Annotated in this window: 61 protein-coding genes (2 of these 61 only partly in view); 37 read left to right on the top strand and 24 right to left on the bottom strand. The window is 60.3% G+C overall.

The window, feature by feature from the left end; all coding sequences use genetic code 11:
- From HDC32_RS16025 to HDC32_RS16015, 3 genes are all read left to right on the top strand, one after another.
- A protein-coding gene (locus tag HDC32_RS16025; protein WP_131698442.1) for an MFS transporter crosses the window boundary here: on the top strand, positions 1 to 1,124 show its 3' portion. Its footprint begins 241 nt before the window's first position; 1,124 of the gene's 1,365 nt are visible here — the last part of the coding sequence; the start codon falls outside the window, past its left edge; its stop codon occupies positions 1,122 to 1,124.
- Positions 1,125 to 1,135: 11 nt separating this feature from the next.
- A complete protein-coding gene (gene garD / locus HDC32_RS16020; protein WP_184744648.1) occupies positions 1,136 to 2,689 on the top strand; it encodes a galactarate dehydratase in 1,554 nt (517 codons plus the stop codon).
- 163 nt (positions 2,690 to 2,852) lie between these two features.
- On the top strand, positions 2,853 to 3,794 hold the full coding sequence (locus HDC32_RS16015; protein ID WP_131698440.1) for an AEC family transporter: 942 nt from the start codon (positions 2,853 to 2,855) through the stop codon (positions 3,792 to 3,794).
- Here HDC32_RS16015 and HDC32_RS16010 read toward each other — a convergent pair.
- The 6 genes from HDC32_RS16010 to gatC all read right to left on the bottom strand — a co-directional run bounded on the left by HDC32_RS16010 (position 3,791) and on the right by gatC (position 9,030).
- On the bottom strand, positions 3,791 to 4,171 hold the full coding sequence (locus HDC32_RS16010) for a carboxymuconolactone decarboxylase family protein (RefSeq protein ID WP_065924306.1): 381 nt from the start codon (positions 4,169 to 4,171) through the stop codon (positions 3,791 to 3,793). The two genes, HDC32_RS16015 and HDC32_RS16010, sit on opposite strands and share 4 nt — an antisense overlap.
- Positions 4,168 to 5,214, bottom strand: coding sequence for a calcium/sodium antiporter (locus tag HDC32_RS16005; RefSeq protein ID WP_184744938.1), 1,047 nt, complete (start codon positions 5,212 to 5,214; stop codon positions 4,168 to 4,170). The genes HDC32_RS16010 and HDC32_RS16005 overlap by 4 nt, the downstream gene beginning before the upstream one ends.
- A gap of 58 nt (positions 5,215 to 5,272) precedes the next feature.
- Positions 5,273 to 5,644, bottom strand: a complete 372-nt coding sequence (locus tag HDC32_RS16000; protein WP_131698439.1) for a septal ring lytic transglycosylase RlpA family protein — start codon at positions 5,642 to 5,644, stop codon at positions 5,273 to 5,275.
- A 174-nt stretch (positions 5,645 to 5,818) separates the two neighbouring features.
- A complete protein-coding gene (gene gatB / locus HDC32_RS15995) occupies positions 5,819 to 7,264 on the bottom strand; it encodes an Asp-tRNA(Asn)/Glu-tRNA(Gln) amidotransferase subunit GatB (RefSeq protein WP_131698438.1) in 1,446 nt (481 codons plus the stop codon).
- Positions 7,265 to 7,274: 10 nt separating this feature from the next.
- Positions 7,275 to 8,726: an Asp-tRNA(Asn)/Glu-tRNA(Gln) amidotransferase subunit GatA gene (gene gatA / locus HDC32_RS15990; RefSeq protein ID WP_131698437.1), complete on the bottom strand. Its 1,452-nt coding sequence runs from the start codon at positions 8,724 to 8,726 to the stop codon at positions 7,275 to 7,277.
- Positions 8,727 to 8,742: 16 nt separating this feature from the next.
- Positions 8,743 to 9,030 (bottom strand): Asp-tRNA(Asn)/Glu-tRNA(Gln) amidotransferase subunit GatC, encoded by a 288-nt coding sequence (gene gatC, locus HDC32_RS15985; RefSeq protein WP_003171764.1) that lies wholly within the window; start codon positions 9,028 to 9,030, stop codon positions 8,743 to 8,745.
- A gap of 210 nt (positions 9,031 to 9,240) precedes the next feature.
- Here gatC and mreB point away from each other — a divergent pair, with 210 nt between their 5' ends.
- The 8 genes from mreB to tldD all read left to right on the top strand — a co-directional run bounded on the left by mreB (position 9,241) and on the right by tldD (position 20,450).
- Positions 9,241 to 10,278 (top strand): rod shape-determining protein MreB, encoded by a 1,038-nt coding sequence (gene mreB, locus HDC32_RS15980; RefSeq protein WP_002555108.1) that lies wholly within the window; start codon positions 9,241 to 9,243, stop codon positions 10,276 to 10,278.
- Positions 10,279 to 10,416: 138 nt separating this feature from the next.
- Complete coding sequence (mreC, locus tag HDC32_RS15975) at positions 10,417 to 11,538, top strand: rod shape-determining protein MreC (RefSeq protein ID WP_145335341.1); 1,122 nt, start codon at positions 10,417 to 10,419, stop codon at positions 11,536 to 11,538.
- A complete protein-coding gene (gene mreD / locus HDC32_RS15970) occupies positions 11,538 to 12,026 on the top strand; it encodes a rod shape-determining protein MreD (RefSeq protein WP_131698435.1) in 489 nt (162 codons plus the stop codon). Before mreC ends, mreD begins: the two co-directional genes overlap by 1 nt.
- A gap of 51 nt (positions 12,027 to 12,077) precedes the next feature.
- Positions 12,078 to 12,674 carry a nucleoside triphosphate pyrophosphatase gene (locus HDC32_RS15965; protein ID WP_184744646.1) on the top strand — a complete coding sequence of 199 codons (597 nt, stop codon included), beginning with the start codon at positions 12,078 to 12,080 and terminating at the stop codon, positions 12,672 to 12,674.
- Between the two features lie 70 nt (positions 12,675 to 12,744).
- The gene (gene rng, locus HDC32_RS15960; protein ID WP_010213134.1) at positions 12,745 to 14,202 is read left to right on the top strand and encodes a ribonuclease G; all 1,458 of its coding nucleotides are present in this window, start codon (positions 12,745 to 12,747) and stop codon (positions 14,200 to 14,202) included.
- A gap of 76 nt (positions 14,203 to 14,278) precedes the next feature.
- A complete protein-coding gene (locus HDC32_RS15955; protein ID WP_184744643.1) occupies positions 14,279 to 18,094 on the top strand; it encodes a YhdP family protein in 3,816 nt (1,271 codons plus the stop codon).
- A gap of 48 nt (positions 18,095 to 18,142) precedes the next feature.
- Positions 18,143 to 18,991, top strand: coding sequence for a carbon-nitrogen hydrolase family protein (locus tag HDC32_RS15950; RefSeq protein WP_131698432.1), 849 nt, complete (start codon positions 18,143 to 18,145; stop codon positions 18,989 to 18,991).
- 16 nt (positions 18,992 to 19,007) lie between these two features.
- Positions 19,008 to 20,450, top strand: coding sequence for a metalloprotease TldD (tldD, locus tag HDC32_RS15945; RefSeq protein ID WP_131698431.1), 1,443 nt, complete (start codon positions 19,008 to 19,010; stop codon positions 20,448 to 20,450).
- A gap of 45 nt (positions 20,451 to 20,495) precedes the next feature.
- On the opposite strand, the gene yjgA is transcribed toward tldD, so the two are convergent.
- Complete coding sequence (gene yjgA / locus HDC32_RS15940; protein ID WP_017138246.1) at positions 20,496 to 21,017, bottom strand: ribosome biogenesis factor YjgA; 522 nt, start codon at positions 21,015 to 21,017, stop codon at positions 20,496 to 20,498.
- A 108-nt stretch (positions 21,018 to 21,125) separates the two neighbouring features.
- Here yjgA and pmbA point away from each other — a divergent pair, with 108 nt between their 5' ends.
- From pmbA to HDC32_RS15910, 6 genes are all read left to right on the top strand, one after another.
- Positions 21,126 to 22,472 (top strand): metalloprotease PmbA, encoded by a 1,347-nt coding sequence (gene pmbA / locus HDC32_RS15935; RefSeq protein WP_131698430.1) that lies wholly within the window; start codon positions 21,126 to 21,128, stop codon positions 22,470 to 22,472.
- 147 nt (positions 22,473 to 22,619) lie between these two features.
- Positions 22,620 to 23,015 (top strand): FagA protein, encoded by a 396-nt coding sequence (locus HDC32_RS15930; RefSeq protein ID WP_131698429.1) that lies wholly within the window; start codon positions 22,620 to 22,622, stop codon positions 23,013 to 23,015.
- Entirely contained in the window at positions 23,008 to 24,384 is a 1,377-nt protein-coding gene (locus HDC32_RS15925) for an aspartate ammonia-lyase (RefSeq protein ID WP_184744641.1), read from the top strand. The genes HDC32_RS15930 and HDC32_RS15925 overlap by 8 nt, the downstream gene beginning before the upstream one ends.
- Positions 24,385 to 24,411: 27 nt before the next feature.
- Positions 24,412 to 24,840 (top strand): hypothetical protein, encoded by a 429-nt coding sequence (locus HDC32_RS15920; RefSeq protein ID WP_131698427.1) that lies wholly within the window; start codon positions 24,412 to 24,414, stop codon positions 24,838 to 24,840.
- 1 nt (position 24,841) lies between these two features.
- A complete protein-coding gene (locus tag HDC32_RS15915) occupies positions 24,842 to 25,453 on the top strand; it encodes a superoxide dismutase (RefSeq protein WP_131698426.1) in 612 nt (203 codons plus the stop codon).
- A gap of 33 nt (positions 25,454 to 25,486) precedes the next feature.
- A complete protein-coding gene (locus HDC32_RS15910) occupies positions 25,487 to 26,380 on the top strand; it encodes a ZIP family metal transporter (RefSeq protein ID WP_184744639.1) in 894 nt (297 codons plus the stop codon).
- 36 nt (positions 26,381 to 26,416) lie between these two features.
- On the opposite strand, the gene HDC32_RS15905 is transcribed toward HDC32_RS15910, so the two are convergent.
- The 10 genes from HDC32_RS15905 to HDC32_RS15860 all read right to left on the bottom strand — a co-directional run bounded on the left by HDC32_RS15905 (position 26,417) and on the right by HDC32_RS15860 (position 33,426).
- The gene (locus tag HDC32_RS15905; RefSeq protein WP_131698424.1) at positions 26,417 to 26,689 is read right to left on the bottom strand and encodes an HPr family phosphocarrier protein; all 273 of its coding nucleotides are present in this window, start codon (positions 26,687 to 26,689) and stop codon (positions 26,417 to 26,419) included.
- A 16-nt stretch (positions 26,690 to 26,705) separates the two neighbouring features.
- Complete coding sequence (gene rapZ, locus HDC32_RS15900; RefSeq protein ID WP_027604814.1) at positions 26,706 to 27,563, bottom strand: RNase adapter RapZ; 858 nt, start codon at positions 27,561 to 27,563, stop codon at positions 26,706 to 26,708.
- 2 nt (positions 27,564 to 27,565) lie between these two features.
- Positions 27,566 to 28,030, bottom strand: coding sequence for a PTS IIA-like nitrogen regulatory protein PtsN (gene ptsN / locus HDC32_RS15895; RefSeq protein WP_131698423.1), 465 nt, complete (start codon positions 28,028 to 28,030; stop codon positions 27,566 to 27,568).
- Between the two features lie 10 nt (positions 28,031 to 28,040).
- On the bottom strand, positions 28,041 to 28,346 hold the full coding sequence (hpf, locus tag HDC32_RS15890; protein WP_090409416.1) for a ribosome hibernation-promoting factor, HPF/YfiA family: 306 nt from the start codon (positions 28,344 to 28,346) through the stop codon (positions 28,041 to 28,043).
- 75 nt (positions 28,347 to 28,421) lie between these two features.
- Positions 28,422 to 29,915 (bottom strand): RNA polymerase factor sigma-54, encoded by a 1,494-nt coding sequence (locus tag HDC32_RS15885; RefSeq protein WP_065924292.1) that lies wholly within the window; start codon positions 29,913 to 29,915, stop codon positions 28,422 to 28,424.
- A gap of 185 nt (positions 29,916 to 30,100) precedes the next feature.
- Positions 30,101 to 30,826, bottom strand: a complete 726-nt coding sequence (gene lptB, locus HDC32_RS15880; protein WP_027604810.1) for an LPS export ABC transporter ATP-binding protein — start codon at positions 30,824 to 30,826, stop codon at positions 30,101 to 30,103.
- Complete coding sequence (gene lptA, locus HDC32_RS15875) at positions 30,826 to 31,359, bottom strand: lipopolysaccharide transport periplasmic protein LptA (protein ID WP_027604809.1); 534 nt, start codon at positions 31,357 to 31,359, stop codon at positions 30,826 to 30,828. Before lptA ends, lptB begins: the two co-directional genes overlap by 1 nt.
- Positions 31,346 to 31,918: an LPS export ABC transporter periplasmic protein LptC gene (gene lptC, locus HDC32_RS15870; RefSeq protein WP_131698422.1), complete on the bottom strand. Its 573-nt coding sequence runs from the start codon at positions 31,916 to 31,918 to the stop codon at positions 31,346 to 31,348. The genes lptA and lptC overlap by 14 nt, the downstream gene beginning before the upstream one ends.
- 8 nt (positions 31,919 to 31,926) lie before the next feature.
- Positions 31,927 to 32,451 carry a KdsC family phosphatase gene (locus tag HDC32_RS15865; protein ID WP_131698421.1) on the bottom strand — a complete coding sequence of 175 codons (525 nt, stop codon included), beginning with the start codon at positions 32,449 to 32,451 and terminating at the stop codon, positions 31,927 to 31,929.
- Positions 32,452 to 33,426 carry a KpsF/GutQ family sugar-phosphate isomerase gene (locus HDC32_RS15860; RefSeq protein WP_131698420.1) on the bottom strand — a complete coding sequence of 325 codons (975 nt, stop codon included), beginning with the start codon at positions 33,424 to 33,426 and terminating at the stop codon, positions 32,452 to 32,454.
- 311 nt (positions 33,427 to 33,737) lie between these two features.
- Between HDC32_RS15860 and HDC32_RS15855 the strand changes: the two genes are divergently transcribed.
- The 10 genes from HDC32_RS15855 (at position 33,738) to hisC (ending at position 41,768) form a co-directional block, all read left to right on the top strand.
- Complete coding sequence (locus HDC32_RS15855) at positions 33,738 to 34,547, top strand: ATP-binding cassette domain-containing protein (RefSeq protein WP_003171811.1); 810 nt, start codon at positions 33,738 to 33,740, stop codon at positions 34,545 to 34,547.
- Positions 34,547 to 35,344, top strand: a complete 798-nt coding sequence (gene mlaE, locus HDC32_RS15850) for a lipid asymmetry maintenance ABC transporter permease subunit MlaE (RefSeq protein ID WP_131698419.1) — start codon at positions 34,547 to 34,549, stop codon at positions 35,342 to 35,344. Before HDC32_RS15855 ends, mlaE begins: the two co-directional genes overlap by 1 nt.
- Positions 35,344 to 35,811 (top strand): outer membrane lipid asymmetry maintenance protein MlaD, encoded by a 468-nt coding sequence (gene mlaD / locus HDC32_RS15845; protein WP_131698418.1) that lies wholly within the window; start codon positions 35,344 to 35,346, stop codon positions 35,809 to 35,811. Before mlaE ends, mlaD begins: the two co-directional genes overlap by 1 nt.
- Positions 35,812 to 35,822: 11 nt before the next feature.
- Positions 35,823 to 36,470 (top strand): phospholipid-binding protein MlaC, encoded by a 648-nt coding sequence (locus HDC32_RS15840; protein ID WP_131698417.1) that lies wholly within the window; start codon positions 35,823 to 35,825, stop codon positions 36,468 to 36,470.
- Positions 36,467 to 36,772: a lipid asymmetry maintenance protein MlaB gene (locus HDC32_RS15835; RefSeq protein WP_145335332.1), complete on the top strand. Its 306-nt coding sequence runs from the start codon at positions 36,467 to 36,469 to the stop codon at positions 36,770 to 36,772. Before HDC32_RS15840 ends, HDC32_RS15835 begins: the two co-directional genes overlap by 4 nt.
- 114 nt (positions 36,773 to 36,886) lie before the next feature.
- Entirely contained in the window at positions 36,887 to 37,126 is a 240-nt protein-coding gene (locus HDC32_RS15830) for a BolA family protein (protein ID WP_027604803.1), read from the top strand.
- A gap of 23 nt (positions 37,127 to 37,149) precedes the next feature.
- Positions 37,150 to 38,415: a UDP-N-acetylglucosamine 1-carboxyvinyltransferase gene (gene murA / locus HDC32_RS15825; RefSeq protein ID WP_024073479.1), complete on the top strand. Its 1,266-nt coding sequence runs from the start codon at positions 37,150 to 37,152 to the stop codon at positions 38,413 to 38,415.
- Positions 38,416 to 38,628: 213 nt separating this feature from the next.
- Positions 38,629 to 39,264 carry an ATP phosphoribosyltransferase gene (gene hisG, locus HDC32_RS15820; protein WP_027604802.1) on the top strand — a complete coding sequence of 212 codons (636 nt, stop codon included), beginning with the start codon at positions 38,629 to 38,631 and terminating at the stop codon, positions 39,262 to 39,264.
- A gap of 128 nt (positions 39,265 to 39,392) precedes the next feature.
- Positions 39,393 to 40,712, top strand: coding sequence for a histidinol dehydrogenase (hisD, locus tag HDC32_RS15815; RefSeq protein WP_131698415.1), 1,320 nt, complete (start codon positions 39,393 to 39,395; stop codon positions 40,710 to 40,712).
- A 3-nt stretch (positions 40,713 to 40,715) separates the two neighbouring features.
- Entirely contained in the window at positions 40,716 to 41,768 is a 1,053-nt protein-coding gene (gene hisC, locus HDC32_RS15810; protein WP_131698414.1) for a histidinol-phosphate transaminase, read from the top strand.
- Positions 41,769 to 41,836: 68 nt separating this feature from the next.
- Here hisC and HDC32_RS15805 read toward each other — a convergent pair whose 3' ends face one another.
- Complete coding sequence (locus HDC32_RS15805; RefSeq protein WP_131698413.1) at positions 41,837 to 43,111, bottom strand: uracil-xanthine permease family protein; 1,275 nt, start codon at positions 43,109 to 43,111, stop codon at positions 41,837 to 41,839.
- Between the two features lie 2 nt (positions 43,112 to 43,113).
- Positions 43,114 to 43,752, bottom strand: coding sequence for a uracil phosphoribosyltransferase (gene upp / locus HDC32_RS15800; protein ID WP_027604798.1), 639 nt, complete (start codon positions 43,750 to 43,752; stop codon positions 43,114 to 43,116).
- Between the two features lie 163 nt (positions 43,753 to 43,915).
- Between upp and HDC32_RS15795 the strand changes: the two genes are divergently transcribed.
- The 4 genes from HDC32_RS15795 (at position 43,916) to HDC32_RS15780 (ending at position 45,885) form a co-directional block, all read left to right on the top strand.
- Positions 43,916 to 44,473, top strand: a complete 558-nt coding sequence (locus tag HDC32_RS15795) for a hypoxanthine-guanine phosphoribosyltransferase (protein WP_131698412.1) — start codon at positions 43,916 to 43,918, stop codon at positions 44,471 to 44,473.
- 3 nt (positions 44,474 to 44,476) lie between these two features.
- Positions 44,477 to 44,944, top strand: a complete 468-nt coding sequence (locus tag HDC32_RS15790; protein ID WP_167654733.1) for a WbuC family cupin fold metalloprotein — start codon at positions 44,477 to 44,479, stop codon at positions 44,942 to 44,944.
- 35 nt (positions 44,945 to 44,979) lie between these two features.
- On the top strand, positions 44,980 to 45,465 hold the full coding sequence (locus tag HDC32_RS15785) for a hypothetical protein (protein WP_131698410.1): 486 nt from the start codon (positions 44,980 to 44,982) through the stop codon (positions 45,463 to 45,465).
- Between the two features lie 132 nt (positions 45,466 to 45,597).
- On the top strand, positions 45,598 to 45,885 hold the full coding sequence (locus HDC32_RS15780) for a PA4642 family protein (RefSeq protein WP_145335328.1): 288 nt from the start codon (positions 45,598 to 45,600) through the stop codon (positions 45,883 to 45,885).
- A 130-nt stretch (positions 45,886 to 46,015) separates the two neighbouring features.
- Here the strand turns inward: HDC32_RS15780 and mqo are convergent, their stop codons facing one another.
- Entirely contained in the window at positions 46,016 to 47,542 is a 1,527-nt protein-coding gene (mqo, locus tag HDC32_RS15775) for a malate dehydrogenase (quinone) (protein WP_131698408.1), read from the bottom strand.
- 729 nt (positions 47,543 to 48,271) lie between these two features.
- Positions 48,272 to 48,505, bottom strand: coding sequence for a hypothetical protein (locus HDC32_RS15770; RefSeq protein WP_131698407.1), 234 nt, complete (start codon positions 48,503 to 48,505; stop codon positions 48,272 to 48,274).
- Positions 48,506 to 48,699: 194 nt separating this feature from the next.
- Between HDC32_RS15770 and HDC32_RS15765 the strand changes: the two genes are divergently transcribed.
- A complete protein-coding gene (locus HDC32_RS15765) occupies positions 48,700 to 49,287 on the top strand; it encodes a YajG family lipoprotein (RefSeq protein WP_131698406.1) in 588 nt (195 codons plus the stop codon).
- A 57-nt stretch (positions 49,288 to 49,344) separates the two neighbouring features.
- Here the strand turns inward: HDC32_RS15765 and HDC32_RS15760 are convergent, their stop codons facing one another.
- On the bottom strand, positions 49,345 to 49,554 hold the full coding sequence (locus HDC32_RS15760) for a hypothetical protein (protein ID WP_090409383.1): 210 nt from the start codon (positions 49,552 to 49,554) through the stop codon (positions 49,345 to 49,347).
- A gap of 183 nt (positions 49,555 to 49,737) precedes the next feature.
- On the opposite strand from HDC32_RS15760, the gene HDC32_RS15755 reads away from it, so the two are divergent.
- Positions 49,738 to 49,995 (top strand): hypothetical protein, encoded by a 258-nt coding sequence (locus tag HDC32_RS15755; protein ID WP_131698405.1) that lies wholly within the window; start codon positions 49,738 to 49,740, stop codon positions 49,993 to 49,995.
- A gap of 34 nt (positions 49,996 to 50,029) precedes the next feature.
- On the opposite strand, the gene HDC32_RS15750 is transcribed toward HDC32_RS15755, so the two are convergent.
- Positions 50,030 to 51,193: a 1-acyl-sn-glycerol-3-phosphate acyltransferase gene (locus HDC32_RS15750; RefSeq protein WP_178116709.1), complete on the bottom strand. Its 1,164-nt coding sequence runs from the start codon at positions 51,191 to 51,193 to the stop codon at positions 50,030 to 50,032.
- A 133-nt stretch (positions 51,194 to 51,326) separates the two neighbouring features.
- Between HDC32_RS15750 and HDC32_RS15745 the strand changes: the two genes are divergently transcribed.
- The 4 genes from HDC32_RS15745 (at position 51,327) to HDC32_RS15730 (ending at position 53,407) form a co-directional block, all read left to right on the top strand.
- Positions 51,327 to 51,509, top strand: coding sequence for a CPXCG motif-containing cysteine-rich protein (locus HDC32_RS15745; protein ID WP_027604787.1), 183 nt, complete (start codon positions 51,327 to 51,329; stop codon positions 51,507 to 51,509).
- Positions 51,510 to 51,520: 11 nt separating this feature from the next.
- Entirely contained in the window at positions 51,521 to 51,781 is a 261-nt protein-coding gene (locus HDC32_RS15740; RefSeq protein ID WP_131698403.1) for a putative signal transducing protein, read from the top strand.
- Positions 51,782 to 51,817: 36 nt separating this feature from the next.
- The gene (locus tag HDC32_RS15735) at positions 51,818 to 52,438 is read left to right on the top strand and encodes an SOS response-associated peptidase (RefSeq protein ID WP_184744637.1); all 621 of its coding nucleotides are present in this window, start codon (positions 51,818 to 51,820) and stop codon (positions 52,436 to 52,438) included.
- 150 nt (positions 52,439 to 52,588) lie between these two features.
- Entirely contained in the window at positions 52,589 to 53,407 is an 819-nt protein-coding gene (locus tag HDC32_RS15730) for a M48 family metallopeptidase (protein ID WP_131698401.1), read from the top strand.
- An 81-nt stretch (positions 53,408 to 53,488) separates the two neighbouring features.
- Here HDC32_RS15730 and HDC32_RS15725 read toward each other — a convergent pair whose 3' ends face one another.
- Positions 53,489 to 53,997, bottom strand: the 3' portion of a protein-coding gene (locus HDC32_RS15725; protein WP_092487038.1) for a TMEM165/GDT1 family protein. The gene runs 76 nt beyond the window's last position; the window shows 509 of its 585 coding nt (coding positions 77-585); its start codon lies off the right edge, out of view — the gene reads right to left on this strand; the stop codon is at positions 53,489 to 53,491.

Genomic DNA, 53,997 nt, shown 5'->3' with positions numbered 1-53,997 from the left:
CCCTGAGCATCTTCACCTGGTCACTGTTCACCGTGCTGCAAGGCTATGTCGGTGAGTTCGGTGTCTCCACCGCAGTGGTTGCTCTGTTCATGCTGCGCTTCATGGTGGGCCTGGCTGAGGCGCCGTCCTTCCCAGGTAACGCGCGCATTGTTGCTGCCTGGTTCCCGACCGCCGAACGCGGTACGGCTTCGGCGATTTTCAACTCGGCGCAGTACTTCGCCACCGTGTTGTTCGCGCCGTTGATGGGCTGGATTGTCTACAGCTTCGGCTGGCAGCACGTGTTTATCGTGATGGGCGTGATCGGCATCGTGTTCTCGCTGATCTGGCTGAAAGTTATCCACAGTCCGCGCCAGCACCCGATGATCAACGAAGCCGAGCTCAATCACATCGCCGCCAATGGCGCGATGGTCGATATGGATCAGGACAAGGGCAAGGGTAAGAAAACCGACGGTCCGAAGTGGGATTACATTCGTCAGTTGCTGACCAACCGCATGATGCTTGGCGTGTACCTGGGCCAGTACTGCATCAACGGCATCACCTACTTCTTCCTGACTTGGTTCCCGGTTTACCTGGTGCAGGACCGCGGCATGACCATCCTCAAGGCCGGTTTCATCGCCTCGTTGCCGGCGATCTGCGGGTTTATCGGTGGTGTGTTGGGCGGGGTGATTTCCGACTATCTGCTGCGCAAAGGCCATTCGCTGACGTTCGCCCGCAAGGCGCCGATCATTGCAGGCCTGCTGGTCTCCAGTAGCATCATCGCGTGTAACTACGTTGACGTTGAATGGATGGTGGTGGGTTTCATGGCTTTGGCCTTCTTCGGCAAAGGCGTTGGCGCACTGGGCTGGGCGGTCGTATCCGACACCTCGCCGAAACAAATCGCCGGTCTCAGTGGCGGCTTGTTCAACACCTTCGGTAACCTCGCGTCGATCACCACGCCGATTGTCATCGGCTACATCATCAGCACCACCGGCTCGTTCAAGTGGGCCCTGGTGTTTGTCGGCGCCAACGCACTGGTGGCGGTGTTCAGCTATCTGGTCATCGTCGGCCCGATCAAGCGTGTAGTACTCAAAGAGCCGCCAAGCAAGGGGCCTGAGTTGACCAACCTAACCGAAGCGCATTCCTGAGGGGCCCCGTGATGCAGTTGATTGAACATGCCGACTCGCCGCGCTCCATTCGCCTGCACGAGCGCGACAACGTGGTGATCGTGGTCAACGACCAGGGCGTACCGGCCGGGACCGAGTTCCCGGACGGCCTGGTGACCGTGGATTTCATCCCCCAGAGCCACAAAGTGACCCTGGAAGACATCCCCGAAGGCGGTCAGATTATTCGCTACGGCCAGACCATCGGTTACGCCCTGGCGCCGATTCCGCGCGGCAGTTGGGTCCAGGAAGATCAACTGCGCATGCCCACCGCGCCACCGCTGGACAGCTTGCCGCTGTCCACCGAGGTGCCTGAAACCCAGGCACCGTTGGAGGGGTTTACCTTCGAGGGCTATCGCAACGCCGACGGTACTGTGGGCACGCGCAATATCCTCGGCATCACCACCACGGTGCAGTGCGTGACGGGCGTGCTGGACCATGCGGTCAAGCGCATCAAGGACGAATTGCTGCCCAAATACCCCCACGTCGATGACGTGGTGGCGCTGACCCACAGCTACGGCTGCGGGGTGGCGATTACTGCGACGGATGCCTACATCCCGATCCGTACCGTCCGTAACCTGGCGCGCAACCCGAACCTGGGGGGCGAAGCCCTGGTGATCAGCCTGGGCTGCGAGAAGTTGCAGGCCGGGCAGGTGATGCACGACAACGACAGCTCCGTCGACCTCAGCGAGCCGTGGCTGTATCGGTTGCAGGATTCCAGCCATGGCTTTACCGAGATGATCGAGCAGATCATGGACCTGGCCGAAGTGCGCCTGAAGAAGCTCGACCAGCGTCGCCGGGAAACCGTGCCGGCGTCCGAGTTGATCCTGGGCATGCAGTGCGGCGGCAGTGATGCGTTTTCCGGCATCACCGCCAACCCGGCGCTGGGCTATGCCTCGGATTTATTGCTGCGGGCGGGGGCGACGGTGATGTTTTCTGAAGTCACCGAAGTGCGTGATGCCATTTACCTGCTGACTTCGCGCGCAGAGACGAAAGAAATTGCCGAAGAGTTGGTCAGGGAAATGGACTGGTACGACCGTTACCTGGCCAAGGGAGAGGCGGATCGCAGTGCCAACACCACACCGGGCAACAAGAAGGGCGGGTTGTCGAACATTGTCGAGAAGTCCCTGGGCTCCATCGTCAAGTCCGGCAGCAGCGCGATCAACGGCGTGCTGGGCCCGGGCGAGCGCTTCAAAAGCAAGGGCCTGATTTTTTGCGCGACGCCGGCCAGTGACTTTGTCTGCGGCACCCTGCAATTGGCGGCGGGGATGAACCTGCATGTGTTCACCACCGGGCGCGGCACGCCATACGGGCTGGCGATGGCGCCGGTGGTGAAGGTCTCGACGCGTACGGAGCTGGCGCAGCGCTGGCCGGACCTCATCGATATCGACGCCGGGCGCATTGCCACCGGGCGCGCGACCATTGAGGAGTTGGGCTGGGAGTTGTTCCACTTCTATCTGGACGTGGCCAGCGGTAAGAAGCAGACCTGGGCGGAGCATCACAAGCTGCATAACGACATCACCTTGTTCAACCCGGCGCCGATTACCTGAGACCGAGTCGCCTGCATCGGAGCAAGCCCCCCTCTCACACTGAAGGTATTCACCATTCAAACTGTGGGAGGGGGCTTGCCCCCGATAGCGGTCTATCAGGCGCCGTTGGGCTGTATGGCTTATCATTAGCCACCTGACGACGCTCACCAAGGTTCTCCCCGGCATGCTGGCTATCTTCCTCACCACCCTCACCATCACCGCGCCGGTATTCGCCATGCTGTTCCTGGGTGTGCTGCTCAAGCGCATCAACTGGATCAACGACAACTTTATCCACACGGCTTCGTCCCTGGTGTTCAACGTCACCATGCCGGCGTTGCTGTTCCTCGGCATCCTCCACGCCGACCTGCACTCGGCGCTCAAGCCGGGTTTGCTGATCTACTTCTCCATTGCCACACTGGTGAGCTTTGCGCTGGCTTGGGGCTGGGCGATTTTTCGCTGCAAGCGTGAAGACCGGGGCATCTACACCCAGGGCGCGTTTCGCGGCAATAACGGGGTGATCGGCCTGGCCCTGGCCGCCAGCATGTATGGCGACTACGGCATCTCCCTCGGCGCGATCCTCGCGGCGCTGGTGATCCTGTTCTACAACACGCTGTCGACCATTGTGCTGGCGGTGTACAGCCCGGTGATCAAGTCCGACCCGTGGAGTATTTGCAAAAGTGTTGTGGCCAACCCGCTGATCATCAGCGTCATCGTGGCGGCGCCGTTCGCCTATTTTCAGATTGGCCTGCCCGGCTGGCTGGAAAAATCCATGCAGTACCTGGCGGACACCACCTTGCCGCTGGCATTGATCTGCATTGGCGGTACCTTGTCCCTGGCGGCGTTGCGCAAGAGCGGCAATATGGCGCTGAGCGCGAGCTTGATGAAGATGGTCTGGCTGCCGGTGGTCGCGACCTTAGGGGCGTGGCTGCTGGGCTTTCGCGGGCCGGAGTTGGGGATTCTGTTCCTGTACTTCGGCGCACCGACCGCCGCGGCGAGCTTCGTGATGGCCAGGGCGGCCGAGGGCAATCATGAACTGGCGGCGGCGATTATCGTGATCACCACGCTGATGGCGGCAGTGACCACGAATATCGGGATTTTCGTGTTGCAGGCGGGTGGCTGGATCTAGCCTTCTTTCTGATAGGTGTCGATGACTTCCTGCGCCGCCCGAAACGCATCAATCGCCGCCGGTACGCCGGCATACACCGCGCAATGCAGCAGCGCCTCGCGAATTTCCTCCACAGTACAGCCGTTGTTCAACGCGCCACGCACGTGGCCCTTGAGCTCCTGCGGGCACTTGAGTGCGGTGAGGGCGGCCAGGGTGATCAGGCTGCGCGTCTTCAGCGGCAAGCCTTCGCGGGTCCACACGCTGCCCCAGGCATGTTCGTTGACGAAGTCCTGCAGCGGCTGGGTGAACTCGGTGGCGTTGCCCAGGGCGCGGTCGACGAACACATCGCCCATCACCTGGCGACGCATTTCAACCCCGGGCTTTTTCTGATCGGTCATTGCGATTCCCTCTTGTGTTGGCGGCGCCAGGCTCGCAGCGTGCTGAACAACAGGAAAGCCACCAGCACTGGCAGGACGTAATACAGCATCAGTTGTTCAAGCTTGTTGGCCAGGGGCATGCCGGTGGTGAATGACATCACGTGCAGCCCATACGCCAGATACAGGCCCAGCAACACCAGGCCTTCGGCGCGGGTGACGCGGTAGCCGGTATAAAACACCGGCAGGCACAACACCACCACGCCAAGCATCACCGGCAGGTCGAAGTCCAGGGCGTTGGGCGACACCGACAGCGGCGAAGACGCGAGCAGCGCGGTCAGCCCCAATACGCCCAGCAGGTTGAACAGGTTGCTGCCGATCACGTTGCCCACGGCAATGTCCCGCTGGCCGCGCAGGGCGGCAATCAGTGAGGTGGCCAGGCATGGCAAGGAAGTCCCGACGCCGATCAGCGTCAGGCCGATGATGCGCTCCGACAGGCCCAGGTCAGCCGCCACATCCACCGCCGCACCGAGCAGCAAGTGCCCGGCCAGCACCAGGATCAACAGCCCGCCCAGCATCTGCAGCACACTGCTCAGCCAGGGCGCCCGGGCGACGGTATCCAGGGTGCGCGGGCGGCGCGAATGGCGAGTCTGGTAATGCAGCACGCCGAGGTAGGCCAGCAGGGCAATCAGCAGCAACAGGCCATCGACCGGCGTCAGTTCTTCATTGGCCGCCAGGGTAAACACCAGCAACCCGGCGAGGATCATCACCGGAATATCCACGCGCACCAGCTGTCGCGAGACGCGCAGGGGGATGATCAGCGCCGACAGGCCCAGGGTCACGAGGATGTTGAAGATGCTGCTGCCGATCACGCTGCCCACGGCAATGTCGGTATTACCGGCCAGGGTGGCCTGCAGGCTGACGGTCATCTGTGGCGCGCTGCTGCCGAACGCGACGACCGTAAGGCCGATGATCAGCGGCCGCACCTTGAGGCTGGCGGCCAGGCGCACGGCGGCGCGCACCAGAATTTCGGCGCCGATGATCAGCAGCACCAGGCCGCTGACCAGTTCGAGCAGGCTCCAGGGCGAGAGGGCGGTTAATCCGAAAATGGCCAGGGCTCCGTCTTCAATTGCGCAGGGCTTGCACGCGAACGCGTGCGGTGCCACTGCTCAGCATACCCAGTTGCTCGGCAGCCTTGCGTGATAGATCGATCAAGCGCCCACGGGTATGCGGGCCGCGATCGTTGATACGGACCACGACGGATTTGTCGTTGTCGAGATTGGTGACCTTGACCTGGGTGCCGAAGGGCAGTCGCCGGTGGGCAGCGGTCAGGGCGTTCTGGTTGAAGGGTTCACCACTGGCGGTTTTCTTGCCATGGTGCCTGGCGCCGTAATAAGAGGCGGTGCCGGTTTCGTCGTAGCCGTTGGGGTCGATGAGGCCGCTGGCGCAGCCGGCCAGCAGTGAGAACAGGGCTAAAAGGCCGAGTAAACGCTTCATTTCCAAGGTTACCCCTGTATCGAATATGGGCGCGGGCTTATGTGGGAGGGGGCTTGCCCCCGATAGCGTTCTGTCAGGCACAGATGTGCAAGCTGATAGACCGCTATCGGGGGCAAGCCCCCTCCCACAGGGTCCGAGGCAATCATGAAATCTGCCTCGGGCTATTCATCGCAATCAGCCTTCGAGCTTGCTTTTCAGCAGTTCGTTCACCTGTTGCGGGTTGGCCTTGCCTTTGGAGGCTTTCATCGCCTGGCCGACAAAGAAGCCGAACATCTTGCCGCGCTTGGCTTCGTCTGCCGCACGGTACTGTTCGACCTGCTCGGCGTTGGCCGCCAGCATTTCATCCAGCACGGCCGAGATAGCGCCGCTGTCGGTGACTTGCTTGAGACCGCGCTTGTCGATGATCTCGTCGGCGCTGCCTTCACCGTTGGCCATGGCTTCGAACACGGTCTTGGCGATTTTGCCGGAGATGGTGTTGTCCTTGATGCGCAGCAGCATGCCGCCCAGTTGCTCGGCCGACACCGGCGCTTCATCGATCTCCAGGCCTTGTTTGTTCAACAGGCTGCCCAGCTCGACCATCACCCAGTTGGCCGCCAGCTTGGCGTCACCGGCAATGCTCACGACTTTTTCGAAGTAGTCGGCTTGCTCACGGCTCGAAGCCAGCACGCTGGCATCGTAGACCGACAGGCCGAACTGCGCCTGGAAGCGCTCGCGTTTTTGCGGTGGCAATTCCGGCAGGGTGGCGCGGATGTCATTGAGGAACGAATCCTCAAGCACCACTGGCAACAGGTCCGGATCGGGGAAGTAACGGTAGTCGTTGGCTTCCTCTTTACTGCGCATGGCGCGGGTTTCGTCTTTGTTCGGGTCGTACAGGCGCGTTTGCTGGATCACCTTGCCGCCGTCTTCGATCAGTTCGATCTGGCGCCGCACTTCGGTGTTGATCGCTTTTTCGATGAAGCGGAACGAGTTGACGTTCTTGATCTCGCAGCGGGTGCCGTACTCGGCCTGGCCTTTTGGCCGCACCGACACGTTGCAGTCGCAACGCAGCGAGCCTTCGGCCATGTTGCCGTCACAGATGCCCAGGTAACGCACCAGCGCGTGGATCGTCTTGACGTAGGCCACGGCTTCCTTGGCACTGCGCATGTCCGGCTCGGACACGATCTCCAGCAGCGGGGTGCCGGCACGGTTCAGGTCGATACCGGTAGCACCGTTGAACTCTTCGTGCAGGCTTTTGCCGGCGTCTTCTTCCAGGTGCGCACGAGTCACGCCGACACGCTTGATGGTGCCGTCTTCAAGCGGGATGTCCAGGTAGCCCTTGCCGACGATCGGCAATTCCATCTGGCTGATCTGGTAGCCCTTGGGCAGGTCCGGGTAGAAGTAGTTCTTGCGCGCGAACACGTTGTGCTGGCCGATCTCGGCGTCAATCGCCAGGCCGAACATCACTGCCATGCGCACGGCTTCCTGGTTCAACACCGGCAGTACGCCGGGCATGCCCAGGTCTACCAGGCTGGCCTGGGTGTTGGGTTCGGAGCCGAACGTGGTGGCGCTACCGGAGAAAATCTTCGATTGGGTGGCGAGCTGGGTATGAATCTCCAGCCCGATCACAACTTCCCATTGCATAGTGTTCTCCTCAGAAGCCGGTAGGGGTGCGAGTGTGCCAGTCGGTGTTCAACTGGTACTGGTGCGCCACATTGAGCAGGCGGCCTTCCTGGAAATACGGGGCGAGCAATTGCACGCCCACCGGCAGGCCATCGACGAAACCGGCAGGCATGGACAAGCCCGGCAGGCCCGCGAGGTTGGCGGTGATGGTGTAGAGGTCTTCCAGGTACTCGGCAATCGGGTCGCCGGTCTTGGCGCCGATCTTCCAGGCCGGGTTCGGCGTGGTTGGACCGAGGATCACGTCGACTTCTTCAAAGGCCGCCATGAAGTCGTTCTTGATCAGGCGACGGATTTTTTGCGCCTTGAGGTAGTACGCGTCGTAATAGCCGGCGGACAGGGCGTAGGCACCGACCATGATCCGGCGTTGAACTTCGGCACCGAAGCCTTCGCCACGGGAGCGTTTGTACAGGTCGGTCAGGTCCTTCGGGTTTTCGCAGCGGTAGCCGAAGCGCACGCCGTCGAAACGCGACAGGTTGGAGGAGGCTTCCGCCGGCGCGATCACGTAGTAGGCAGGAATCGCGTGCTGGTTGTTCGGCAGGCTGATTTCCTTGACCACCGCGCCGAGCTTTTCCAACTCTTTGACGCTGTTGTGCACCAATTCGGCAATGCGCGGGTCGAGACCGGCGCTGAAGTATTCCTTCGGCACGCCGATGCGCAGGCCCTTGAGCGAAGTGTTGAGGCTGGCGCTGTAGTCCGGCACCGGTTCATCGATGCTGGTGGAGTCCTGCGTGTCGAAGCCTGCCATGCCTTGTAACAAAATCGCGCAGTCTTCGGCCGTGCGGGCCAGGGTGCCGCCCTGATCGAGGCTGGAGGCGTAGGCGATCATGCCCCAGCGGGAAACGCGACCGTAGGTCGGCTTCAGGCCGGTGAGGTTGGTGAAGGCCGCCGGCTGGCGGATCGAGCCGCCGGTGTCGGTGGCCGTGGCGGCCGGCAGGAAGCGCGCGGCAACGGCCGCAGCCGAACCACCGGACGAACCGCCGGGCACGTGTTCCAGGTTCCAGGGGTTCTTCACCGCACCGTAGTAGCTCGACTCGTTGGCCGAACCCATGGCGAATTCGTCCATGTTGGTCTTGCCCAGGGTCACGGCCCCGGCAGCGGCCAGCTTGGCGACCACGGTGGCGTCGTAGGGCGCCTTGAAGTTGTCGAGCATCTTCGAGCCGCAACTGGTGCGAATGCCCTGGGTGCAGAACAGATCCTTGTGGGCGATAGGTGCGCCCAGCAGGGCACCGTTTTCACCGTTGGCGCGGCGTACATCCGCAGCCTTGGCCTGGCTCAGGGCCAGCTCTTCGGTGAGGCTGATGAAGCTGTTGACCTTGGGATCCAGCTCGGCGATACGCGCAAGCAGGGTCTTGGTCAGCTCTTCGGAAGAAAACTTTTTGTCGGCGAGACCGCGGGCGATCTCGGCCAGAGTCATGTGATGCATTGCAGGCTCTTTCCCTTTAGTCGATGACTTTCGGAACCAGGTACAGGCCGTTTTCGACCGCTGGCGCGATGGACTGGTAGGCCTCGCGATTATTGCGTTCGGTCACGACGTCTGCGCGCAGGCGCTGGCTGGCTTCCAGCGGGTGAGCCAGGGGCTCGATGCCGTCGGTATTCACGGCCTGCATTTGGTCAACCAGCCCTAGAATGCTGTTCAGGGCTGCGGTGGTCTGTGGAAGATCGGCTTCATTCAGGCCAAGCGAGGCCAGATGAGCGATTTTTTCCACGTCGGAGCGTTCAAGCGCCATGGGAATCTCCAGTGGAAAACAGAACGGAGGCTGTCCGTGTGTTAGATTGTCGGAACACTACCGCATTTCTACGGTCTTACGGCCGCGATTGTGGGGGTTGGTGCACAGAAAGTCGGCCAATTTAGCACATTGGCGCCTTGCCCAAAATCCCTGTCGTTGTTAGAGTTTGCCGCACTTTTTTACCCACGCGTTGCCTAGGGTCCTTTCCCCATGTTCAAGAAACTGCGTGGCATGTTTTCCAGCGATCTTTCCATTGACCTGGGCACTGCCAACACCCTTATTTACGTGCGCGAGCGCGGTATCGTTCTGAATGAGCCATCGGTTGTGGCCATTCGGACCCATGGTAATCAGAAAAGTGTCGTTGCCGTCGGCACCGAGGCCAAGCGCATGCTCGGTCGAACACCAGGCAATATTGCTGCCATTCGTCCGATGAAGGACGGCGTGATCGCCGACTTCAGCGTCTGTGAGAAGATGCTGCAGTACTTCATCAACAAGGTTCACGAAAACAGTTTCCTGCAGCCGAGCCCTCGTGTGCTGATCTGCGTTCCGTGCAAATCCACCCAGGTGGAGCGTCGTGCCATCCGTGAATCGGCCCTTGGCGCCGGTGCCCGCGAAGTGTTCCTGATCGAAGAGCCGATGGCTGCTGCGATCGGTGCCGGCCTGCCGGTTGAAGAAGCGCGCGGTTCGATGGTGGTGGATATTGGTGGTGGTACCACTGAAATCGCCCTGATTTCCCTGAACGGTGTGGTGTATGCCGAATCCGTACGCGTAGGCGGCGACCGTTTCGACGAAGCGATCATCACTTATGTCCGTCGCAACTACGGCAGCCTGATCGGCGAATCCACCGCCGAGCGCATCAAGCAGGAAATCGGTACCGCTTACCCGGGCGGCGAAGTTCGCGAAGTCGATGTTCGCGGTCGCAACCTGGCCGAAGGCGTTCCACGTGCCTTCACCCTGAACTCCAATGAAGTGCTGGAAGCTCTGCAAGAGTCCCTGGCCACTATCGTTCAGGCTGTGAAGAGCGCCCTGGAGCAATCGCCGCCGGAACTGGCTTCCGACATCGCCGAGCGAGGCCTGGTGCTGACCGGTGGTGGCGCCCTGTTGCGCGACCTCGACAAGCTGCTGGCCCAGGAAACCGGCCTGCCGGTGATCGTCGCCGAAGACCCGCTGACCTGCGTTGCCCGTGGTGGCGGTCGTGCACTGGAAATGATGGATAAACACACCATGGACCTGCTCTCCAGCGAATAAGATCGTTGGTTGCACCATGTTTCGCCCGCAGGCAGCACTTTGCAGTGCTGCCTGTTGGCGTTTATCGTCTTCAATCTGCATCCAGGCCGGTTAGATGCCGTATGAATAAAGAGAACATTTGCCTGGGAGGAGCGGCTTATTAAACCGCTTTTCGCCAAAGGCCCCTCATTGGGCGTGCGCTTATTGGTGCTGGTCGTGCTTTCGGTCGCATTGATGGTGGTCGACGCCCGCTTTGCGCTGCTCAAGCCGGTGCGTAGCCAAATGTCGCTGGTGTTGATGCAGACCTACTGGATCACCGACCTGCCGCAACGTCTCTACCAGGGCGTGGCCAGCCAATTTGGCAGCCGCACCGAGCTGGTTGCCGAGAACGAAAAACTCAAGACCGAAAACCTGCTGTTGCAGGGGCGCATGCAAAAGCTGGCGGCCCTCACCGAGCAGAACGTTCGGCTGCGCGAGTTGCTCAACTCTTCCGCGTTGGTCAACGAGAAGGTCGAAGTCGCCGAGTTGATCGGCATGGACCCCAACCCCTTTACCCATCGCATCATCATCAACAAGGGTGAGCGCGACGGCGTGGTGCTTGGTCAGCCGGTACTGGATGCTCGGGGACTGATGGGGCAGGTCGTAGAGTTGATGCCCTACACCTCGCGGGTCCTGTTGCTGACGGACACCACCCACAGCATTCCGGTGCAGGTCAACCGTAACGGCTTGCGCGCGATTGCCAGCGGTACCGGTAACCCCGAGCGCCTGGAATTGCGTCACGTCGCGGACACTGCCGACATCAAGGAAGGCGACCTGCTGGTCAGCTCCGGCCTGGGCCAGCGGTTCCCGGCGGGTTACCCGGTGGCAACGGTCAAGGAGGTGATCCACGACTCCGGCCAGCCATTCGCCATTGTGCGCGCCGTGCCCACTGCCGCCCTGAACCGCAGCCGCTACCTGCTGCTGGTGTTCAGCGACAACCGGACCCCGGAAGAGCGTGCCAACGACGCCGCCCAGGCCCAGGAAGCGGAAGACAAGAAGAACGGCACTGCGCCGATCATTCCTGCGACCGTGCCCAAGCCTCAGTCGACTACCCCCGTTGTACCGGCGGCAACTCCGGCAGCTACGGCGCCTGTGGCCACGCCGGTCAAGCCTGCAGCCCATAGCGCGCACCCGGTAAAACCGACGGCTGCGAAACCACCTGCCACCACACCTGCCACCACGACGCCTGCTGCGAAGCCTCCAGCCGCCGCCCCGGCAACCACACGGCAGAGGGAGGAATAATGGCCGGTACCCATTCGAGCAATGGCTGGATCGTCTGGCTGACATTCGCCATCGGCTTGCTGCTCAGCGTTTCGCCGCTGCCGCAATTCATGGAGATCCTGCGTCCGCTGTGGCTGGCATTGCTGCTGGCATTCTGGTCGCTGAACCTGCCGCATAAAGTGGGCATGGTTACGGCCATGTTCCTGGGCTTGGCGGAAGATGTGCTGTATGGCACCTTGCTGGGCCAGAACGCGTTGATCCTGACCCTGATTACCTTCCTGATACTGTCGTTGCAGCAGCGCCTGCGGATGTTCCCGATGTGGCAGCAATGCCTGGTGATCCTGGTGATCTTCGGCCTGGCGCAGTTGGTACAGCTGTGGCTCAGTGCCTTGACCGGTAACCGCCAGCCAACCCTGGCGCTCGTGTTACCGGCCCTGGTCAGTGCGCTGCTGTGGCCGTGGATCAGTTTTGGCCTGCGCGGGTTACGTCGCCGCTATAAAATCAATTGAATGGATTGCGAGGCTCTGCCTGGTTATCGAACCCCACAGGGAGAGTCTGCAATGAATTCGCTTTATCTGGCCTCGGGCTCCCCGAGGCGGCGTGAACTGCTGACCCAGATCGGTGTGCCTTTCACTGTGGCCAGCGCCGCGATTGATGAAACTCCCCTTACCGATGAATCGGCTGTTGCCTACGTTGAGCGTCTTGCGCGCGGCAAGGCGGCGGCGGGATTTGCTGCGCTTGGGGAAGGCCCAGGTGCTTGCGTGCTGGGCGCCGATACGGCGGTGGTTGTGGACGGCCAGATCCTTGGCAAGCCTGTGGACCAGGCCGATGCCCTGGCGATGTTGATGGCCTTGGCGGGGCGTGAGCATGAAGTCCTCACCGCCATCGCGCTCACTGATGGCCTGCGCTGTGAAACCCGATGTGTCAGTAGTCGTGTACTTTTTCGTGGGATTTCTGTCGAGGAGGCTACAACCTACTGGCACAGCGGCGAACCCCAGGACAAAGCGGGCGGCTATGCTATTCAAGGGCTTGGGTCGGTGTTTGTGGCCGGGCTCAATGGCAGCTATTCCGCCGTGGTAGGCCTGCCGGTGTGCGAAACCGCGCAACTGCTGGCCCAATTCGGCATACCCTGTTGGCAACACCTTACCGTGCGCTGAGCGCGTGACGTCAGCGCCCAGCCTTAAGCGATCGGTCACTATTGTGAAAACGCCTGAACGAGACCCAGCCATGAGTGAAGAGATTCTGATCAATATCACGCCGATGGAATCGCGCGTGGCGGTGGTAGAGAACGGTGTTCTGCAAGAAGTGCATGTCGAGCGCACCCAGAAACGCGGGATCGTCGGCAATATCTACAAGGGCAAGGTGGTGCGGGTGTTGCCGGGCATGCAGGCGGCATTTGTCGACATCGGCCTGGACCGGGCGGCGTTTATCCACGCCTCGGAGATCTCCCTGCGCGAAGGGCCGGCAGTGGAAAGCATCAGTGCCTTGGTGCATGAGGGGCAGAGCCTGGTGGTGCAAGTCACCAAGGACCCCATCGGTTCCAAGGGCGCGCGGCTGACGACTCAGCTGTCGATTCCGTCGCGCTACCTGGTGTATATGCCGCGCACCGCCCATGTCGGCATTTCCCTGAAGATTGAAGATGAAGCAGAGCGCGAGCGCCTGAAAAAGGTGGTCAGCGACTGCGTGGCCGCCGAAGGTATCAAGGAAGCGGGTGGTTTTATCCTGCGCACCGCCGCCGAGGGCGCCGGCGCTGACGAAATTCTCATGGACATTCGCTACCTGCGGCGCCTGTGGGACCAGATCGGCGCACAGATAAAGACCATCGGCGCGCCGAGCGTGATCTACGAAGACCTGGGCCTGGCCCTGCGCACATTGCGCGACCTGGTCAGCCCCAAGATTGAGAAAATTCGCATCGACTCGCGGGAAACCTTCCAGCGCACCACGCAATTTGTTGCCGAGCTGATGCCGGAAATTGCCGATCGCCTGGAGCACTACCCTGGCGAACGGCCGATCTTCGACCTGTATGGCGTCGAGGACGAAATCCAGAAAGCCCTGGAGCGCAAGGTGCCGCTTAAGTCCGGCGGTTACCTGGTGGTGGACCCGGCGGAAGCCATGACCACCATCGACGTCAACACCGGTGCGTTCGTTGGCCATCGCAACCTTGAAGAGACCATCTTCAAGACCAATCTCGAAGCGGCCACGGCCATTGCTCGCCAACTGCGCCTGCGTAACCTGGGCGGTATCATCATCATCGACTTCATCGACATGGAAGATGAAGAGCACCAGCGCCAGGTGCTGCGCACCCTCGAAAAGCAGCTGGAGCGCGATCACGCCAAGACCAATATCATCGGCATCACTGAGCTGGGCCTGGTGCAGATGACCCGCAAGCGCACCCGCGAGAGCCTGGAGCAGGTGCTGTGCGAGCCGTGCAGCAGTTGCCAGGGCCGCGGCAAGTTGAAGACCCCGGAAACGGTTTGCTACGAGATTTTCCGGGAAATCCTGCGAGAGGCGCGGGCCTATCAGGCCGAAGGTTATAGAGTGTTGGCCAACCAGAAAGTGGTTGACCGCCTGCTGGATGAAGAGTCCGGTAACGTGGCTGAACTGGAGGGTTTTATCGGGCGTACGATTCGCTTCCAGGTCGAAACCATGTATTCCCAGGAACAATATGACGTGGTGCTGCTCTGATCCCCATTCGCTTTCTCTTTACGCGACTCGCAGGCCTTGATCTGCAGTCCGTCTACTGCCTTGAGGGTCGCCTGACATGGAGCGTCTGATACGCTTTTTTGCCGCTTTGACCCGTTGGGGCCTTGGGCTGTGCGCCTTGCTGCTGGTGTTGGCGGCGGTGTATGTGAGCCTGGGGCGTGAATTGACCCCGCTGGTGGCCGAATACCGCGCGGAAATCGAAGCCAAGGCCCAGGCTGCGGTGGACATGCCTGTGCACATCGGCAGCCTTGAAGGCCGTTGGAGCGGCTTCGCGCCCATGTTGCTGGCCCACGACGTGATGGTCGGCGAGGGCAGCAGTGCCTTGCGCCTGGATCAGGTCGAAGTGGTGCCGGATATATGGGCGAGCCTGATGGCGCGCGAAGTGCGTATTGCGCACCTGGAAGTCAGTGGCCTGCAACTGACCGCCAAGGAAGACAAGGACGGCCATTGGGCCCTGCAAGGCTTGCCGATGCAGGATGACCAGCCGCTGGATCCGGAGCAATTGCTCAAGCGCATGCAGATGGTCAAGCGCGTGTCGCTGCTCGACAGCCAGGTCACCCTGCAACCGTTCGACCAGGCGCCGCTGACCCTGACGTATGTGGGCCTGAGCCTGCACACGGGCGTCACCCGCCAGCGCCTGGACGCTCGCCTGACCTTGCCCGACGGCCAGCCTCTTGCCCTGAGCCTGCGCAGTCGCATTCGCGCGAGCCAGTGGAAGGACGCTGAAGTCGAGGCCTACCTGAGCCTGCCCCAAAGCGACTGGGCCAAGTGGATTCCCGCCAGGCTGACCCAGCAGTGGAAACTCACGCAGTTCAAGGCCGGTGGTGAATTCTGGCTGAGCTGGGGTAAAGGCACTGTGCAAAGTGCGGTAGTGCGCCTCAACTCGCCGCAAGTGAAGGGCAGCTACGCCGAGCGCAAGCCGGTCCATATCGAAAACCTTGCACTTACGGCCTATCTGCAACGCAGTGATACCGGCTTGAAGGTGTTGTTTGATTCCCTGGCGATGAGCCTGGGCGAGACCCGATGGGAATCGCGCCTGCAATTGCAGCAGACACTGGCTACCGACAAGACTCAGGAAGCCTGGAAGCTGCAGGCTGACCGCCTCGACCTGACCCCCATCACACCGTTGCTCAACGCCCTGGCGCCGCTGCCGGAAGGTGTCGCCAAGACCGTCGAGCATCTGAAGGCCACCGGCCTGCTGCGTAATGTGCTGGTGGATTTCCGTCCTCAAGACACTACCGATCAAAAAGTCAGCTTTGCCGCCAACCTGGAGCGGGTCGGGTTTGACGCCTACTTCGGTGCGCCGGCTGCGCGCAACGTTTCCGGCAGCATCAGCGGCGACCTGGGCCGTGGCGAGTTGCGCATGGACAGCAAGGATTTTTCCCTGCACCTCGATCCGATCTTCGCCAAGCCCTGGCAGTATCTCCAGGCCAATGCACGCCTGACGTGGAAGCTGGATAAAGAAGGCTTCACCCTGATCGCCCCGTATATCAAGGTGCTGGGGGAAGAAGGCAAGATCGCCGCCGATTTCCTGATTCGCCTGCATTTCGACCACAGCCAGGAAGACTATATGGACCTGCGGGTCGGTATGGTCGATGGCGATGGACGCTTTACCCCTAAATACCTGCCGGCCGTGCTGAGCCCCGCGTTGGATGAGTGGCTGCGCACGGCAATTCTCAAGGGCGCGGTGGATCAGGGGTTCTTCCAGTACCAGGGGTCGCTGAACCACGACGCGTTGCCAGCCGCGCGCAATATCAGCCTGTTCTTCAAGGTGCATGACGCAGAACTGGCTTTCCAGCCGGACTGGCCCCATGTGAACAAGGTCAATGGTGAAGTGTTTGTCGAGGAGACTGGCGTACGCATCCTGGCCAGCAAGGGGCAGTTGCTCGACACCAAGGTCAAGGACGTCTACGTCAATATTCCCCACGCGCCGTCCGGCAAGGAAAGTCATCTGTTGCTTACCGGTGGTTTTGCCGGTGGCCTGGGTGATGGGCTGAAGATCCTCCAGGAAGCGCCAATTGGCACGGCATCCACCTTCGCCGGCTGGAAAGGCGAAGGAGACCTGCAAGGCACGCTGGATCTGGACGTTCCGCTGGTCAAGGGTATCGAGCCCAGGATCGTGGTGGATTTCCAGACTGACAAGGCGCGCCTGCAATTGGCGGAGCCGCCCCTGGACCTGACGCAGCTCAAGGGCAGTTTCCGCTTCGACAGCGCCAAGGGCCTGAGCGGCGAAAAGATTACAGCCCAGGCATTTGACCGGCCGATCACCGCGCAGATCTTTGCCGATGGCAAGCCGGGCAATATCAGTACCCGTGTCGCCGCCAGGGGGCAGGTGACGGTCAAGCGCTTGACGGATTGGTTGAAAGTCAGCCAGCCGTTGCCGGTGTCCGGTGATATTTCGTATCAGTTGCAGCTCAACCTGGACGGTGCCGACAGCCAACTGATGGTCAGCTCCAATCTCAAGGGCGTTGCGGTGGATTTGCCTGCGCCGTTCGGCATGCCGGCCAGCCAGGGACGTGACAGCGTATTCCGCATGACCTTGCAGGGGGCTGAGCGCCGCTACTGGTTCGATTATGGTGAGTTGGCCAACTTCACCTTCGCCGCGCCGCCAGACAAACTCAATGACGGCCGTGGCGAGTTGTTCCTCGGCGATGGTGATGCCGTACTGCCAGGCGCCAAGGGTTTGCGCATCCGCGGCGTGCTCTCGGAACTGGATATCGACCCATGGAAAAAGCTGGTGAACCAGTATGCTGGCAATGACCCTGGTGGCAGTGCCAAGCAACTGCTGAGCGGTGCCGAATTCAAGATTGGCAAGCTCACCGGTCTGGGTACCCAGTTCGATCAGGTCAACCTGCTGCTGGATCGCAAGTCCGCTGCCTGGGGCTTACAGTTCGACAGCCAGCAGGCCAAGGGGGCCGTGAACCTGCCGGATGCCAAGGGCGCGCCGATTGCGGTCAACCTGCAATACGTGAAGCTGCCGGCGGTGGACCCGACGGTACAGGCTGATGAAAATGCACCGGACCCGTTGGCCAGTATTGATCCCAAGGATATTCCCGCGCTGGATATTGCCATTGACCAGCTGTTTCAGGGGCCGGACCTGATTGGCGCCTGGTCGCTCAAGATCCGACCAACTGCCAAGGGCCTGGCGTTCAATACGCTGGACCTGGGCCTCAAGGGCATGCAACTCAAGGGCGCCGGCGGATGGGAAGGGGCTCCGGGTGACAGCAGCAGCTGGTACAAGGGCCGCCTGGACGGCAAGAACATCGCCGACGTACTCAAAGGCTGGGGCTATGCGCCCACGGTCACCAGCGAGAACTTCCACCTGGATGTGGATGGGCGTTGGCCGGGTTCGCCGGCCTGGGTCGGGCCAAAGCGTTTTTCCGGCAGCCTGGATGCGGCGTTCCGTAAAGGTCAGTTTGTCGAGGTGGAAGGTGGCGCCCAGGCGCTGCGGGTATTCGGCCTGCTCAACTTCAACTCCATCGGGCGCCGCCTGCGCCTGGACTTCTCCGACCTGCTGGGCAAGGGCTTGAGTTATGACCGGGTCAAGGGGCAATTGGTCGCCAGCAATGGCGTGTTCGTGACGCGCGAGCCGATCACCATGACAGGCCCGTCGAGCAACCTGGAGCTCAATGGCACCCTGGACCTGGTGGCTGATCGTGTCGATGCCAAGTTGCTGGTGACGTTGCCGGTGACCAACAACCTGCCGATTGCCGCGCTGATCGTGGGCGCGCCGGCGATTGGTGGCGCACTGTTCCTGATCGACAAGCTGATCGGTGACCGTGTTTCGCGTTTCGCCAGCGTGCAATACAAGGTGGAAGGCCCATGGAAGGATCCAAAAATCACCTTCGACAAGCCCTTTGAAAAACCAAACTGAGAGCCTGTGGAGTAGCATGGCCCCATGCCTTTTATGGAGTATCGGCCCATGTCCTTTGCGGTAATTCAAATGGTCAGTCAGAGCGATGTGCTGGCCAACCTGGTCCAGGCCCGGCGCTTGTTGGAGCAAGCGGCGGCGCGCGGTGCGAAGCTGGCGGTGCTGCCGGAAAACTTTGCCGCCATGGGCCGCCGCGACGCCGCGGATATTGGCCGCGCCGAGGCACTGGGCGAAGGTCCGATCCTGCCGTGGTTGAAACAGACCGCCCGTGACCTCACCTTATGGATAGTGGCTGGCACATTACCGTTGCCGCCCAAGGACCATCCACACGCCAAGCCCAACGCCTGCTCGCTGCTGATTGATGATCGCGGCGAAGTCGTTGCCCGTTACGACAAGCTGCATTTGTTCGATGTGGATGTGGCGGACGCCCGGGGTCGCTATCGGGAATCCGATGACTATGCTTTCGGAAGGAATGTGGTGGTGGCGGATACGCCGGTTGGCCGTTTGGGCCTGACGGTCTGTTACGACCTGCGCTTCCCTGAGCTGTACAGCGAGCTACGCGCAGCGGGGGCTGAATTGATCACCGCGCCCTCGGCCTTTACCGCCGTCACCGGCGCTGCCCACTGGGACGTGCTGATTCGTGCGCGGGCCATCGAGACCCAGTGTTACCTGCTGGCGGCCGCCCAGGGCGGTGTGCATCCGGGGCCACGGGAAACCTATGGACATGCGGCGATTGTCGACCCGTGGGGTCGGCTGCTGACACAACAGGATCAAGGCGAAGCGGTGTTGCTGGCCGAACGCGATAGCAGTGAACAGGCGTCGATACGGGCGCGCATGCCGGTGGTGAACCATCGGCGCTTTTTCTCGCAGGGCGCACAGCGACCTGCTTCAGAACGATGAATTTAAGGCCAAACCTATGAGCGAGTTGTTGTCCTCAGTCAGTGAACACCTCCTGGCGCCCGGTGGCGTGACCATCGAAAGCTTGCAAACCGTGCTTGGCGACCTGGCCGGGCCAGGCATCGATGCCGCCGACCTGTATTTCCAGGGGCAGATCTCCGAGTCCTGGGCCCTGGAAGATGGCATCGTCAAGGAAGGCAGTTTCAATCTTGACCAAGGTGTAGGCGTACGTGCGCAATCCGGTGAAAAGACCGGTTTCGCCTACAGTAACGCGATCACCCTGGAGGCGTTGGGCCTGGCCGCGCGTGCTGCGCGTTCGATCTCCCGTGCGGGCCAAAATGGCACCGTGCAGGCGTTCAGTACCCAGGACGTGGCGCAGTTGTATGCCCCGGACAATCCCTTGGAAGTGATCAGCCGCGCGGAAAAGGTCGAGCTGCTCAAGCGTGTCGACGCCGCCACTCGCGCCCTGGACCCGCGTATCCAGCAGGTCTCCGTGAGCATGGCCGGTGTGTGGGAGCGCATCCTGGTGGCGTCCACCGACGGTGGCCTGGCGGCGGACGTACGGCCGCTGGTGCGTTTCAACGTCAGCGTGATCGTCGAGCAGAACGGCCGCCGCGAGCGTGGCGGCCATGGCGGCGGCGGGCGTACCGACTACCGGTACTTCCTCACCGACGACCGTGCGATGGGCTATGCCCGTGAAGCCTTGCGCCAGGCGTTGGTGAACCTCGAAGCCATTCCGGCGCCGGCCGGCACGTTGCCGGTGGTGTTGGGCTCGGGCTGGTCCGGCGTATTGCTGCACGAGGCCGTGGGCCATGGCCTGGAAGGCGACTTCAACCGCAAGGGCAGCTCCGCCTACAGCGGGCGCATGGGCGAGATGGTTGCATCCAAGCTCTGCACCATTGTCGATGATGGCACCCTGGCCGGTCGCCGTGGCTCGCTGAGTGTCGATGATGAAGGCACGCCAACCGAATGCACCACCTTGATTGAAAACGGTGTGCTCAAGGGCTACATGCAAGACAAGCTCAATGCCCGTCTGATGGGCGTGGCACGCACCGGTAATGGCCGTCGCGAATCTTATGCGCACCTGCCGATGCCACGCATGACCAACACCTACATGCTCGGTGGCGAAAGCGACCCGGCGGAGATCATCGCCTCGGTGAAGCGCGGTATCTACTGCGCCAACCTCGGCGGCGGCCAGGTGGATATCACCAGCGGCAAGTTCGTGTTCTCCACCAGCGAGGCGTACCTGATCGAAGACGGCAAGATTACCGCGCCGGTCAAAGGAGCAACGTTGATCGGCAATGGCCCTGAAGCCATGAGCAAGGTGTCGATGGTCGGCAACGACCTGGCCCTGGACAGTGGTGTGGGCATGTGCGGGAAAGATGGGCAGTCGGTGCCGGTAGGGGTCGGCCAGCCAACGCTGAAAATTGATGCGATCACCGTGGGTGGCACGGGGTCGTAAGGGGTGGAGCTTCGGGTGGCGAAGATCGCCACCCGGGGAAGGGCATCAACGCAGGCCGCGTTGAGTCTCGTCCAGCTCACGGATGTATTTGAAGATTTTACGGCTGGTGGCCGGCGCCTTGTTATGCGCCTGCTCGTGCTGGGCCTGACGGATCAGGGAGCGCAGTTGCTGGCGGTCCGCGTCCGGGTAATCCAGCACGAATTTCTCCAGCACCGCGTCATCGCCCGAGATCAGGCGGTCACGCCAACGTTCCAGGTTATGGAAACGTTCGTTGTACTGGCGAGTGGAGGCATCGGTTTGATCAAGCAAGGCGAGAATGGCGTCAGTGTCCTGATCGCGCATCAGCTTGCCGATAAACATGATGTGCCGTTTACGCGCGATATTCGCGGTGTGCTTGGGCGCGTCCGCAAGCGCCCGGCGCATTTCGTCGGTCAGTGGCAGTTTTGCAATCAAGTCTTTCTTGAGCGTTGTAAGGCGCTCGCCCAGGTCAACCAGAGCATGCAGCTCACGTTTGACCTGGGTTTTGCTTTTCTCCCCATCGAGGGAGTCGTCGTAAGAATCAACCATGGTGGCAGTCCGCAAAGAAACGCCGCCATGATAACCAGTCGGGGGCCGCTTGTCCGGCCCGGTCGCTCGATGGCCTTAACCGAAAGCAGAATTTGAGTGGAGAAAACCATGAGTGCAGCCCAAAGCGTCGGTCCGCAAGCGTTACCGGCCCTGCAGGAACAAGTCGAACAGATCCTTGCCGAGGCCAAGCGCCAGGGGGCCAGTGCCTGTGAAGTGGCGGTGTCGCTGGAGCAGGGGTTGTCGACGTCGGTCCGTCAACGGGAAGTGGAGACCGTCGAATTCAACCGTGATCAGGGCTTTGGCATCACCTTGTACGTGGGGCAGCGCAAAGGTTCGGCCAGTACGTCGGCCAGCGGTCCGGAGGCTATACGCGAAACGGTTGCCGCCGCGTTGGCGATTGCCCAGCACACCTCCGAGGATGAAAGCTCGGGCTTGGCCGATAAGGCGCTGATGGCCAAGGACTTGAAGGATTTCGATCTGTTCCATGCCTGGGATATCACGCCCGAGCGGGCCATCGAGCTGGCGCTGACCTGTGAAGCGGCAGCGTTCGATGCCGATACCCGCATCAAGAACGCCGATGGAACCACGTTGAACACTCACCAGGGCTGTCGCGTATACGGCAACAGCCACGGGTTTATTGGCGGGTATGCGTCCACTCGCCATAGTTTGAGTTGCGTGATGATCGCCGAGGCCAATGGCCAGATGCAGCGTGATTACTGGTACGACGTAAGTCGTCAGGGTGAATTGCTGGCAGACCCGGTCAGTATTGGTCAACGTGCCGCACAACGTGCCGCGAGCCGCCTGGGCGCGCGCCCGGTGCCGACGTGTGAAGTGCCTGTACTGTTTTCGGCGGAGCTGGCAGGCGGTTTGTTCGGCAGTTTCCTGGGGGCCATTTCTGGCGGCAATCTTTATCGCAAGTCTTCGTTCCTTGAAGGGGCGATCGGCCAGACGTTGTTTCCCGAGTGGCTGACCATCGATGAGCGTCCGCACTTGATGCGTGCCATGGGCAGTTCGGCGTTCGACGGGGACGGCCTGGCCACGTATGCCAAGCCGTTCGTCGAAAACGGTGAGCTGGTGTCTTACGTACTCGGCACCTATTCAGGCCGCAAACTCGGCCTGCCAAGCACTGCCAACGCCGGCGGCGTGCATAACCTGTTCGTGACCCATGGCGACGAAGACCAGGCGGCGCTGTTGCGTCGCATGGGACGTGGTCTTTTGGTGACCGAATTGATGGGCCATGGCCTGAATATGGTCACTGGGGATTATTCACGTGGTGCGGCGGGTTTCTGGGTGGAAAACGGTGAGATTCAGTTCGCCGTCCAGGAAGTGACCATCGCCGGCAATATGCGCGATATGTTCAAGCAGATCGTTGCCGTGGGGAATGACCTGGAGCTGCGCAGCAATATTCGCACAGGCTCGGTGCTGATCGAGCGGATGACCGTCGCAGGCAGTTAATCCCGCTGCAGCTTCACAAAAAGGCGCGCCTTCTTACGAATGGCGCGCCTTTTTTGTGGACGTGTTTCAGGAGGTTTGAGGTGTCGCTCTTGTTTTGATTCTCAATATCATTTAATAATAAATATCATTACCGGATGAGTGTGGATCATGAGTTCTGTCCTGCATGAGGATCCTTACCTGGAAAGCTGGCGCTGGATGAGTCGCCAGATTCGCTGTGGTCTGGATCCCAATGAACCTCGCCTGATCGAACATTACCTCAACGAGGGCCGATACCTGGCGTGTTGTACCGCGACCCATCCGTGGACCATCGCTGAAACCTCATTCCGCCTGCTGATCGACACCGCCAGCGATATTGCACTGCCGTGGCATTGGCGCTCCATTTGCCTTGACCAGGCCTGGCGCCCATTACGCGACCTGGAAAAACTCTCTCACTGTGCCTGCCGCCTCAAGCGCTGGCAGACCTTTGCCTGGCAATTGGCGACCTGCGAATTGCTGCCATCAATCTCTCACTCCGACTTGGTGCAAGGATCTAACGATGAGTAACACCCGTATCGAACGCGACAGCATGGGCGAACTGCAAGTCCCCGCCGAGGCCTTGTACGGTGCGCAAACCCAGCGCGCGGTGAACAACTTTCCGATCAGCCACCAACGCATGCCGGCGCAATTCATTCGCGCACTGATCCTGGCCAAGGCGGCGGCTGCCAAGGTCAACGTCGACCTCAAGCAGATCAGTGAAGGGCAGGGCAAAGCCATCGTCGATGCCGCCCAAGGCTTGCTCGAAGGCGATTATATGCAGCACTTCCCGGTGGATATCTTCCAGACCGGTTCCGGCACCAGTTCGAACATGAACGCCAACGAAGTGATTGCGACGCTCGCCAGCCGTTTGCTTGGCGAAGCGGTCAATCCCAACGATCATGTGAACTGTGGCCAAAGCAGCAACGACATCATTCCGACCACCATCCACGTCAGTGCTGCGCTGGTGCTGCACGAGCAAACGCTGCCGGCCTTGCAGCATCTGGTGCAAGTGATCGAGCAGAAAGCCGAAGAGGTTCACCCGTTCATCAAGACCGGCCGTACTCATCTGATGGATGCCATGCCCGTGCGCATGAGCCAAGTGCTCAACGGCTGGGCGCAGCAACTCAAGGCCAATATCGGCCACCTGCAGGACTTGTTGCCGGCCCTGCAGGCTCTGGCCCAGGGCGGTACCGCTGTTGGCACCGGGATCAACGCACATCCGGAGTATTCGGCACGTTTCAGCCAACAGTTGAGCAGCCTGACCGGCGTGAAATTCACCCCCGGCAAGAACCTGTTCGCATTGATCGGCTCCCAGGACACTGCCGTCGCCGTCTCCGGCCAGTTGAAGACCACCGCCGTATCGCTGATGAAAATCGCCAACGACCTGCGCTGGATGAACTCCGGCCCGCTGGCCGGCCTGGGGGAGATCGAACTGGAAGGCCTGCAGCCGGGGTCCTCGATCATGCCAGGCAAGGTCAACCCGGTGATTCCGGAAGCCACGGCCATGGTGGCTGCACAAGTCATCGGCAATGACACGGTGATTACCGTTGCCGGCCAATCCGGCAACTTCGAATTGAACGTGATGCTGCCGATCATTGCCCAGAACCTGCTCAGCAGTCTCGAATTGCTGGCCAACGCCAGCCGCCTGCTGGCGGACAAGGCCATCGCCAGCTTCAAGGTCAACGAAGCCAAGCTCAAGGAAGCGTTGTCGCGCAACCCGATCCTGGTCACCGCACTCAACCCGATCATTGGTTACCAAAAGGCCGCCGAGATTGCCAAGAAGGCTTATCAGCAAGGCCGTCCGGTGATTGAGGTGGCCCTTGAGCACACCGACCTGCCCCGTAACCAACTGGAAGTCCTGTTGGATCCGGAAAAACTCACGGCTGGCGGCGTGTAATCACCGACCCTGCTTTGGAGGCTCACCATGGAGCACTGGAAACGCACGATCGAACGCGCTAATCACTGCTTTATGCAGGGCGAGTTGGTTGACGCTCGCGAGGCCTATCTGCAGGCCCTGGCCCTGGCTCAAGTGCTGTTCGAACGCTGGGCGAATGCCGACGAAGCAGTCGCGGCTTGTGTCATTTCCCATCACAACCTGGCAGACCTGCACCTGCGCCTGAATCAGCCCGAGGAAAGTGCCGAATACCTCTGCGCTATTCACCAGCGCTTGCTGCAGGCCATGCAGGACGTGCGCCTGAGCCCGCAGCTGCGCGAAGCGGCCCTGCGCCAGAGCAGCAAGACTTACGTCGAACTGTTGAATTTCATCAGCGATCACGGTGAGTACCCGCGCACCCATCGCTTACTGGGCGGTGCTGCGGTGCAGCCGACCACGTCTCAATACGGAGCACATTGATATGACCTACACCTTGCCTGCCTTGCCCTATGCCTACGATGCCCTGGAACCGCATATCGATGCGCAAACCATGGAGATTCACTACACCAAGCACCACCAGACCTACATCAATAACCTCAATGCTGCGGTCGAGGGCACCGAATTTGCGGGCTGGCCTGTAGAGAAACTGGTGTCCAGCGTGCAGCAGCTGCCGGAAAAACTACGTGCGGCCGTCATCAACCAAGGCGGCGGCCACGCCAACCACTCACTGTTCTGGGCGGTTATGTCACCTAAAGGTGGCGGCAAGCCCGACGGTGCGTTGGGAAAAGCTGTTGAAGAACAACTCGGCGGTTTCGACAGTTTCAAGGAGGCCTTCACCAAAGCCGCCTTGACCCGTTTCGGCAGCGGCTGGGCCTGGCTGAGCGTCACCCCGCAAAAGATGCTGATAGTGGAAAGCAGCGGCAACCAGGACAGCCCACTGATGAATGGCAATACGCCGATCCTCGGCCTGGACGTCTGGGAGCATGCTTATTACCTGCGGTACCAGAACCGTCGTCCTGAATACATCAATGCCTTCTACAGTGTTATTAACTGGCCGGAAGTTGCCGCACGCTATCAGGCCGCGTTGGCCTGACATTCCCTTCGATAACAAGATCTAAGGCCGACTATGGGCACTGAAACACTGGCGATCAGCAGCGTGCGAATGTTTCGTTATGCGTTTGGCTCGTTGCTGCTATTGGCAGGTACTGCATTGCTGGTGGCTCACGGGCTGGCCTGGCTGGATCTGGAGCCGCGCATCATGCGCGCCTTGCAGGGCGGGGCGATTTGCGCGCTTGGCACGGCGCTGGGGGCAGTTCCGGTCTTGGTGATTCGACGGATGCCGCTGGCGTTGAGCGATACCTTGTTGGGCTTCGGTGCTGGCGTGATGCTGGCGGCGACCGCCTTTTCGCTGGTCGTACCGGGTATTGCCGCTGCCGAAGCCCTTGGTCTTTCGCCCTGGGGCGCAGGGGGGCTGATCAGCTTCGGCATCATGCTGGGGGCATTCGGTTTGTACCTGGTGGACCGCAAGGTCTCCGGTGCCAGCCCGGAGATGTTGGTGGGCACGCCGGATAAACCGGTGATTCCACCGCGCATCTGGCTGTTCGTGTTTGCCATCATCGCCCACAACATCCCCGAAGGCATGGCGGTTGGCGTCTCAGCCGGCGGCGGCATGCCGGATGCCGACAGCCTGGCCATGGGCATTGCCTTGCAGGATGTGCCAGAAGGTCTGGTGATTGCGTTGGTATTGGCGGGGGCAGGGATGTCGCGGGTCAAGGCATTCCTGATCGGTGCCGCGTCAGGCTTGGTGGAACCTGTGTTCGCCGTGCTTTGCGCCTGGCTGGTGAGCCTGGCCGAGGTGCTGTTGCCGTTGGGCCTGGCACTGGCCGCTGGCGCGATGTTGTTGGTGGTCACCCACGAAGTGATCCCGGAGTCGCGCCGCAATGGTCACGAAAAGCTTGCGAGCCTGGGGTTGTGCATCGGGTTCTGCTTGATGATGGTGATGGATACCGCCTTGGGGTGAAGCCTCTGGCTTCACACCCGCCTCAACGGGTGAGTTTTACTCACCCTCATCAAAGAAGTTGTTGATCAGCGCCACCAGGGCGTCCATTGCTTCCTGCTCTTGCTCGCCCTCGGTGCTCAAATGAATCTTGGTGCCCTTGCCTGCCGCCAACATCATCATCGCCATGATGCTTTTGCCATCGACCATGCTCTCCGGTGTGCGCCCGGCGCGGACCTGGCAAGGGAACTGCCCGGCAATACCAACGAATTTGGCCGAGGCGCGGGCATGCAGGCCCAGCTTGTTGATGATTTCAATTTCCAGAGCGGGCATCGCGGGGGTGTTCCTTTCAGCTAAGGTCGCGGTGGCGAACCTGGACGTTCTTGAGGGTTTGTTGCAGCACCTGGCCCAGGCGCTCGGTCAGGTAGACGGAACGGTGGTGGCCGCCGGTGCAGCCGATGGCAATGGTGACATAGGCTCGATTGCTCGCGGCAAAACGCGGCAACCATTTGAGCAGGTAGCTGGAAATGTCCTGGAACATCTCCTCCACATCCGGTTGCGCGGCCAGGTAATCGGCCACTGGCTGATCCAGCCCCGATTGGTCACGCAGTTCCGGCTTCCAATAAGGATTGGGCAGGCAGCGCACGTCGAACACCAAGTCGGCATCCACCGGCATGCCACGCTTGAACCCAAAGGACTCGACCAGAAATGCCGTGCCAGGCTCCGGCTGGTTCAGCAGGCGTAGCTTGATGGCATCGCGCAACTGATACAGGTTGAGGCTGGTGGTGTTGATCTTGAGATCGGCGAGGTCAATGATCGGCCCCAGCAGCTTGGTTTCATCCTCGATGGCTTCGGCCAGAGAACGGTGTGGGCTGCTGAGGGGGTGACGTCGACGGGTCTCTGAGAAGCGCTTAAGCAGGGTTTCTTCGTCGGCGTCCAGATACAGCACATCGCAGTGAATGTGCTTGGCGCGCACTTCTTCGAGCAATTCCGGAAAACGCGTGAGGTGGCTCGGCAGGTTGCGGGCGTCAATCGAAACGGCGACCAGGGGTTGCGCCAATTCGGTATGGATCAGTGCCCGCTCTGCCAATTCCGGGAGCAGTCCGGCCGGCAAGTTGTCGATGCAATAGAATCCGTTGTCCTCAAGAACGTTGAGGGCAGTACTTTTACCCGAGCCGGAGCGGCCGCTGACGATGATCAAACGCATGATTACTGCCCGTTTTGCTCATCCAGGACAACTTGGTACAGCGCCTCGTTGCTACTGGCACTGCGCAGTTTGTCGCGTACTTCCTTGCGGTCGAGCATGCTTGCGATCTGCCGAAGCAGTTCCAGGTGTGCATCGGTGGCGGCCTGTGGGACCAGCAGAACAAAAAGCAGGTCCACCGGGGCACCGTCGATCGCGTCGAAATCGATAGGTGCGTCCAAGTGCAGCAGGGCGCTGACAGGTGTCTCGCAGCCTTTGAGGCGGCAGTGAGGAATGGCGATGCCGTTGCCAAAACCGGTGGAACCGAGTTTTTCACGGGCGATCAGAGCCTCAAAGACATCCTGCATCTCCAGATCAGGCACTTGGCTGCTGATCAGGTTGGCAATTTGTTCGAGGGCTTTCTTCTTGCTGCCGCCCGGCACGTTCACGAGGGAACGGCCGGGGGTCAGGATGGTTTCAAGTCGGATCATGGGGGGAGAGTTAACGACCTGTGCCCTGAAGCAGGCTCAGATTCTTTTCCTTATGCTTTTTGAGTTGGCGGTCAAGCTTGTCTGTGAGCAAGTCGATTGATGCATACATGTCTTCATGTTCGGCATTGGCGACCACTTCTCCACCGGGTATCTGAAGTGTCGCTTCGATTTTCTGCTGAAGCTTGTCGACCTTCATGATGACCTGCACGTTGGTGATCTTGTCGAAATGGCCCTCAAGCTTCCTCAGCTTCTGCTCGACGTAGTCGCGTAGTGGAGGGGTGACTTCTATATGGTGTCCACTGATGTTGACTTGCATACAGCTTCTCCTTCGTTGCCAGTGCATAAAGCGGCGGGTAGGAATACCCACCACTGGAACGCTGTGGCCCGCCCGTCACATCAAACGCTTACGCTCGCTGGAAGGCGCGATCCCAAGGGATTCGCGGTACTTGGCGACGGTTCGACGGGCGACCTGAATGCCTTGTGCTTCCAGTAAACCAGCGATCTTGCTGTCACTCAACGGCTTTTTCTGATTTTCCGCAGCAACCAGTTTTTTGATGATCGCGCGGATTGCCGTGGACGAGCATTCACCGCCTTCCGAGGTGCTGACATGACTGGAGAAAAAGTATTTCAACTCATAAATACCCCGTGGGGTATGCATGAATTTTTGTGTGGTCACCCGGGAAATCGTCGATTCGTGCATGCCCACTGCTTCTGCGATGTCGTGCAGGACCAGCGGCTTCATCGCCTCGTCACCATATTCCAGGAAGCCGCGCTGGTGCTCGACGATCTGGGTGGCCACTTTCATCAGGGTTTCGTTGCGGCTTTGCAGGCTCTTGATGAACCAGCGGGCTTCCTGCAACTGGTTGCGCATGAAGGTGTTGTCTGCACTGGTGTCGGCACGGCGCACAAAACCGGCATATTGCGGGTTGACCCGCAGGCGCGGCACCGATTCCTGGTTCAGTTCCACCAGCCAGCGTTCGTTGTCCTTGCGCACGATCACGTCGGGAACGACGTATTCGGCTTCGCTGGACTCAATCTGCGAGCCTGGACGCGGGTTGAGGCTTTGCACCAGCTCGATGACCTGGCGCAGGTCGTCTTCCTTGAGCTTCATGCGCCGCATCAACTGGCTGTAGTCGCGGCTGCCCAGCAGGTCAATGTAGTCGGTGACCAGGCGCTGGGCCTCGGCGAGCCATGGGGTCTTGGCGGGCAACTGACGCAGTTGCAGCAGCAGGCATTCGCTCAGGGTGCGGGCACCGATGCCGGCGGGCTCGAATTGTTGGATGCGGTGCAGGACCGCTTCGATTTCGTCCAGCTCGATATCCAGTTCCGGGTCAAAGGCCTCGAGAATCTCTTCGAGCGTCTCGTCCAGATAGCCCTGGTTATTGATGCAGTCGATCAGGGTCACGGCGATCAGGCGATCGGTGTCCGACATCGGCGCGAGGTTCAGTTGCCACAGCAGATGGCTCTGCAGGCTCTCGCCGGCGGAAGTGCGGGTGGTGAAGTCCCACTCGTCATCGTCATTGCTGGGCAGGCTGCTGGCGCTGGTCTGGTAGACATCCTCCCAGGCGGTGTCCACCGGGAGCTCGTTGGGAATACGTTCGTTCCAATCGCCTTCCTCAAGGTTATCCACCGTGGGGGCGGTTTCCTGGTAGGAGGGTTCCTGTACGTCGGAATTGGGTTTTTGCTCGATGTTGTCGGCCAGTGGGTCTGCATTATCGAAGTCGTCGCCTTCTTCCTGGCGTTCGAGCATCGGATTGGACTCCAGGGCCTCCTGGATTTCCTGTTGCAGGTCCAGGGTCGACAATTGGAGCAGGCGGATGGCCTGTTGCAGCTGCGGTGTCATCGTCAGCTGCTGGCCCATTCTCAGGACTAGCGATGGTTTCATGGCAGGGGCTTAACACCTTATTCGCCGGCGCAATGCGCCATCCACGACAGGGCGCGTGAGCGCCAAACATAAGCAAATTATATGCCTGATATCGGGTGCTTTGCCTAGAGCGCGGTAACAATAAAAATCCGGAGGTTTTCATTGACTCCCGCGCGCTTTGGCGAGCGGCCGTGACACCACGGTGTTTACAGGCGGAACTCGTGACCCAGGTACACTTCCTTGACCAGCTCGTTGGCCAGGATGGTGGCAGAGTCGCCTTCGGCGATCAGCTGACCATCGTTGACGATATACGCGGTTTCACAGATGTCGAGGGTCTCACGCACGTTGTGGTCGGTGATCAGTACACCGATGCCCTTGGCCTTGAGGTGATGGATGATCTGCTTGATGTCGCCGACCGAGATGGGGTCGACGCCGGCAAACGGTTCGTCCAGCAGAATGAACTTGGGGGCGGTGGCCAGGGCGCGGGCGATTTCCACGCGACGCCGCTCACCACCGGACAGGCTCATGCCAAGGTTGTCTCGAATGTGGTTGATGTGGAATTCCTGAAGCAGGCTTTCCAATTCTTTGCGGCGGCCTTCACGGTCGAGTTCCTTGCGGGTTTCAAGGATGGCCATGATGTTGTCGGATACCGACAGCTTGCGGAAGATCGACGCTTCCTGCGGAAGATAGCCGATACCGGCACGGGCGCGCCCGTGCATTGGCTGGTGGCTCACATCCAGGTCGTCGATCAGTACGCGACCTTGGTCCGCCTGGACCAGGCCGACAATCATGTAGAAGCAGGTGGTCTTGCCGGCGCCGTTGGGGCCAAGCAAGCCGACGATCTGGCCGCTGTCGATCGACAGGCTGACGTCGCGCACGACCTGACGGCTTTTATAGGCCTTGGCCAGATGCTGGGCTTTCAGGGTTGCCATTACTCGGCCTTCTTCTTCGGCTGGATAACCATATCGATACGGGGGCGTGGCGCGGTGACCTTGCTGCCATTGGCGCGACCGGCGTTGGCAATCTGCTTCACGGTGTCATAGGTGATCTTTTCACCTTCCGTGGAGTTGCCATCGGGGCTGAGTACCTTGGCCTGGTCGATCAGCACGATGCGATTCTGCTGGGCGTGATACTGGATGGTCTTGCCGTAGCCCTTCATCGGGCCGGTGTCGGTAGCCGACTGCTTCTGTTCGAAGTAAGCCAGGTTGCCCACCGATGTCACCACGTCGATATCGCCCGCTTGAGTGCGCGTCAGTGTCACCGTGTTGCCGGTGATCTTCATCGAACCCTGGGTGATGATCACGCCGCCGGTATAGGTGGCGACGCCTTGCTTGTCATCCAGTTGCGCATCGTCAGCCGAGATGTGGATCGGTTGCTGGCTATCGTTCGGCAGAGCCCAGGCGCTCACGCTTCCCAGTGCTGCGCCCAGGCCGAGCAAAATAGGGAGAGTTTTAACGAGCCTCATACTGTCCTCTTACGTTCGATAGCAGGTGTATCCTGCTTTCTTTCAAATACGCTTTCATTCCCTTGCCAGTCGATACACCGCCAGCGCCGTCGATTCTAACGTCTTGCTCGGTCTGCGCATATTGCTTCTGTGGGAATACGGTCATGCGACTGCTGGTAATCACGGTGTCACGGTTTTTGGCGTCAGTACGCGCAACGCGTACCGAGTCAATCAGTTCTACCTCGGTGCCGTCCGGGTTCACCTCGCCACGCTTGCTCGTGACATGCCACGGAAACTCGGTGCCGCGGTACAGGTTCAGGTCCGGGTTGGTCAGCAGGGTGACTTCCGTGGCCTTCAAGTGCTCGACTTTGTCCGACGTCATTTCGTACTGCACCTTGCCGTCGGGCAGGAACTGCACGCTATAGGCATTGGTGGCGTAATAGTCGATGGCCCCGTCGTCAACCTGCGCGGCAGGCTGGTCGAGGAAGCGCCCCGGGCTGATATTCCAGTAGCCCACCGCAAGGAACAGCGCGGCGATGACTCCGAATAGCAGGAAGTTGCGAATCTTTTTGCTCAGCATAAAACGCTCTATAGGTAGGCGGCGTGGGCCGCTTCAAGACTGCCTTGGGCTCGCAGGATCAGTTCACAGAACTCGCGGGCGGCACCTTCGCCGCCGCGGGCGGTGGTGATGCCGTGGGCGTGCTCGCGAACAAATGTCGCCGCATTGGCGACGGCCATGCCCAGGCCTACTCGGCGAATGACCGGCAAGTCAGGCAGATCATCGCCCAGATAGGCGACCTGCTCATAGCTTAGGTTGAGTTTGCCAAGAAGCTCGTCCAGAACCACCAGTTTATCCTCGCGGCCCTGATACAGGTGAGGAATACCGAGGTTTTGTGCGCGGCGTTCCACAACCGGGGTTTTTCTGCCGCTGATAATCGCCGTTTGCACGCCCGAAGCCATCAGCATCTTGATGCCCTGGCCGTCGAGGGTATTGAACGTCTTGAATTCGCTGCCGTCTTCGAGAAAGTACAGGCGGCCATCGGTCAGTACGCCGTCAACGTCGAAAATCGCCAGTTTGATGTGTTTGCCGCGTTGCAACAGGTCGCTGGTCATTTACATCACTCCCGCACGCAGCAAGTCGTGCATGTTCAGGGCGCCAATCGGGTGGTCGTCGCTATCGATCACCACCAGTGCGCCGATCTTGTGGTCTTCCATGATCTTCAATGCTTCGGCTGCCAGCATTTCAGGGCGTGCAGTCTTGCCATGGGGGGTCATCACGGCGTCGATGGTCGCGGTGCGGATATCGATGGTGCGGTCCAGGGTGCGGCGCAAATCACCGTCAGTGAATACCCCGGCCAGGCGCCCATCGGCTTCCAGGATCACGGTCATACCCAGGCCCTTGCGGGTCATTTCCATCAGCGCGTCCTTCAGCAGGGTGCCGCGCTGGACGTGGGGCAATTCCTCGCCCGAATGCATGACATTTTCCACTTTCAGCAACAGACGGCGGCCCAGGGCACCACCTGGGTGGGAAAACGCGAAGTCTTCAGCGGTGAATCCGCGGGCTTCCAGCAGCGCTACGGCCAAGGCGTCGCCCATGACAAGGGCTGCGGTGGTGGAGGAGGTCGGCGCCAGGTTCAGCGGGCAGGCCTCGTGGTCCACGTGAACATTCAGGTTCACGTCGCCGGCCTTGGCCAGCGTTGATTCCGGGTTGCCGGTGACGCTGATCATCTTGATGCCCAGGCGCTTGATCAGCGGCAGCAGGGTCACGATTTCGTTGGTGGTGCCGGAGTTGGACAGCGCCAGGATGATGTCATCCTTGGTGATCATGCCCATGTCGCCGTGGCTGGCTTCGGCCGGATGTACGAAAAATGCGGTGGTCCCGGTGCTGGCCAGGGTGGCGGCGATCTTGTTGCCGACGTGGCCCGACTTGCCCATGCCGACCACGACAACACGGCCCTTGCTGGCCAGAATCATCTCGCAGGCGCGTACGAAATCTGCGTCGATATGGGCCAGCAAGCCTTCTACGGCTTCAACTTCGAGGCGGATGGTGCGTTGCGCGGATTGAATAAGGTCGCTGGATTGGCTCATGTCTGAAGTCGTATAGCCTGACGAAAAGTCGGCGATTATAGCGGTAATGATCAATTCCCTCACGCAAGTTCGTCAGGCTTTATTCAACGAATACCTGAGATCGATCCTCAGTAACATAGCCAGCAACCTTTTTTCCCTGTCCCTAAACTGAACTAGCGCTGTTCCGGCCTTGGGCGCCCTGTACCAGCAGTGATATAGTTCGCCGCCAGTTCAGTCCGCCCAGCCCATGAGGCTATCTATATGCGTCACCGTTGCAAACGTTTGTCGCATGCATGGTGTCTGAGTGAGAGGCTGCATCCCAAGGAGTTTAGATGAGTGCCGATAACGCCTACGCGGTCGAGCTGAAGGGACTGACCTTCAAGCGCGGGACGCGCAGCATCTTCAATAACGTCGATATTCGCATTCCCCGCGGCAAGGTCACGGGCATCATGGGTCCGTCCGGTTGCGGCAAGACCACGCTGTTGCGTCTGATGGGCATGCAATTGCGCCCCAGCGCCGGTGAAGTGTGGGTCAACGGCCAGAACCTGCCGACCTTGTCGCGCAGCGATCTGTTCGATGCTCGCAAGCATATGGGCGTGCTGTTCCAGAGCGGTGCGCTGTTTACCGACCTCGATGTGTTCGAGAACGTGGCGTTTCCGTTGCGGGTGCATACCCAGCTGTCCGACGAAATGATTCGTGACATTGTGTTGCTGAAATTGCAGGCCGTAGGCCTTCGTGGTGCCATCGACCTGATGCCCGACGAACTGTCCGGCGGCATGAAGCGCCGTGTGGCTCTGGCGCGTGCCATCGCCCTCGACCCGCAGATCCTCATGTACGACGAGCCTTTCGTCGGCCAGGATCCGATTGCCATGGGTGTGCTGGTGCGCCTGATTCGTCTGCTCAACGATGCGCTGGGTATCACCAGCATCGTGGTCTCTCACGACCTTGCAGAAACCGCGAGCATCGCCGATTACCTCTATGTAGTCGGCGATGGCCAGGTGCTGGGGCAGGGTACGCCTGAAGAACTGATGAACGCCGACAACCCGCGTATTCGCCAATTCATGACCGGCGATCCCGATGGCCCTGTGCCTTTTCACTTTCCGGCAGCGGATTACCGCTCAGACCTTCTGGGGAAGCGCTGATGCGCAAGACATCTCTCATCGAGAAGGTTCGCCTTTTCGGTCGATCCGGTATCGACATCGTCGAAGTGCTGGGTCGCTCGACAATTTTCCTGTTTCACGCCTTGCTCGGCCGCGGTGGCATTGGTGGCGGCTTCGGCCTGTTGATCAAGCAACTGCATTCGGTGGGCGTGATGTCCCTGGTGATCATTGTGGTCTCCGGGATGTTCATCGGGATGGTGCTGGCGTTGCAGGGCTTCAATATCCTGTCCAGCTACGGTTCGGAGCAGGCGGTGGGGCAGATGGTTGCCCTGACGCTGCTGCGTGAGTTGGGGCCGGTCGTGACCGCGTTGCTGTTCGCCGGACGAGCGGGTTCCGCGTTGACTGCCGAAATCGGCAACATGAAGTCCACCGAGCAGTTGTCCAGCCTGGAAATGATCGGCGTGGACCCGCTCAAGTACATTGTTGCCCCGCGCCTGTGGGCCGGCTTTATTTCCCTGCCTTTGCTGGCGATGATCTTCAGCGTGGTCGGTATCTGGGGCGGCTCCTGGGTGGCAGTGGACTGGCTGGGCGTCTACGACGGCTCCTACTGGGCCAACATGCAAAACAGCGTGACTTTCAGCGGTGACGTGCTCAATGGCGTCATAAAGAGCATCGTCTTCGCCTTTGTAGTGACCTGGATCGCCGTATTCCAAGGCTATGACTGTGAGCCCACTTCAGAAGGGATCAGTCGCGCCACCACCAAGACCGTTGTGTACGCCTCACTGGCGGTACTGGGCCTTGACTTCATTTTGACCGCCTTGATGTTTGGAGATTTCTGATGCAAAACCGCACTGTGGAAATCGGTGTCGGCCTTTTCTTGCTGGCTGGCATCCTGGCTTTACTGTTGCTGGCCCTGCGAGTCAGTGGCCTTTCCGCCAGCCCGACCGCCGATACTTATAAACTTTACGCTTACTTCGACAATATCGCTGGTTTGACTGTCAGAGCTAAAGTGACCATGGCCGGTGTCACCATCGGTAAGGTCACGGCAATCGATCTGGATCATGACAGCTTCACGGGTCGAGTGACGATGCAGTTGGATAAGAAGGTAGATAATCTGCCTACCGATTCCACTGCATCTATCCTCACTGCGGGTCTGCTGGGCGAGAAATACATCGGTGTCAGCGTGGGCGGGGAAACAGCCCTGCTCAAGGATGGCTCGACAATCCACGACACACAGTCGTCGTTGGTGCTTGAAGACCTGATCGGTAAATTCCTGCTCAATACGGTCAATAAAGACGCTAAATGAGGAATCTGTACATGATCTCTACCTTGCGACGTGGTCTCCTGGTACTGCTTGCAGCGCTGCCGTTGATGGCCAACGCAGCAGGTTCTGCGCACGAACTGGTGCAGGACACTACCAACAGGATGTTGGCTGACCTGACTGCCAATAAAGAGCAGTACAAGCAAGACCCTTCCAAGTTTTATGAAGCGCTCAACACTATTGTTGGTCCCGTGGTGGATGCTGAAGGTATCTCCAAAAGCATCATGACGGTCAAATATTCGCGCAAGGCCACTCCTGCGCAAATGCAAACGTTCCAGGAAAACTTCAAGCGCGGCCTGTTCCAGTTTTATGGCAACGCTTTGCTTGAGTACAACAACCAGGGCATCACCGTCGCTCCTGCCGGGGATGAGTCGGGTGACCGCACCAGTGTCAACATGAGCGTCAAGGGCAACAATGGTGCCGTTTACCCGGTGCAGTACACGCTGGAGAAGATCAGTGGCGAGTGGAAACTGCGCAACGTGATCATCAACGGTATCAACATCGGCAAGCTGTTCCGTGACCAGTTCGCCGACGCCATGCAGCGCAATGGCAACGACCTGGACAAAACCATCAATGGTTGGGCCGGTGAAGTCGCCAAGGCCAAGGAAGAGACCGATAAAACTGCAGGGAAGCCTGCGCAATGACCGAGTCGGCTGTTCGTCTCGGCGACGCTGGCGAGTTGTTCCTCAGCGGCGTGCTGGATTACCGCACCGGGCCTGACCTGCGCAAGCAGGGCCAGGCGCTGATCAAGGCCAGCACTGCCCCTGCGTTGGTGCTGGATTGCTCGGCGGTAACCAAGTCCAGCAGCGTCGGCTTGTCGTTGCTGCTGTGCTTCATGCGTGATGCTGAGGCGGCCAAAAAACCGGTCAGCATCCGTGCATTGCCTGAAGACATGCGTGAAATCGCCGAAGTTTCCGGTTTGACCGAGCTATTGGCGCATCCTTAATACACATTATCGATGAAGCCCCCCGTCAGAGTCCTGCTATGCGGGGTTCGCAGGCGCGGGGCTTTTTTGTATGATGTGCGACCCGTGCGCACTGGGCGCCGATAGAGGTTGATCATGCAGGCCCTAGAAGTTAAGAGCTTTCTCGAAGGAAAGCTGCCGGATACGAACGTAGAAGTTGAAGGCGAAGGCTGCAACTTCCAGCTGAACGTGATTAGCGATGAACTGGCGGCACTCAGCCCGGTCAAGCGTCAGCAGCAGATCTATGCCCATTTGAACCCGTGGATCACCGATGGCAGCATCCACGCGGTCACTATGAAATTTTTCAGTCGCGCGGCCTGGGCCGAGCGCACCTGAGCCCCCAAGGCGTCGAGATTCTTATGGATAAATTGATTATTACCGGCGGTGCCCGCCTCGATGGCGAGATTCGCATTTCCGGTGCGAAAAACTCTGCCTTGCCGATCCTGGCCGCGACCCTGCTGTGCGATGGCCCGGTAACCGTAGCCAACCTGCCGCACCTGCACGACATCACCACCATGATCGAGCTGTTTGGTCGCATGGGTATTGAGCCGGTAATCGACGAGAAGCTGTCCGTCGAAATCGATCCGCGCACCATCAAGACCCTGATCGCCCCGTACGAACTGGTGAAAACCATGCGTGCGTCGATCCTGGTATTGGGCCCGATGGTCGCCCGTTTCGGCGAGGCCGAAGTCGCATTGCCTGGCGGTTGCGCCATTGGCTCGCGTCCGGTGGACCTGCACATCCGTGGCCTTGAAGCCATGGGCGCGACCATCGACGTCGAAGGCGGCTACATCAAGGCCAAGGCGCCGGAAGGCGGCCTGCGTGGCGCGAACTTCTTCTTTGATACCGTCAGCGTGACCGGTACCGAAAACATCATGATGGCCGCTGCCCTGGCCAACGGCCGCAGTGTGCTGCAAAACGCTGCGCGCGAGCCTGAAGTGGTCGACCTGGCCAACTTCCTGATCGCCATGGGTGCCAACATCACCGGCGCCGGCACCGACACCATCACCATTGACGGTGTGAAACGCCTGCACCCTGCCACCTACAAAGTGATGCCGGACCGTATCGAGACCGGTACCTACCTGGTTGCTGCCGCCGTCACCGGTGGTCGCGTCAAGGTCAAGGACACCGATCCGACCATTCTGGAAGCGGTCCTGGAAAAACTGCGCGAAGCCGGTGCCGAAATCACCACCGGTGAAGACTGGATCGAGCTGAACATGCACGGCAAGCGGCCAAAAGCCGTTAACGTGCGTACCGCTCCGTACCCGGCGTTCCCGACCGACATGCAGGCGCAGTTCATCTCCTTGAACGCCATTGCCGAAGGCACGGGTGCAGTGATCGAGACCATCTTCGAAAACCGCTTCATGCACGTGTACGAACTGCACCGCATGGGCGCGAAGATCCAGGTTGAAGGCAACACTGCCATCGTTACCGGCACCGAGAAGCTCAAGGGCGCGCCAGTCATGGCCACCGACCTGCGCGCTTCGGCCAGCCTGGTGATCTCGGCGCTGATCGCCGAAGGCGATACCCTGATCGACCGCATCTACCACATCGACCGTGGTTACGAGTGCATCGAGGAAAAACTGCAGATGCTCGGCGCGAAAATCCGCCGCGTACCGGGCTAGTCCCCACTGCATTGTAGGAGCGAGCTTGCTCGCGAAGAACTCGTGGGCACCGCGTTGAGTCTGAATAAACGCGTTATCGTTGACGTTTTTCACGAGCAAGCTCGCTCCTACATACACTGATTTGTTTCAAGTCGAGGCTGTCATGGCCTCGATCTGTGTCTGGCGCCGTTTGCGACCGGACAGCAATAGCCTGATGAAGGATTGACGTTTCCCATGTTGACCATCGCACTGTCCAAGGGCCGCATCCTTGACGACACTTTGCCGCTTCTGGCTGAAGCGGGCATCGTGCCGACCGAGAATCCGGACAAGAGCCGCAAGCTGATCATCCCTACGACCCAGGACGACGTTCGCCTGCTGATCGTACGGGCTACCGACGTGCCGACTTACGTTGAACATGGCGCGGCCGACCTCGGCGTCGCGGGTAAAGACGTGCTGATGGAATACGGCGGCCAAGGCCTGTACGAGCCGCTGGACCTGCGCATTGCCCTGTGCAAGCTGATGACCGCCGGCCGTGTCGGTGATGTCGAGCCTAAAGGCCGCCTGCGCGTGGCCACCAAGTTCGTCAACGTTGCCAAGCGTTACTACGCCGAACAAGGCCGTCAGGTCGACATCATCAAGCTCTACGGCTCGATGGAGCTGGCGCCGCTGATCGGCCTGGCCGACAAGATCATCGACGTGGTCGACACCGGCAACACCCTGCGTGCCAACGGTCTCGAACCACAGGATTTTATCGCCGATATCAGCTCTCGGCTGATCGTCAACAAAGCGTCGATGAAGATGCAACACGCCCGTATCCAGGCGTTGATCGACACCCTGCGCCAGGCAGTGGAGTCTCGACACCGCGGTTGACTCACCTGCGTAGCTGAAAAGCTGCGCCCGTCTATCCGCCTCATAGCCAGAATTCTCAGGTGCCCAAGCGGAAACGACTGCTAGTTTAGGGCGCCTGAGTTTTTGCCAATTCTATTGAGGCCCTCGCTATGACCACGTCCACTGCAATTGCCCGACTCAACGCTGCCGACCCGGATTTCGCCCATCATCTGGATCATCTGCTGAGCTGGGAAAGCGTGTCCGACGACTCGGTCAACCAGCGGGTGCTCGACATTATCAAGGCCGTGCGCGAGCGCGGTGATGCGGCGTTGGTGGACTTCACCCGCCAGTTCGACGGTCTGGACGTCAAGTCCATGTCTGACCTGATCCTGCCCCGCGAACGCCTGGAGCTGGCCCTGACGCGCATCACCGCGCCACAGCGCGAAGCCCTCGAAGTCGCCGCGAGCCGAGTGCGCAGCTACCACGAAAAACAGAAGCAGGACTCCTGGAGCTACACCGAGGCCGACGGCACCGTGCTGGGCCAGAAGGTCACGCCGCTGGACCGTGCTGGTCTGTACGTACCGGGCGGGAAAGCTTCTTACCCGTCCTCAGTATTGATGAACGCGATCCCGGCCAAAGTGGCCGGCGTGACCGAAGTGGTCATGGTGGTACCGACCCCGCGCGGTGAAATCAACGAACTGGTACTGGCTGCCGCCTGTATTGCCGGTGTCGACCGCGTGTTCACCATCGGCGGTGCCCAAGCGGTTGCCGCCCTGGCTTATGGCACCGAAAGCGTGCCGAAGGTCGACAAGGTGGTCGGTCCCGGCAACATCTACGTCGCCACTGCCAAGCGCCATGTGTTCGGCCAGGTCGGTATCGACATGATCGCCGGCCCTTCGGAAATCCTCGTGGTGTGCGACGGCCAGACCGACCCGGACTGGATCGCCATGGACCTGTTCTCCCAGGCCGAGCACGACGAAGACGCCCAGGCGATTCTGGTCAGCCCGGACGCCGAGTTCCTCGACAAGGTCGCCGCCAGCATCAATAAGCTGCTGCCGACCATGGACCGCGCCGAGATCATCGAGAAGTCGATCAATGGTCGTGGTGCGCTGATCCTGGTGCGTGACATGGAACAGGCCATCGAAGTGGCCAACCGTATCGCGCCGGAGCACCTGGAGCTGTCCGTGGCCGATCCGCAGGCCTGGCTGCCGTCGATTCGCCATGCGGGTGCGATCTTCATGGGCCGCCACACCAGCGAAGCGCTGGGCGACTACTGCGCCGGCCCTAACCACGTGCTGCCGACTTCCGGCACCGCGCGCTTCTCGTCGCCGCTGGGGGTGTATGACTTCCAGAAACGTTCGTCGATCATCTTTTGCTCTCCACAAGGCGCTTCCGAATTGGGCAAGACCGCCTCGGTGCTGGCCCGTGGTGAATCCCTGAGCGCCCACGCCCGTAGTGCTGAGTATCGAATCCTGGAAGAGGGGAAATAACACATGAGCAAATTCTGGAGCCCCTTCGTCAAGGACCTCGTGCCTTACGTGCCCGGCGAGCAACCGAAGCTGACCAAACTGGTCAAGCTCAACACCAATGAAAACCCCTACGGCCCGTCTCCCAAGGCGCTGGCCGCGATGCAGGCCGAGTTGAACGACAACCTGCGCCTGTACCCGGACCCCAACAGCGACCTGCTCAAGCAGGCCGTGGCCAAGTATTACGGGATCGACGCCGGCAAGGTGTTCCTTGGCAACGGTTCCGATGAAGTCCTGGCGCACATCTTCCACGGCTTGTTCCAGCACGAGCTGCCGCTGCTGTTCCCGGATATCAGCTACAGCTTCTATCCGGTGTACTGCGGTCTCTACGGCATCAAGTCCAACCCGGTGCCGTTGGACGAGCAGTTCCAGATCCGCGTAGCGGACTACGCCAAGCCCAACGGCGGGATCATCTTCCCCAACCCGAACGCGCCCACCGGCTGCGTCCTGGCGCTGGACGCCGTGGAGCAGATCCTCAAGGCCAGCCCGGATTCGGTGGTGGTGGTCGATGAAGCCTATATCGACTTCGGTGGCGAAACCGCCATCAGCCTGGTGGACCGTTACCCGAACCTGCTGGTGACCCAGACCCTGTCCAAGTCGCGCTCACTGGCCGGTTTGCGTGTGGGCCTGGCCGTGGGCCACCCGGACCTCATCGAAGCGCTTGAGCGGGTCAAGAACAGCTTCAACTCCTACCCGCTGGATCGCCTGGCGATTGTCGGCGCGGCAGCGGCCTTCGAGGATCGTGAGTACTTCGAGAAGACGTGCCAGTTGGTTATCGATAGTCGCAACCAGCTGGTCGCGCAACTGGAAGGTAAAGGCTTTGAAGTGTTGCCGTCAGCGGCCAACTTTATCTTTGCCCGCCACCCACGGCACGACGCTGCCGGCCTGGCGGCCAAGTTGCGTGAGCAAGGGGTGATTGTGCGGCACTTCAAGCAGGAGCGGATTGCCCAGTTCCTGCGGATCAGTATCGGTACGCCGGAGCAGAACCAGGCGCTGATCGATGGGTTGGGTGAGCTCTAAGCCACACTGAAGATCAAAAAATGTGGGAGGGGGCTTGCCCCCTCCCGCATTAGGTTCTGCCATATGTGTTAGATCAGCGGCTCTTCCGGCTTCTTGTTCTTCCAGCCATCATTGCCCGGCAGCAGCAGGTTCAAGCCAATCGCTACCACCGCACACAGTGCAATGCCCTTCAGGCCGAAGTCATCCGGACCCGTACCGGTCCCCACCAGCACACCGCCAATGCCGAACACCAGGGTCACCGACACAATCACCAGATTGCGCGCTTCACCCAGGTCGATCCTGTGGCGGATCAACGTGTTCATCCCCACCGCAGCAATCGAGCCGAACAGCAGGCACAGGATCCCGCCCATCACCGGCACCGGGATGCTTTGCAGCAGTGCACCGAACTTGCCGATGAACGCCAGGCTGATGGCAAACACTGCCGCCCAGGTCATGATCTTCGGGTTGTAGTTCTTGGTCAGCATCACCGCGCCCGTTACTTCGGCGTACGTGGTGTTCGGTGGGCCGCCAAACAGGCCGGCGGCGGTGGTGGCAATGCCGTCACCGAGCAAGGTGCGGTGCAGGCCAGGCTTCTTCAGGTAGTCGCGACCGGTCACGCTGCCTACTGCAATCACACCGCCGATATGTTCGATCGCCGGCGCCAGCGCTACCGGGACGATAAACAGGATCGCCTGCCAGTTGAACTCCGGCGCGGTGAAGTGGGGCAGGGCGAACCACGGTGCGGCGGCGATTTTCGCCGTGTCGACCACGCCAAAGTAGAAGGCCATGGCAAAGCCCACCAGCACGCCGGAGATGATCGGCACCAGGCGGAAGATACCCTTGCCGAACACCGCCACGATCAACGTGGTGAGCAGCGCAGGCATCGAGATCATCATCGCCGTCTGGTAATGAATCAGTTCGGCGCCATCGCCGGATTTCCCCATCGCCATATTCGCGGCGATCGGTGCCATGGCCAGTCCGATGGAAATAATCACCGGGCCGATGACCACCGGAGGCAGCAGGCGGTCGATGAAACCGGTGCCTTTGATCTTCACGGCCAGGCCGAGGAAGGTATAGACAAACCCGGCTGCCATCACCCCGCCCATGGTCGCTGCGAGGCCGAACTGGCCCTTGGCGAGAATAATCGGGGTGATGAAGGCAAAGCTCGACGCCAGGAAGACCGGCACCTGCCGCCCTGTCACCACCTGGAACAACAGCGTGCCCAGGCCGGCGGTGAACAGTGCGACGTTTGGATCAAGACCTGTGATCAGTGGCATCAACACCAGCGCGCCAAATGCGACGAAGAGCATCTGTGCGCCAGACAGGATCTGGCGCCAAAGCGGGTCGTTGAATTCATCCTGCATGCTCACGCGTCCTTCTGCTTGGTGCCGAAGATCTTGTCACCGGCATCGCCCAGGCCTGGGATGATGTAACCGTGTTCGTTCAGGCGCTCATCGATGGAGGCGGTGTAGATCTGCACGTCCGGGTGGGCTTTCTCGACGGCGGCGATGCCTTCGGGCGCGGCCACCAGCACCATGGCGCGGATGTCCCGGCAACCGGCTTTTTTCAGCAGGTCGATGGTGGCAACCATGGAGCTGCCGGTGGCGAGCATCGGGTCGATGATCATGGCCAGGCGCTCGTTGATTTCCGGTACGAGTTTTTCCAGGTAGGTGTGGGCCTGCAGGGTTTCTTCGTTGCGGGCTACGCCGACGGCGCTGACCTTGGCGCCCGGAATCAGGCTGAGCACGCCTTCGAGCATGCCGATACCGGCGCGCAGGATCGGCACCACGGTGATTTTCTTACCGGCGATCTTCTCGACCTGGACGGTGCCTGCCCAACCTTCGATGTCGTAGGTTTCCAGAGGCAAATCTTTGGTGGCTTCGTAAGTGAGCAGCGCTCCAACTTCCTGAGCAAGCTCACGGAAATTCTTCGTGCTAATGTCGGCACGGCGCATAAGGCCGAGTTTGTGTCGGATCAGCGGGTGGCGGATCTCGCGAGTGGGCATGGGAAAGGCTCCGGCGGCGGGCAAAAAAACCGGCCTAGATTAATCTATCCGAGGGTGTTGTCCTATAGACATCTAGTACGTTAGTCCATTAAGGCTTGATCGTTGCGCCTCACATGCGTACCTTTGCCCGCTTTTCTTGCCACAGCACCCCTTGGAGAGCGCCATGTCCGCTGATCTCGAGCATATCCGTCAAATCATGCGCGAGGCTGACTGCCTGTACACCGAAGCGCAAGTCGAAGCAGCGATCGCCAAGGTTGGCGCACACATCACTCGCGAAATGGCCGACACCAACCCGGTGGTCTTCTGCGTGATGAACGGTGGCCTGATTTTCGCCGGCAAATTGCTGACTCACCTGCAATTCCCGTTGGAAGCGTCTTACCTGCACGCCACTCGCTATCGCAACGAAACCACCGGCGGCGACCTGTTCTGGAAAGCCAAGCCGGAAGTCTCGTTTATCGACCGCGACGTGTTGATCATCGACGACATCCTCGATGAGGGCCACACCCTGGGTGCGATCATCGACTTCTGCAAACACGCTGGCGCACGCAAAGTGCACACCGCCGTGCTGATCGACAAAGACCACGACCGCAAGGCCCGTCCCGAGTTGAAAGCCGATTTCGTCGGCTTGCCATGCATCGATCGCTACATCTTCGGTTACGGTATGGATTACAAAGGCTACTGGCGCAACGCCAATGGAATCTACGCCGTCAAAGGTATGTAACGTATGACGCACTTTCTTGATCAGACGCTGTTTGCCGAGCTGGCCGAGAAAGCGGGCGCCAGCCCGCGTGGTCGGCATCATCACAACTTCCATCAAATGGAAGAGCCGTGCCATCGCCTGGCCGTGGGTCTGCAGCCCAACACGTATGTGCCGCCACATCGGCACTTGAGCGCTGACAAGGCGGAAACCTTGCTGGTCCTCCAGGGGCGCTTGGGCTTGCTGGTGTTCAGCGATACCGGCGAGGTGCTCGCCAAGCGGGTGATGCAGGCCGGCGGCGAATGCTCGGGCGTCGACCTGCCGCCCGGCGTGTTTCATGGCCTGGTGGTGCTCGCGCCCGACACGGTGATGTTCGAGTGCAAGGCCGGGCCTTATCGGCCGGTGGGCGAAGGCGAACTGGCTGATTGGGCACCTCGTGAAGGCGACGCCAACGTGGCCGAGTATCAACGCTGGATGCTTGCCCAGTTCGATTGAGCTACAGTGCTGGGCCACCTCTTGCGGAGCGGCCCATGAGCCTGTTGATACGCACCTGCGCCGCCCTGGCGTTGACCCTCAGTTTGCCCCTGGCGGCTGCTCCTGCACCGATGCACAACCAATTCCTGCCGGCCGACGACCTTGCCCTGCGCGCCGAGGCGCCTGACCAGCAGCAGTTGCTGCAAGTCACCGAGTACACCGTGGTGGTGGGCAACCAACGTCAATCCAACCAGCAACCGATCCCCGTGACCTCACCGCTGATGATCCGCCTCAAGGGCAAGTCCCTGAACAAGGGCGCGACCATCAACCAGGTGGTGCTCAACTTCGATGCCGAAAGCAAAAGCCTGAAAAAGCCGGCATACGATGAGAAGAGTAAAACCTTGACCCTGTCGTACCCGGTGGCCCAGTACCGAGTGATTGTCGACTTGCTGCGCAATGACACGGTGTATGTGCAGTTCCTCAGTTACGCCAACGGGCATATCTGGGCGGATTTGCATACCGGTGCTGTTCGTAGCAAATAGCAAAAACACTGAAGATCCAAGTGTGGGATGGGGGCAAGTCCCCTCCCGCATTGGTCCTCGAGCGCTTTCGAAGCCTGTGTTGCACAGGTAGACTTCAAACCCCGTGTAAATGTCTGCTGGCTGGAGTCGGTAATGCGTAAAGATAAGAAACAGGTGATTGGTGACGAGATCGGCGACGATCAGATCAAGTTGTTCCTGGACTTCGAGCCGGTTGACGCGATTTCCCCGTCCCTGCACAAACTGATCAAGGCCTACCGTGGCCTGCGTATCGACGACTTCGAGCGCTTCCTGGTTTTCTTCAAGGAAGCCGGTTTGGACCTGGATGGCAAGGATGAGCACGGCCAGACCTTCGTCGACCTGATCAAGGACCAGCGTAACGCCGCCGAGTACATCGAGCTGATCGACAACGCCCGCGGCTGATGCTTCCTGGCCATAAAAAACGCCCCGTTCTCATCGCGAGAACGGGGCGTTTTTGCTTTTTACTGTAGGAGCGAGCTTGCTCGCGAAAAACCAGAGAACGCCGCGTTAAACCAGATGCGCGGCGTTAGCGTTAACGATCTTCGCGAGCAAGCTCGCTCCTATCGGTTTCGGCGGCAGGTTCAACCAGCTCCAGGCTGATGTTGTTCTGCGCGTTGATCTTGCGATACAGCTCAGCATCAGTCTCCAGGACCTTCTCCCGAGCCGGGAAGATCTCGTGCAGCTTGGTCGCCCACTCACCGGCAGCTTTCTGCGGGAAGCAACGCTCGATCAGGTCCAGCATGATCGACACCGTCACCGAAGCGCCTGGGGAGGCACCCAGCAGCGCTGCCAGTGAACCGTCCTTGGCCGCGACCAGCTCGGTGCCAAATTGCAGCACGCCGCCTTTCTTCGGGTCCTTCTTGATGATCTGCACCCGTTGGCCGGCCACTTCCAGGCGCCAGTCTTCAGCTTTGGCTTCCGGGTAGAAACGACGCAGGGATTCCAGGCGCTGCTCCATCGATTGCATCACTTCGCTGACCAGGTACTTGGTCAGGTCCATGTTATCGCGGGCCACAGCCAGCATCGGGCCGATGTTGCCGGCGCGAACCGACAGCGGCAGGTCGAGGAACGAGCCGTGCTTGAGGAACTTGGTGGTAAAGCCGGCGTACGGCCCGAACAGCAGGGATTTCTTGCCGTCGACTACGCGGGTGTCCAGGTGCGGCACGGACATCGGCGGCGAGCCCACGGCAGCCTGGCTGTAGACCTTGGCCTGGTGGTGCTTGACCACTTCCGGGTTGTCGCAACGCAACCACTGGCCGCTGACCGGGAAACCGCCAAACCCTTTGCTTTCTTCGATACCCGAGGCTTGCAGCAGCGGCAGGGCCGCGCCACCGGCGCCGAGGAACACGAACTTGGCGTCCACTTCGCGGCTGTTGCCGCTGTTGACGTCCTTGATGCTCACGGTCCAGCCCGCACCGTTACGCTTGAGGCCGGTCACGCGCTTGCTGTACTTGACCTGGGCGTCCGGGGAGCTGGTCAGGTGAGCGAGCAACTGGTTGGTCAGGGCGCCGAAGTTGACGTCGGTGCCGTTCATCACGCGGGTGGCCGCGATTTTTTCGTCAAGCGGGCGGCCCGGCATCATCAGTGGCATCCACTCGGCCATCTCGTTGCGGTCTTCGGTGTAGTGCATGTCCGAGAACGCATGGTGCTGGCTGAGGGTTTCAAAGCGCTTCCTGAGGAACTCCACGCCTTTTTCGCCCTGCACGAAGCTCAGGTGCGGCACCGGGCTGATAAAGGACTTGGACGAGCCAAAGGTGCCCTTCTTGGTCAGGTAGGCCCAGAACTGCTTCGACACCTCGAACTGGGTGTTGATGTGTACGGCTTTCTTGATGTCGATGGAGCCATCGGCGGCCTGGGGCGTGTAGTTCAGCTCACACAGCCCGGCGTGGCCGGTACCGGCGTTGTTCCACGGGTTGGAACTCTCCGCGGCACCCGAGTCCATCAGCTCAACGACTTCCAGCTTGAGGCCGGGGTCGAGCTCTTTGAGCAGTACGGCCAGGGTGGCACTCATGATGCCGGCCCCTACCAGTACTACGTCGACTGCTTCGTTATGCGCCATTTAACGCGTCTCCAAAATCTGCAGCACCAAATTGACGGCATGGCTGCCAGGAGTGACGGGGCGGTTCACGTGTTGCCCCAGGGTACCCATGGCCAGGATCGCCATGTCCGTTTCGCAATTCTTTGCAACTTCAGCGCACGCTTCCTGCCCGGCCTGATCTGCCTATGAACGCATTCATGGGCGGCTGTGGCAATTCGACTTATGGTCAAAGCGTGCGATTCGTGCAATCAATCCGTAGCGGACAGGCTCAAGCTCCGGTGTTTGCGGAGTACTCGGGCCTGTGTGGTTGGGCTGTTCCAGACGCTGATGGTGCTTGTACAAACGCCAAACTATTCATTTGCTCGCCACACTCTTGTGAAGTTGTGAAAACCCGTTTTTTTCACGCTCTTTTGAAGACGTGAACCTCAAAAAAGGGCTACCCCGGCCTGGCACCTGGCCCGCAAACCTCTGCCGACACGCGGCAAAACGGGCAAACAACTCAAGTGGCCGAGCGCAATGGCAGCTCTGGCAGATTCGGTAAAGGCGGGTGGTTTGCAAAGGAAACAGCAAGCGCGCCAGCTTCACTCGATCTGTGTGGGCGGCTCTCTGTGGGCGATTCTTGGGGGTTAATACCGAGGCATTAACGATGCTGCGAGGCCCGATCAGGAGACGTCCTTATAATCGGGGGGAGATTGTAGCGAAGAACGTCAGGGAAATGGACGTGTTTTATGACTTTTATTAGGCGTTCGGTCAGGCGGCCAACGCCTGGTGGCGGGACGACCGCGCCGGGCGTGGGCTTACACGGGCGCGGGCCGGCAATGGATGATGCATCCAGCTCAGGCGAATTTCTTCGATTTCCACCCAGCCTTCGCCGACGGGAGGCTGGCAGCACTCTTTGAAGGCCTGGCAACGGCCTTGCGCATCGAGCAGGGCAAACTGGCGAAGGGCGGGCTTGCGCGTAAACAGCGACCAGAGAAAATGCATGGCGATAGACCTCCTAAGATTGGGGCCAAGCATGCCCGTCGGGGATGACGAGCGGATGTAACGGCTATTACATATCGGTGACAACGAACCGCCGCCGGGGCGACCGGTCATAGGTTGTAACTGACGCTAGTTCCCTGCGGGCGCGCCCCGCTATACTGCCCGCCTGTCGGTACCTGATTTCTGGAGAGAAGCGCATGTTGCAACGCCTGTTGTTCGGTTTGATCACTGTGACCAGCTTGACCCTGGTTGGCTGCGCCAACAGCCCGCAGCAACTGAGCCCGGAACCGAAAATCACCACGCAACTGGCCCCGGTGGGCCACGGCCAGCCGGTGTCGGTACGGGTGGTGGACGGTCGTCCTTCGCCGACACTCGGTTCGCGCGGTGGCCTGTACCCGGAAACCGCCCTGGTGTCGGTGAACGCTCAAGACGTGCTGCCCAAGCTGCAAGCCCAGGCCGAAGCAGCTGTGCGCCTGCTGGGGTTCACCCCCAGCCCCAACGCGCCGGGCGCTCCGCAGTTGACGATCACCCTGGCCGAATTGAAGTATCAGTCGCCTAAAGACGGTCTTTACGTGACCGAGGCGTCCATTGGCGCCACCTTCAAGTCCGACGTCACCGCCGGCACTCGTCGCTACAGCGGCCGTTACGGTGCTTCGCTGAACCAGCGTTTCGGCATGTCGCCTAACCAGGAAACCAACACCAAGCTGGTCAGCGACGTCCTGAGTGACGCCTTGACCCGCCTGTTCAAGGACCCAAGCATCGGTTCATTGCTCAGCGCGCAGTAACCGCTCAAACAAAAAACCGGGCTCAGCGATGAGTCCGGTTTTTTTATGCCTTCAGTTTCACGCGGCCGTGTCGATACAAAAGTCCAGCATGCTCACCCCCGTCAACAGATCGGCCTCCGGCAAGTCCGCATGCTGGTGCCCGCCAAGGGCGCAATACACCAGCCAGTGGCGGTCCTGCACGTTGAACGCCAGGCCGCCGATCAGCGCCTCTTGCTCGTCGCTTGGGGCTATCAGATACAGCCGATCCTGGTTGTGCGCGTGCAGCATGACAAGCTCCTGAATGTTCGAAGGGCAACAGAGTGGCTTGTTAAGGTGACGTTCAGGTGACGCCGTAAATTACTGGATACATTAGCCGTCCATGGGAGAGGGAGCGGTTTGGCGCTGGCTGCCACTACCGTTCAGGTTGATATCTGAACCGATACCCAGACACCGTTTCACCCGAGGTTTGCGATGGCGCTGCCCGCACTGTTGATCAATGTTGTGGCTTTATTGGTGGCCTGCCCAGGCGCAGCGCTGCTGTTCATCACCCGCCTGCGCCAGCAACGCGCCATGGCTGATCTGGCTGCGCAAAGTGAAGAGCGCGCAATTGACCAGCCCATGCTGTTCCTGGATGTGCGCACCGAGCGGGCGAATCGTGTGGCTTACCGCATTGGGTTCGCCTGCCTTGGGTTGGCGCTGGCTATTTCCTGGCTCAGCACCCGAATCTAAAAAACCGCCGCTCCCACATTTTTTTGATCGGTAGTTACAGCGGGATTCCAGCCTTGACCCGATACTGATTGCGCACTGGCGTCGCGTATTGCACCACCAGGAACGGCCGGTGCTCGGCCGGGCATTCGCTCAGGCGCCGCTCCCACTCTGCCTTTGCCTTGGCCAGTTCGTCCGCCGGGAACACGTCGGCCGCCTTTGGCACCTGCAACTGCGGGTCGGCATCGCTCCATTGGGCGTAGGCCAGGTAGTGCACCGGGAACAGCCGATAGCCGCCGAGAATCTGCCGATCCATTTCCACGGCCAGCACTTTGGTGTCTTCGAAGCGCTCGGTAATCGGCGGTGCAAAGTTGATATGTACACGGCCTTTGTAGCCAGTGATGCCCAGGGCAATACTGACGTCATCTTCGCCCGGTGCCTTGACGTAGGTGCCGGTGGTGGCGCGAATATACAGCTCACGTGCTTTGGCGGCATCGCACGGGTCGTACTCGTAGCTGATGGACACCGGCGTCAGGTTAAGTGACTGGATCACCTCAGCAAACGGCTCGTCCTTGCGGCTGACATGGAACATCTTGAGGATCGCCGACTCGGTGCGGTCATCCCCATCCTTGGCGCGGCCTTCGGCCTGGGCGATCCAGATCGACTGGCAGTCGTTGCGGATCGAATGGTTGATATAAGCCGACAGCAGGTTGAACGCCGCCATCTTCTCCTTTCGCCCGGTGATCGAGCGGTGCACGATGAAGCTCTTGTTCAGGCGCATCAGGTCGCTGACAAACGGCTTTTGCAGCAGGTTGTCGCCGATGGCGATGCGTGGCGTCGGCAGGCCGGCATGGTAGACGGCATAGTTGACAAAGGCCGGATCCATCACGATGTCGCGGTGGTTGGCCAGAAACACATAGGCAGTGCCCGATTTGAGCTGTTCCACGCCGGTATAGGTCACGCCGTCGGTCGCCCGGTCAATGGTGTGGTCGACGTAATACTCGACTTTGTCCTGCAGCGTGGCCACGGTGGTGACACCGGCGAACTCACGGCGCAGTTTGCGCGCGATCATCGGCTTGAGCAGCCAGCCAAGAGTGCCGGCAAAGCGCGGGAAGCGGAAGTGGGTCAGGATGTCCAGAAAGGCCTTGTCACTGAACAGCCGTGCCAGCACTGCCGGGACTTCGCTGTCGTTGTAAGGTCGGATGGTATCGAATTCGCCCATCATGCTCTCTTGTTAGAAACGGCTAGGGTAAGTAAAGGAAATACCAGGGTGTGGCCCAGGTAATTGACCCGGCCGGAAAATAGCCCTGTAAATAGACCGGCGATTATACGCACAAGTCACTTGGGAGACTGCGATGCTGGAAACTGCGCTGTACGATTGTCCTTATTGTGGTGAAGCGGTAGAGACCGCGGTGGATCTATCCGGCGGTGATCAGACGTACATAGAAGACTGTCAGGTGTGTTGCCGACCGATTATTTTCAACCTACAGGTCCATGGTGAAGAGTGGATGCTCGAAACCCGCAGTGAAAACGAATAACAGGTACGCCCATGCAGCGAATCTACGAACCGGAAAACCTGATGGAAGGCGAGCTGTTGCAACAAATGCTTGCCAGCGAGGGCATCGAGGCGCACCTGGTAGGGCGCCATTTGCTCGGCGGTACGGGGGAGTTGCCGATCTTTGGCCTGCTGGGGCTGGAAGTGGCTAACGACCGGGCGGCTGAAGCCCGCGAGCTGATTACCGCCTATATCGGCGCGCAACCCCTGCCCGGCGATGAACCCGACAGCTTCCCCGACGTATTGGTCTGTTAGGCTGTCGGTCGGTTTACCCAAGAGTCGTGTTACCCCATGTGTGGACGTTATGCCCTGTTTCGCTGGAGCCCTACCTTTGCTGCCTTGCCTGGCTTCCCGGCCGACCAGCAGGCCCAGTGGAACATCTCCCCGAATGATTCGGTGCTGATCCAGCGCCAGAACGAAGGCCAGCGCACCCTGGCCCGGGCGCGCTGGGGCCTGACGCCGCCCTGGCTGACGGACCTTTCCCGCACGCCGGCCCATGCCCGTGCCGAAACCCTGGCCGAACAACCGATGTTTCGCGAAGCGTTTCGCCAGCGCCGTTGCCTGCTGCCGGCCAACGGTTTCTATGAATGGCGCGGCACCCAGCGCAAACGCCCGTACTGGCTGACGCCGGGGGAGGGCTCCACCTTGTTTTTTGCCGCGATCTGGGAGGCATACCCGGTGCAGGAGCAGGTGTGGCTGAGCACGGCAGTGGTGACCCAGGCCGCCCAGAGTCAGCGCCGGCCGTTGATTCTGGATGCGGCGGGGCAGGCCGCCTGGCTCGATCCCGAGACGCCCTTGCATGTGTTGCAAGGCTTGTTGGCCAGTGAGCCGGTCGCGTTGCGCGAGCGGGTCCTGGCCAACATGGTCAATGATCCCAAGCTCAACGGGCCGGAGTGCCTGACCCCGGCCTGAGCCTGAGGCCGATTGCTCGCTGAATTGTCGGATGTGTGAGATGTATCCGAAATTCATCGGTTACGCGTCTGGTGTATCTGGCGCCGATACAAATGAGCGCCTACGATACGCGCCATGTTTTCAGGGCGTCTTTTCAGGGAGAGTGTATTGATGAAGAAATCATTGGCGGTAAGTGTATTGGCTGCGGCGATGCTGCTGGCCGGGTGTCAGTCGGTCAACACCACCAGCGGCGGCGCCGTCGGGGTTGAGCGCAAGCAATATATGTTCAGTATGCTGTCGAGCCAGGAAGTCGACCAGATGTACGCCCAGTCCTACCAGCAGACCCTGGGCGAGGCCAGTAGCAAAGGCCAACTGGACAAGACCAGCGCCAATGCCAAGCGCGTGCAGGCGATCGCCAATCGCCTGATCGCCCAGGCGCCCACCTTCCGCCCGGATGCGGCGCAGTGGAAGTGGGAAGTGAACCTGATCAAGAGCGATGAGATGAACGCCAACTGCGGGCCTGGCGGCAAGATTTTCGTGTACAGCGCGTTGATCGACAACCTCAAGCTCACCGATGATGAACTGGCTGCGGTGATGGGCCATGAAATCGCCCACGCCTTGCGTGAGCACGGCCGCGAAGCCATGTCCAAGGCCTACGGCATCGAGATGGCCAAGCAGGGCGCCGGTGCGCTGTTCGGCCTGGGCCAGGACAGCCTGGCGCTGGCCGATACCGTGGCCAACTACGGCATGACCTTGCCCAACAGCCGCAGCAATGAAAACGAAGCGGACCTGATCGGTCTGGAACTGGCGGCTCGCGCCGGCTACAACCCGAACGCGGCCATCACGCTGTGGAACAAGATGGCCAAGGCTTCGGAAGGCGCGCCGCCTGAATTCATGAGCACTCACCCGGCCTCCGACAGCCGGATCGCCTCGTTGCAGGCGGCGATTCCGAAGGTGATGCCGCTCTACCAGAAGGCCAAGAAGTCCTAAGACTTCAACTACAAGTAGCAAGCTTCAAGCTGCAAGAAAAAGCACTGCTTCTTCCTGCAACTTGAGGCTTGAAGCTTGCAGCTAGATCCAGCCACTGCTCTGCATGGCCTTGTACACCGCCACGATGGCCAGGACAAAAAACGCCGTAGCCGCCAGTCGACGAATCAACGTCAGCGGCAGTTTCTCCGCCGCAAAATTCCCCGCCAGAACCACCGGTACGTTGGCAATCAGCATGCCCAGGGTGGTGCCGATAATTACCAGCCACAGCTCCGGATATTGCGCCGCCAGCATCACCGTGGCGATCTGGGTCTTGTCCCCGATTTCCGCCAGGAAGAATGCAATCAGTGTGGTCAGGAACGGCCCGAACTTGCGGGAGGTGCTGGCTTCGTCATCGTCGAGTTTATCTGGCACCAGGGTCCACAGCGCGGTGGCGCAGAAGCTGGCCGCGAGAATCCAGTGCAATACCGCATCCGAGAAGAAACTTCCGAACCAGGCCCCCACGGCACCGGCCGCCGCATGGTTGGCCAGGGTCGCGGCAACGATGCCGGCGATGATCGGCCAGGGCTTGCGAAAGCGTGCGGCAAGGATGA

The organism is Pseudomonas sp. JAI120 (assembly GCF_014207255.1).
Lineage (GTDB): Bacteria > Pseudomonadota > Gammaproteobacteria > Pseudomonadales > Pseudomonadaceae > Aquipseudomonas.
Note: the sequence above shows the minus strand (reverse complement) of the source record. Positions and strands in the feature narration are given on the sequence as shown.

What these genes read in the sequence shown, in the direction of transcription:
- garD (WP_184744648.1), top strand. Translation starts at nt 1,136, where the DNA reads ATGCAGTTGATTGAACATGCCGACTCGCCGCGCTCCATTCGCCTGCAC.
- HDC32_RS16015 (WP_131698440.1), top strand. Translation starts at nt 2,853, where the DNA reads ATGCTGGCTATCTTCCTCACCACCCTCACCATCACCGCGCCGGTATTC.
- HDC32_RS16010 (WP_065924306.1), bottom strand. Translation starts at nt 4,171, where the DNA reads ATGACCGATCAGAAAAAGCCCGGGGTTGAAATGCGTCGCCAGGTGATG.
- HDC32_RS16000 (WP_131698439.1), bottom strand. Translation starts at nt 5,644, where the DNA reads ATGAAGCGTTTACTCGGCCTTTTAGCCCTGTTCTCACTGCTGGCCGGC.
- gatB (WP_131698438.1), bottom strand. Translation starts at nt 7,264, where the DNA reads ATGCAATGGGAAGTTGTGATCGGGCTGGAGATTCATACCCAGCTCGCC.
- gatA (WP_131698437.1), bottom strand. Translation starts at nt 8,726, where the DNA reads ATGCATCACATGACTCTGGCCGAGATCGCCCGCGGTCTCGCCGACAAA.
- gatC (WP_003171764.1), bottom strand. Translation starts at nt 9,030, where the DNA reads ATGGCGCTTGAACGCTCCGACGTGGAAAAAATCGCTCATCTGGCCTCG.
- mreB (WP_002555108.1), top strand. Translation starts at nt 9,241, where the DNA reads ATGTTCAAGAAACTGCGTGGCATGTTTTCCAGCGATCTTTCCATTGAC.
- mreD (WP_131698435.1), top strand. Translation starts at nt 11,538, where the DNA reads ATGGCCGGTACCCATTCGAGCAATGGCTGGATCGTCTGGCTGACATTC.
- HDC32_RS15965 (WP_184744646.1), top strand. Translation starts at nt 12,078, where the DNA reads ATGAATTCGCTTTATCTGGCCTCGGGCTCCCCGAGGCGGCGTGAACTG.
- rng (WP_010213134.1), top strand. Translation starts at nt 12,745, where the DNA reads ATGAGTGAAGAGATTCTGATCAATATCACGCCGATGGAATCGCGCGTG.
- HDC32_RS15955 (WP_184744643.1), top strand. Translation starts at nt 14,279, where the DNA reads ATGGAGCGTCTGATACGCTTTTTTGCCGCTTTGACCCGTTGGGGCCTT.
- HDC32_RS15950 (WP_131698432.1), top strand. Translation starts at nt 18,143, where the DNA reads ATGTCCTTTGCGGTAATTCAAATGGTCAGTCAGAGCGATGTGCTGGCC.
- tldD (WP_131698431.1), top strand. Translation starts at nt 19,008, where the DNA reads ATGAGCGAGTTGTTGTCCTCAGTCAGTGAACACCTCCTGGCGCCCGGT.
- yjgA (WP_017138246.1), bottom strand. Translation starts at nt 21,017, where the DNA reads ATGGTTGATTCTTACGACGACTCCCTCGATGGGGAGAAAAGCAAAACC.
- pmbA (WP_131698430.1), top strand. Translation starts at nt 21,126, where the DNA reads ATGAGTGCAGCCCAAAGCGTCGGTCCGCAAGCGTTACCGGCCCTGCAG.
- HDC32_RS15930 (WP_131698429.1), top strand. Translation starts at nt 22,620, where the DNA reads ATGAGTTCTGTCCTGCATGAGGATCCTTACCTGGAAAGCTGGCGCTGG.
- HDC32_RS15925 (WP_184744641.1), top strand. Translation starts at nt 23,008, where the DNA reads ATGAGTAACACCCGTATCGAACGCGACAGCATGGGCGAACTGCAAGTC.
- HDC32_RS15920 (WP_131698427.1), top strand. Translation starts at nt 24,412, where the DNA reads ATGGAGCACTGGAAACGCACGATCGAACGCGCTAATCACTGCTTTATG.
- HDC32_RS15915 (WP_131698426.1), top strand. Translation starts at nt 24,842, where the DNA reads ATGACCTACACCTTGCCTGCCTTGCCCTATGCCTACGATGCCCTGGAA.
- HDC32_RS15910 (WP_184744639.1), top strand. Translation starts at nt 25,487, where the DNA reads ATGGGCACTGAAACACTGGCGATCAGCAGCGTGCGAATGTTTCGTTAT.
- HDC32_RS15905 (WP_131698424.1), bottom strand. Translation starts at nt 26,689, where the DNA reads ATGCCCGCTCTGGAAATTGAAATCATCAACAAGCTGGGCCTGCATGCC.
- rapZ (WP_027604814.1), bottom strand. Translation starts at nt 27,563, where the DNA reads ATGCGTTTGATCATCGTCAGCGGCCGCTCCGGCTCGGGTAAAAGTACT.
- ptsN (WP_131698423.1), bottom strand. Translation starts at nt 28,030, where the DNA reads ATGATCCGACTTGAAACCATCCTGACCCCCGGCCGTTCCCTCGTGAAC.
- hpf (WP_090409416.1), bottom strand. Translation starts at nt 28,346, where the DNA reads ATGCAAGTCAACATCAGTGGACACCATATAGAAGTCACCCCTCCACTA.
- HDC32_RS15885 (WP_065924292.1), bottom strand. Translation starts at nt 29,915, where the DNA reads ATGAAACCATCGCTAGTCCTGAGAATGGGCCAGCAGCTGACGATGACA.
- lptB (WP_027604810.1), bottom strand. Translation starts at nt 30,826, where the DNA reads ATGGCAACCCTGAAAGCCCAGCATCTGGCCAAGGCCTATAAAAGCCGT.
- lptA (WP_027604809.1), bottom strand. Translation starts at nt 31,359, where the DNA reads ATGAGGCTCGTTAAAACTCTCCCTATTTTGCTCGGCCTGGGCGCAGCA.
- lptC (WP_131698422.1), bottom strand. Translation starts at nt 31,918, where the DNA reads ATGCTGAGCAAAAAGATTCGCAACTTCCTGCTATTCGGAGTCATCGCC.
- HDC32_RS15865 (WP_131698421.1), bottom strand. Translation starts at nt 32,451, where the DNA reads ATGACCAGCGACCTGTTGCAACGCGGCAAACACATCAAACTGGCGATT.
- HDC32_RS15860 (WP_131698420.1), bottom strand. Translation starts at nt 33,426, where the DNA reads ATGAGCCAATCCAGCGACCTTATTCAATCCGCGCAACGCACCATCCGC.
- HDC32_RS15855 (WP_003171811.1), top strand. Translation starts at nt 33,738, where the DNA reads ATGAGTGCCGATAACGCCTACGCGGTCGAGCTGAAGGGACTGACCTTC.
- mlaE (WP_131698419.1), top strand. Translation starts at nt 34,547, where the DNA reads ATGCGCAAGACATCTCTCATCGAGAAGGTTCGCCTTTTCGGTCGATCC.
- mlaD (WP_131698418.1), top strand. Translation starts at nt 35,344, where the DNA reads ATGCAAAACCGCACTGTGGAAATCGGTGTCGGCCTTTTCTTGCTGGCT.
- HDC32_RS15840 (WP_131698417.1), top strand. Translation starts at nt 35,823, where the DNA reads ATGATCTCTACCTTGCGACGTGGTCTCCTGGTACTGCTTGCAGCGCTG.
- HDC32_RS15835 (WP_145335332.1), top strand. Translation starts at nt 36,467, where the DNA reads ATGACCGAGTCGGCTGTTCGTCTCGGCGACGCTGGCGAGTTGTTCCTC.
- HDC32_RS15830 (WP_027604803.1), top strand. Translation starts at nt 36,887, where the DNA reads ATGCAGGCCCTAGAAGTTAAGAGCTTTCTCGAAGGAAAGCTGCCGGAT.
- murA (WP_024073479.1), top strand. Translation starts at nt 37,150, where the DNA reads ATGGATAAATTGATTATTACCGGCGGTGCCCGCCTCGATGGCGAGATT.
- hisG (WP_027604802.1), top strand. Translation starts at nt 38,629, where the DNA reads ATGTTGACCATCGCACTGTCCAAGGGCCGCATCCTTGACGACACTTTG.
- hisD (WP_131698415.1), top strand. Translation starts at nt 39,393, where the DNA reads ATGACCACGTCCACTGCAATTGCCCGACTCAACGCTGCCGACCCGGAT.
- hisC (WP_131698414.1), top strand. Translation starts at nt 40,716, where the DNA reads ATGAGCAAATTCTGGAGCCCCTTCGTCAAGGACCTCGTGCCTTACGTG.
- HDC32_RS15805 (WP_131698413.1), bottom strand. Translation starts at nt 43,111, where the DNA reads ATGCAGGATGAATTCAACGACCCGCTTTGGCGCCAGATCCTGTCTGGC.
- upp (WP_027604798.1), bottom strand. Translation starts at nt 43,752, where the DNA reads ATGCCCACTCGCGAGATCCGCCACCCGCTGATCCGACACAAACTCGGC.
- HDC32_RS15795 (WP_131698412.1), top strand. Translation starts at nt 43,916, where the DNA reads ATGTCCGCTGATCTCGAGCATATCCGTCAAATCATGCGCGAGGCTGAC.
- HDC32_RS15790 (WP_167654733.1), top strand. Translation starts at nt 44,477, where the DNA reads ATGACGCACTTTCTTGATCAGACGCTGTTTGCCGAGCTGGCCGAGAAA.
- HDC32_RS15785 (WP_131698410.1), top strand. Translation starts at nt 44,980, where the DNA reads ATGAGCCTGTTGATACGCACCTGCGCCGCCCTGGCGTTGACCCTCAGT.
- HDC32_RS15780 (WP_145335328.1), top strand. Translation starts at nt 45,598, where the DNA reads ATGCGTAAAGATAAGAAACAGGTGATTGGTGACGAGATCGGCGACGAT.
- mqo (WP_131698408.1), bottom strand. Translation starts at nt 47,542, where the DNA reads ATGGCGCATAACGAAGCAGTCGACGTAGTACTGGTAGGGGCCGGCATC.
- HDC32_RS15770 (WP_131698407.1), bottom strand. Translation starts at nt 48,505, where the DNA reads ATGCATTTTCTCTGGTCGCTGTTTACGCGCAAGCCCGCCCTTCGCCAG.
- HDC32_RS15765 (WP_131698406.1), top strand. Translation starts at nt 48,700, where the DNA reads ATGTTGCAACGCCTGTTGTTCGGTTTGATCACTGTGACCAGCTTGACC.
- HDC32_RS15760 (WP_090409383.1), bottom strand. Translation starts at nt 49,554, where the DNA reads ATGCTGCACGCGCACAACCAGGATCGGCTGTATCTGATAGCCCCAAGC.
- HDC32_RS15755 (WP_131698405.1), top strand. Translation starts at nt 49,738, where the DNA reads ATGGCGCTGCCCGCACTGTTGATCAATGTTGTGGCTTTATTGGTGGCC.
- HDC32_RS15750 (WP_178116709.1), bottom strand. Translation starts at nt 51,193, where the DNA reads ATGGGCGAATTCGATACCATCCGACCTTACAACGACAGCGAAGTCCCG.
- HDC32_RS15745 (WP_027604787.1), top strand. Translation starts at nt 51,327, where the DNA reads ATGCTGGAAACTGCGCTGTACGATTGTCCTTATTGTGGTGAAGCGGTA.
- HDC32_RS15740 (WP_131698403.1), top strand. Translation starts at nt 51,521, where the DNA reads ATGCAGCGAATCTACGAACCGGAAAACCTGATGGAAGGCGAGCTGTTG.
- HDC32_RS15735 (WP_184744637.1), top strand. Translation starts at nt 51,818, where the DNA reads ATGTGTGGACGTTATGCCCTGTTTCGCTGGAGCCCTACCTTTGCTGCC.
- HDC32_RS15730 (WP_131698401.1), top strand. Translation starts at nt 52,589, where the DNA reads ATGAAGAAATCATTGGCGGTAAGTGTATTGGCTGCGGCGATGCTGCTG.